At 55.0% G+C, this 57,671-nt stretch carries 43 protein-coding genes and 2 pseudogenes (1 of these 45 running past the window's edge); 33 read left to right on the top strand and 12 right to left on the bottom strand.

What is annotated here, in order from left to right; all coding sequences use genetic code 11:
• Nucleotides 1-36: 36 nt before the first annotated feature.
• Both JMJ04_RS42225 and JMJ04_RS42220 read left to right on the top strand, forming a co-directional pair.
• Entirely contained in the window at nt 37-984 is a 948-nt protein-coding gene (locus JMJ04_RS42225) for a carbohydrate ABC transporter permease (RefSeq protein ID WP_201376406.1), read from the top strand.
• 2 nt (nt 985-986) lie between these two features.
• Entirely contained in the window at nt 987-1,856 is an 870-nt protein-coding gene (locus JMJ04_RS42220) for a carbohydrate ABC transporter permease (protein ID WP_201376405.1), read from the top strand.
• Between the two features lie 67 nt (nt 1,857-1,923).
• On the opposite strand, the gene JMJ04_RS42215 is transcribed toward JMJ04_RS42220, so the two are convergent.
• On the bottom strand, nt 1,924-3,546 hold the full coding sequence (locus JMJ04_RS42215) for a glycoside hydrolase family 10-like protein (RefSeq protein WP_201376404.1): 1,623 nt from the start codon (nt 3,544-3,546) through the stop codon (nt 1,924-1,926).
• 372 nt (nt 3,547-3,918) lie between these two features.
• On the opposite strand from JMJ04_RS42215, the gene JMJ04_RS42210 reads away from it, so the two are divergent.
• A complete protein-coding gene (locus JMJ04_RS42210; protein ID WP_201376403.1) occupies nt 3,919-4,554 on the top strand; it encodes a biotin transporter BioY in 636 nt (211 codons plus the stop codon).
• A 172-nt stretch (nt 4,555-4,726) separates the two neighbouring features.
• On the opposite strand, the gene JMJ04_RS42205 is transcribed toward JMJ04_RS42210, so the two are convergent.
• Nucleotides 4,727-6,364 (bottom strand): glycoside hydrolase family 10-like protein, encoded by a 1,638-nt coding sequence (locus JMJ04_RS42205; protein ID WP_201376402.1) that lies wholly within the window; start codon nt 6,362-6,364, stop codon nt 4,727-4,729.
• A 217-nt stretch (nt 6,365-6,581) separates the two neighbouring features.
• Nucleotides 6,582-7,597, bottom strand: a pseudogene (locus JMJ04_RS42200) (glycoside hydrolase family 3 protein).
• Between the two features lie 525 nt (nt 7,598-8,122).
• Between JMJ04_RS42200 and JMJ04_RS42195 the strand changes: the two are divergent.
• The 7 genes from JMJ04_RS42195 to JMJ04_RS42165 all read left to right on the top strand — a co-directional run bounded on the left by JMJ04_RS42195 (nt 8,123) and on the right by JMJ04_RS42165 (nt 13,415).
• Nucleotides 8,123-8,428 carry an amidohydrolase family protein gene (locus tag JMJ04_RS42195; RefSeq protein ID WP_201376401.1) on the top strand — a complete coding sequence of 102 codons (306 nt, stop codon included), beginning with the start codon at nt 8,123-8,125 and terminating at the stop codon, nt 8,426-8,428.
• The gene (locus JMJ04_RS42190) at nt 8,425-9,000 is read left to right on the top strand and encodes an amidohydrolase family protein (protein WP_201376400.1); all 576 of its coding nucleotides are present in this window, start codon (nt 8,425-8,427) and stop codon (nt 8,998-9,000) included. The genes JMJ04_RS42195 and JMJ04_RS42190 overlap by 4 nt, the downstream gene beginning before the upstream one ends.
• A 287-nt stretch (nt 9,001-9,287) precedes the next feature.
• A complete protein-coding gene (locus tag JMJ04_RS42185; protein WP_201376399.1) occupies nt 9,288-9,707 on the top strand; it encodes a hypothetical protein in 420 nt (139 codons plus the stop codon).
• Nucleotides 9,704-10,177 carry a hypothetical protein gene (locus JMJ04_RS42180; RefSeq protein WP_201376398.1) on the top strand — a complete coding sequence of 158 codons (474 nt, stop codon included), beginning with the start codon at nt 9,704-9,706 and terminating at the stop codon, nt 10,175-10,177. Before JMJ04_RS42185 ends, JMJ04_RS42180 begins: the two co-directional genes overlap by 4 nt.
• Before the next feature lie 431 nt (nt 10,178-10,608).
• Nucleotides 10,609-11,403, top strand: coding sequence for an ABC transporter permease (locus tag JMJ04_RS42175; protein ID WP_201376397.1), 795 nt, complete (start codon nt 10,609-10,611; stop codon nt 11,401-11,403).
• A gap of 18 nt (nt 11,404-11,421) precedes the next feature.
• On the top strand, nt 11,422-12,240 hold the full coding sequence (locus JMJ04_RS42170) for an ABC transporter permease (RefSeq protein ID WP_201376396.1): 819 nt from the start codon (nt 11,422-11,424) through the stop codon (nt 12,238-12,240).
• A gap of 125 nt (nt 12,241-12,365) precedes the next feature.
• Nucleotides 12,366-13,415 carry an ABC transporter ATP-binding protein gene (locus tag JMJ04_RS42165; RefSeq protein WP_201376395.1) on the top strand — a complete coding sequence of 350 codons (1,050 nt, stop codon included), beginning with the start codon at nt 12,366-12,368 and terminating at the stop codon, nt 13,413-13,415.
• Nucleotides 13,416-13,489: 74 nt separating this feature from the next.
• On the opposite strand, the gene JMJ04_RS42160 is transcribed toward JMJ04_RS42165, so the two are convergent.
• Nucleotides 13,490-14,410 carry a nucleotidyltransferase domain-containing protein gene (locus tag JMJ04_RS42160; RefSeq protein WP_201376394.1) on the bottom strand — a complete coding sequence of 307 codons (921 nt, stop codon included), beginning with the start codon at nt 14,408-14,410 and terminating at the stop codon, nt 13,490-13,492.
• 610 nt (nt 14,411-15,020) lie between these two features.
• Between JMJ04_RS42160 and JMJ04_RS42155 the strand changes: the two genes are divergently transcribed.
• Nucleotides 15,021-15,677, top strand: a complete 657-nt coding sequence (locus JMJ04_RS42155) for a nucleotide exchange factor GrpE (protein ID WP_201376393.1) — start codon at nt 15,021-15,023, stop codon at nt 15,675-15,677.
• Between the two features lie 145 nt (nt 15,678-15,822).
• Entirely contained in the window at nt 15,823-17,721 is a 1,899-nt protein-coding gene (dnaK, locus tag JMJ04_RS42150) for a molecular chaperone DnaK (protein ID WP_201376392.1), read from the top strand.
• On the opposite strand, the gene JMJ04_RS42145 is transcribed toward dnaK, so the two are convergent.
• Complete coding sequence (locus JMJ04_RS42145; RefSeq protein ID WP_201376391.1) at nt 17,718-17,987, bottom strand: hypothetical protein; 270 nt, start codon at nt 17,985-17,987, stop codon at nt 17,718-17,720. The genes dnaK and JMJ04_RS42145 overlap by 4 nt on opposite strands.
• A 322-nt stretch (nt 17,988-18,309) precedes the next feature.
• On the opposite strand from JMJ04_RS42145, the gene JMJ04_RS42140 reads away from it, so the two are divergent.
• The 7 genes from JMJ04_RS42140 to JMJ04_RS42110 all read left to right on the top strand — a co-directional run bounded on the left by JMJ04_RS42140 (nt 18,310) and on the right by JMJ04_RS42110 (nt 27,902).
• On the top strand, nt 18,310-19,164 hold the full coding sequence (locus tag JMJ04_RS42140; protein ID WP_201376390.1) for a serine/threonine-protein kinase: 855 nt from the start codon (nt 18,310-18,312) through the stop codon (nt 19,162-19,164).
• Nucleotides 19,161-20,144: a WD40 repeat domain-containing protein gene (locus JMJ04_RS42135; protein WP_201376389.1), complete on the top strand. Its 984-nt coding sequence runs from the start codon at nt 19,161-19,163 to the stop codon at nt 20,142-20,144. The genes JMJ04_RS42140 and JMJ04_RS42135 overlap by 4 nt, the downstream gene beginning before the upstream one ends.
• Before the next feature lie 245 nt (nt 20,145-20,389).
• Nucleotides 20,390-21,379 (top strand): aldo/keto reductase, encoded by a 990-nt coding sequence (locus tag JMJ04_RS42130; RefSeq protein ID WP_201376388.1) that lies wholly within the window; start codon nt 20,390-20,392, stop codon nt 21,377-21,379.
• Nucleotides 21,380-21,585: 206 nt separating this feature from the next.
• The gene (locus JMJ04_RS42125) at nt 21,586-22,386 is read left to right on the top strand and encodes an LLM class flavin-dependent oxidoreductase (RefSeq protein ID WP_201376387.1); all 801 of its coding nucleotides are present in this window, start codon (nt 21,586-21,588) and stop codon (nt 22,384-22,386) included.
• 219 nt (nt 22,387-22,605) lie between these two features.
• The gene (locus JMJ04_RS42120; RefSeq protein WP_201376386.1) at nt 22,606-25,038 is read left to right on the top strand and encodes an FAD-dependent oxidoreductase; all 2,433 of its coding nucleotides are present in this window, start codon (nt 22,606-22,608) and stop codon (nt 25,036-25,038) included.
• A gap of 18 nt (nt 25,039-25,056) precedes the next feature.
• Nucleotides 25,057-27,006 carry a cyclic nucleotide-binding domain-containing protein gene (locus JMJ04_RS42115; protein WP_201376385.1) on the top strand — a complete coding sequence of 650 codons (1,950 nt, stop codon included), beginning with the start codon at nt 25,057-25,059 and terminating at the stop codon, nt 27,004-27,006.
• A gap of 2 nt (nt 27,007-27,008) precedes the next feature.
• Nucleotides 27,009-27,902, top strand: a complete 894-nt coding sequence (locus JMJ04_RS42110; protein ID WP_201376384.1) for a hypothetical protein — start codon at nt 27,009-27,011, stop codon at nt 27,900-27,902.
• A 184-nt stretch (nt 27,903-28,086) separates the two neighbouring features.
• On the opposite strand, the gene JMJ04_RS42105 is transcribed toward JMJ04_RS42110, so the two are convergent.
• Complete coding sequence (locus tag JMJ04_RS42105; RefSeq protein WP_201376383.1) at nt 28,087-28,848, bottom strand: phosphatase PAP2 family protein; 762 nt, start codon at nt 28,846-28,848, stop codon at nt 28,087-28,089.
• 286 nt (nt 28,849-29,134) lie between these two features.
• Between JMJ04_RS42105 and JMJ04_RS42100 the strand changes: the two genes are divergently transcribed.
• Nucleotides 29,135-29,401, top strand: coding sequence for a hypothetical protein (locus tag JMJ04_RS42100; RefSeq protein WP_201376382.1), 267 nt, complete (start codon nt 29,135-29,137; stop codon nt 29,399-29,401).
• A gap of 123 nt (nt 29,402-29,524) precedes the next feature.
• Complete coding sequence (locus JMJ04_RS42095) at nt 29,525-32,296, top strand: amino acid permease (protein WP_201376381.1); 2,772 nt, start codon at nt 29,525-29,527, stop codon at nt 32,294-32,296.
• Nucleotides 32,297-32,338: 42 nt separating this feature from the next.
• On the opposite strand, the gene ilvD is transcribed toward JMJ04_RS42095, so the two are convergent.
• Nucleotides 32,339-34,075, bottom strand: coding sequence for a dihydroxy-acid dehydratase (gene ilvD / locus JMJ04_RS42090; protein WP_201376380.1), 1,737 nt, complete (start codon nt 34,073-34,075; stop codon nt 32,339-32,341).
• A gap of 51 nt (nt 34,076-34,126) precedes the next feature.
• Nucleotides 34,127-34,936 carry an SDR family NAD(P)-dependent oxidoreductase gene (locus JMJ04_RS42085; RefSeq protein ID WP_201376379.1) on the bottom strand — a complete coding sequence of 270 codons (810 nt, stop codon included), beginning with the start codon at nt 34,934-34,936 and terminating at the stop codon, nt 34,127-34,129.
• A 314-nt stretch (nt 34,937-35,250) separates the two neighbouring features.
• Here JMJ04_RS42085 and JMJ04_RS42080 point away from each other — a divergent pair, with 314 nt between their 5' ends.
• Nucleotides 35,251-38,121 (top strand): serine/threonine-protein kinase, encoded by a 2,871-nt coding sequence (locus JMJ04_RS42080; RefSeq protein ID WP_201376378.1) that lies wholly within the window; start codon nt 35,251-35,253, stop codon nt 38,119-38,121.
• A gap of 12 nt (nt 38,122-38,133) precedes the next feature.
• On the opposite strand, the gene JMJ04_RS42075 is transcribed toward JMJ04_RS42080, so the two are convergent.
• The 3 genes from JMJ04_RS42075 to JMJ04_RS42065 form a co-directional block, all read right to left on the bottom strand.
• Nucleotides 38,134-39,345, bottom strand: coding sequence for a serine hydrolase domain-containing protein (locus JMJ04_RS42075; protein ID WP_201376377.1), 1,212 nt, complete (start codon nt 39,343-39,345; stop codon nt 38,134-38,136).
• A gap of 123 nt (nt 39,346-39,468) precedes the next feature.
• Nucleotides 39,469-40,755, bottom strand: coding sequence for a copper resistance CopC/CopD family protein (locus JMJ04_RS42070; RefSeq protein WP_201376376.1), 1,287 nt, complete (start codon nt 40,753-40,755; stop codon nt 39,469-39,471).
• Between the two features lie 32 nt (nt 40,756-40,787).
• Nucleotides 40,788-42,095: an MFS transporter gene (locus tag JMJ04_RS42065; protein WP_201376375.1), complete on the bottom strand. Its 1,308-nt coding sequence runs from the start codon at nt 42,093-42,095 to the stop codon at nt 40,788-40,790.
• A 488-nt stretch (nt 42,096-42,583) separates the two neighbouring features.
• On the opposite strand from JMJ04_RS42065, the gene JMJ04_RS42060 reads away from it, so the two are divergent.
• Nucleotides 42,584-44,500: a glycosyl hydrolase family 28-related protein gene (locus JMJ04_RS42060; RefSeq protein WP_236039086.1), complete on the top strand. Its 1,917-nt coding sequence runs from the start codon at nt 42,584-42,586 to the stop codon at nt 44,498-44,500.
• Between the two features lie 115 nt (nt 44,501-44,615).
• On the opposite strand, the gene JMJ04_RS42055 is transcribed toward JMJ04_RS42060, so the two are convergent.
• Complete coding sequence (locus JMJ04_RS42055) at nt 44,616-44,954, bottom strand: YciI family protein (RefSeq protein ID WP_201376374.1); 339 nt, start codon at nt 44,952-44,954, stop codon at nt 44,616-44,618.
• Nucleotides 44,955-45,136: 182 nt separating this feature from the next.
• Between JMJ04_RS42055 and JMJ04_RS42050 the strand changes: the two genes are divergently transcribed.
• The 10 genes and pseudogenes from JMJ04_RS42050 to JMJ04_RS42005 form a co-directional block, all read left to right on the top strand.
• A complete protein-coding gene (locus tag JMJ04_RS42050) occupies nt 45,137-46,759 on the top strand; it encodes a serine hydrolase domain-containing protein (RefSeq protein WP_201376373.1) in 1,623 nt (540 codons plus the stop codon).
• Nucleotides 46,760-46,823: 64 nt separating this feature from the next.
• Nucleotides 46,824-47,804, top strand: a complete 981-nt coding sequence (locus JMJ04_RS42045; protein ID WP_201376372.1) for a zinc-dependent alcohol dehydrogenase — start codon at nt 46,824-46,826, stop codon at nt 47,802-47,804.
• A gap of 225 nt (nt 47,805-48,029) precedes the next feature.
• Entirely contained in the window at nt 48,030-48,455 is a 426-nt protein-coding gene (locus JMJ04_RS42040; protein WP_201376371.1) for a response regulator, read from the top strand.
• A 134-nt stretch (nt 48,456-48,589) separates the two neighbouring features.
• Entirely contained in the window at nt 48,590-48,685 is a 96-nt protein-coding gene (locus JMJ04_RS42035; RefSeq protein ID WP_007923303.1) for a potassium-transporting ATPase subunit F, read from the top strand.
• Nucleotides 48,686-48,729: 44 nt separating this feature from the next.
• Nucleotides 48,730-50,456 (top strand): annotated as a pseudogene (gene kdpA / locus JMJ04_RS42030) (potassium-transporting ATPase subunit KdpA).
• Nucleotides 50,457-50,460: 4 nt separating this feature from the next.
• Nucleotides 50,461-52,599: a potassium-transporting ATPase subunit KdpB gene (gene kdpB / locus JMJ04_RS42025; RefSeq protein WP_201376370.1), complete on the top strand. Its 2,139-nt coding sequence runs from the start codon at nt 50,461-50,463 to the stop codon at nt 52,597-52,599.
• A gap of 33 nt (nt 52,600-52,632) precedes the next feature.
• Entirely contained in the window at nt 52,633-53,217 is a 585-nt protein-coding gene (gene kdpC / locus JMJ04_RS42020; RefSeq protein WP_420799590.1) for a potassium-transporting ATPase subunit KdpC, read from the top strand.
• A gap of 18 nt (nt 53,218-53,235) precedes the next feature.
• Nucleotides 53,236-54,522, top strand: a complete 1,287-nt coding sequence (locus JMJ04_RS42015) for a universal stress protein (RefSeq protein WP_236039080.1) — start codon at nt 53,236-53,238, stop codon at nt 54,520-54,522.
• Nucleotides 54,523-54,805: 283 nt separating this feature from the next.
• Nucleotides 54,806-56,986 (top strand): APC family permease, encoded by a 2,181-nt coding sequence (locus JMJ04_RS42010; protein ID WP_236039078.1) that lies wholly within the window; start codon nt 54,806-54,808, stop codon nt 56,984-56,986.
• Between the two features lie 244 nt (nt 56,987-57,230).
• Nucleotides 57,231-57,671 carry the beginning of a sigma 54-interacting transcriptional regulator gene (locus tag JMJ04_RS42005; RefSeq protein WP_201376368.1) on the top strand. 963 nt of this gene lie beyond the right edge of the window, so 441 of the gene's 1,404 nt are visible here — the first part of the coding sequence; its start codon is at nt 57,231-57,233; its stop codon lies off the right edge, out of view.

Raw genomic sequence — 57,671 nt, 5'->3', positions numbered from 1 at the left:
TCACTCGCTATAGCGTCAATATCTAGGAAGAGACCTATGTCACATATCGCACTTGAAAAGCAGGCTGGTCAGCGGCAACGCGGCGTCGTTGCCAGCCTCAGGCGTTTCTTCAAAGCATATGGGTGGGGATATGCCTTTATCTTTCCCAGTATGCTCGTTTTTGCTATCTTTACGCTCGCGCCCGTGCTTTGGGCACTGCTTATCTCCTTTCAAAGCTATGATTATACCTTTATCTGGAATGGCAAGTGGGCGGGCTTGAGCAATTATGTGCACGCCTTTACGACGGAGGGTGGCGTCTTTGGCCAGGCGATCAAGAATACACTCTACTATACTGTGATCACGGTCACCGCCAATATTCTGATTGCGCTGATCCTCTCCAGCCTCATTCAGGGGCGCAGCAAGCCCTGGCGCACCTTCTTTCTCTCGGCGTTCTATCTGCCCGCCGTTACCAGCGTAGTCATTATCGCCATCACCTGGCGCTGGATCTATAACAGCGAGTACGGCTTCCTCAACTATATCCTGGGCGCGTTCCACCTTGCCGCTGTGCGCTGGCTGTCAGATCCCAACATTGTGCTCAATAGCATTACACTCTCAACCGTCTTGACCGTACCGGCAACGGGCGTGGTGCTTTTTAATGCGGCGATGGGGAGTATTCCCACGGAGTACTATGAGGCCGCCATGCTGGATGGCGCGGGTCCCCTGCGTCGCTGGTGGCATATTACCCTACCTCTGATCAGGCCTACTACCCTGTACCTGGTGGTGCTCTATACCATTGCCAGCTTTGAGGTCTTTGAGAAGGTCTTTGTGATGGTTCCCGCTGGCGTCGGCGATAGTGCGCAGGTCATCGTGACGCAGATTTACCAGAACGGCTTCCAGCAGTTTCGCTATGGCCTGGCCTCGGCGCAGGCCTTTGTCCTCTTCTTGATGATCGCGGCGGTCGCGCTGGTCCAATTCCGCTTTCTCAGATCTGATGTGGAGTATTGATAATGGCAAGCAAATCGGTTTCTTCGCGTCCACAGGCTGCGCGTATTCGTCTCTGGCACCCATCGAAGGGGCTTGCCTGGCTGGTTCTGGCAATCACGACCTGTATCTCGCTCTGGCCCATGTACTGGCTCTTCGTGACCGCCCTAACGCCGACCACCTTTGTCTTGAAAACGCCGCCTGATGTCGTACCATTGCATGCAGACTTCTCGAATTTTCAGCGTCTATTGAACCAGGCGAGCGATTACTGGATCTGGGCGCGCAATAGTATCGCTGTTGCGCTATGTGTCACACTCTTCCACATTTTCTTTGATACACTGGCGGGCTATGCCTTTGCCAAGAAGCGTTTTCCGGGGCGCAATGTGCTCTTCTGGGTTGTTATTGCGACCATGATGGTGCCAACGTATGTGACATTGGTGCCAATGTATCTCGTGACACGTAACCTGCACCTGCTCAACACGCTCTGGGCGGTGATTCTTCCTGGCTTTGCCAGCGTCTTCGGCATCTTTCTGATGCGCCAGTATATTCAGACGCTGCCCTCAGAGTTGATGGATGCGGCGCGCATCGATGGCTGTGGGGAGCCGGGCGTCTTCTGGCATGTTATCCTGCCGCTCTCCAGGCCTGCCATTGGCGCGCTGGCTATCTTCACCTTTGTGCGCCACTGGAATGACTTCCTCTGGCCGCTGATCGTGCTCAATGATAGTTCCGCCTATACCTTGCCGGTTGGCGTGGCTGGCCTGCAAGGCGAGTTCTCCACAGACTATGGCATCATCTTCGCTGGCGCGGCCCTGGCGGCCCTCCCCATGATTATCTTCTTCCTGATCTTCCAGCGCTACTTCCTGGAGGGCGTCCGTATGGGAGCACTCAAGGGATAAAGAAGCACTGTAAAAATAGTTTTTCCGGCTCAAGCTGGCAAAAACTATTTTTACAATGCTTGACGTCTTACCGCTGTGTTACGGGTTGCCAACGAACGGGCGCGCCTTCGTTGTGCAGGCGATCAACAGGGGTAATGTAGTAGGTGTAGTTTCCTCCTGCCTGAATGCTGGTATCCATGAAGGCGTGCTGATAATTGTTCTGGAGCTTGGGGAGAATCGTCAGGATGTTGGTGCCGGTGTTGAAGTCGGTTGCCTGGGTTGCGCCATTGCTGCTGAAGCGATAGATCACATATGCTATTGTGCCGTTATAAGGCGCGTCGCTCCAGTGCAGGATGATCCCCTGCGTGCTCTGTTCCAGCGGTTGCAATGTGAGAGATCGCGGATTTGTGCGCGGGAGCCAGGACATGGTGGGGACCAGCGCCGGAGTGTGATAGATGGTGCTACTCAGGCGATCTTTGAATCCCAACGGATTAGCGTGCAGGCTAGACAGGCTAAAGAAGATGCTGCCCTGGACCTGGGGATATTGCAGGTTGAGCGCGAGCTGATTGGGCATCTCATTGGGAGATTGCCAACCTGTAGTCTCACTGGTGCCGATCTTGTAAACTCCCTGCCCGATATAGAGTTGGATGCGGCTCCTGCTGACTTCGTTGGCCCACCAGGCGATGAGCTTGTCATAGGCGGCAGGCGTGAAGCCAATACTCCAGTAGATCTGTGGGGCGATATAGTCGAGCCAGTTGTTTCTGATCCAGGTGCGAGCATCGGCATACAGATCATCATAGCTGGTCTGCGTGGCGGCGGTATCCGAGCCGGTGGGATCGGCGACTTTGTTGCGCCAGACGCCAAAGGGACTGATGCCAAATTTGACAAAGGACTTAATCTGCTTGATGCGCGTGGAGAGTTCGTAGACGAGGAGATTGATGTTGGCTCGCCGCCAGTCATCCTTTTTAGCAAAGCTTCCGCTGCCATAGCGCTGATAGGCGGCGTCATCGGGGAAGTCCTGATTGCCAACCTTGTAAGGGTAGAAGTAGTCATCCAGGTGGACGGCATCGATGTCGTAGTTGCGCACGACTTCGAGAATACTATCCTCAACGTATTGGCGTGCCGCAGGTACCCCGGGATTATAATAGAGTTTTCCTCCATAGCTCACGACCCAGTCGGGATTCAGGCGCGCCGGGTGATTAGCGACGAGCTGGTTAATATCACCTTGCATGCTGACCCGGTAGGGATTAAACCAGGCGTGAAACTCCATCCCCCGCCTATGCGTTTCATTGACCATAAAGGCCAGGGGATCATAGCCAGGATCCTGTCCCTGTGTACCCGTCAGGTAGGCCGACCACGGGGCATAGCGTGATGGATAGAAGGCGTCAGCCGTGGGGCGCACCTGGACGACGATGGCGTTCATGTTCATCTGCTGCATTTCATCCAGGTGGGCCGTATACTCCTGTTTCTGTGTGTCGATGGGCAATCCAGGCTTCGAAGGCCAATCAATGTTTTGGACGGTGGCGAGCCAGGCGGCACGCAACTGGCGCTTGGGCGCGAGCGGAGTCGTGTTCACCTGAGGTATACCGGGGCCGCTCGTGGCGCCATAGATGCTAGCTGTGCCCGGCACCAGGCTCAGGGCGAGCAGGGCGCAGAGCAACGCGGAGAGTGACATGAGTTTGCCCATGAGGCGTGCTGGCAGTGATCTCATCGTGTGACATCTCCATCTCTTGAGTGCGGAAATTGCAAGAAGAAAACGAACATTCTTATATGAATTGTATTGTAGCACGCTATAAATAGTTTCGTATTCGCATACGTCTTTAAGATTATATATGCATGTAAAGTGCGTATTTAGGGTTATTGCTGAGTGTGATGAAGGACTGGCTTCGCCAGCCGTCGGAAGACTCAACAATAACCATAAGCAACCTACCAATAATTTAGAAGAATGTGGTAGAATTCGCTACGTGAATGCTGGCCCCGAGGAAGAGGTCTCTTGTAGTGCGTATTTCGTAGAAGATCTTTGGCCTGGGCAGCGTTGTGGAATTAAAAGAACGAACAGAACAACAAATTGAGGAGTATACTAATGGCAATAGCACCAGGAACAACTATTCTTGATTACGCAGTCCCCGCGCGACGGACGTCACGTGTCGCCAGCCTGGGGCGTGATGGATTGCTCATCGTGAGTGCTAGTATTTTGATGGCCCTGGCCGCACACGTAGGCTTCTACCTCCCCTTTACCCCGGTTCCTATAACGCTACAGACATTTATGGTCTTGCTGACAGGGGCGGCCCTGGGCAGCAAGCGTGGCGCACTGGTAATGCTGCTGTACATCGCTGAAGGCGCGGTTGGCCTGCCGGTCTTTGCGAGTGGTGGTTCTCCCGCCAGCCTGATTGGTTTGACCGCGGGTTATATCTGGGCCTTTCCTATTGCGGCCTTCGTGGTTGGCTGGCTCTGTGAGCGCGGCCTGGATCGCAGCTACCTGACCTCGGTCTTCGCCATGTTGCCTGCTGTGGTTATTAACCTGGGTCTGGGCGTGATCTGGCTGGCTATCTTCGGTCTGCCCATGGCGCACGGTGTGAATCATAGCCTGAGCGCGTCCCTGCTGGCGGGCGCGGTCCCCTTCCTCCCTGGCGAGGCCTTCAAGATGGTCGTCGCCGCAGCCCTGCTGCCCACCGCCTGGGCCATTGTACGCCGCGTCCGCAAGGAGCAGGAGTCCTAGACTTACTGCGCGTACCTCTTCCTTTCTGCAAAATGCATTGATGAAAAGGAATGTGTGTCTCCCGTGGTGTGATCGTTTATGAGCAGAAGGCCCCCAGCAATCAGGAATTGCTGGGGGCTTCTCATGATAGGTATGTTCACGATCAGGCGAGTGTGATCAATAGCGTTCTCGTTCAGACAAGTGTGATCGATCGCCCGTGTGAGAGCTGGCTTTCGTTATGCAGCCGATCCACTGCGGTGACATAGTACGTGTAGGTGTGATCGCTCTGGGCGCTTGTATCCACAAACTGCTGCTGTGTGCTATCCTGCAGCTTGCGCAGTGTTGTGAGGATGTTGGCGCTGTTGTCAAAGTCCGCCTGGGTAGGCACAACCTTGCCGTCGAAGCGATAGATCACATAGTAGGCCGTTGTGTTATGCGGGAGATCAAGCCAGCGTAGACTCGCGCTGTCCTGTTTCGGTCCGCCAGGCAGGAGTATCACCGGGTCAGGAGCGGTACTATCCAGCCAGGGCATGGTGGGGACTAGCGCCTTCTGCTTATAGATATCGTTGACCAGACGGTCTTTAAAACCCAGTAAATTGGCATTGAGATCTTTTAAGCTAAAGAAGATGCTGCCCTGGACCTGGGGATATTGCAGGTTGAGCGCAAGCTGATTGGGCATCTCGTCCGGGTTGAGCCAGTTCGTCGGGCTGCTGGTGCCGATCTTATAGGTGGCCTGGCCAATGTAGAGCTGGACATGAGTTCCGGCGACCTCGTTGACCCACCAGCTTACGAGCTTGTCATAGGCGGCGGGCGCGAAGCCAATATTCCAGTAGATCTGAGGCGCGATATAGTCGAGCCAGTTGTTCTTGATCCAGGTGCGCGTGTCGGCGTAGAGGGTATCGTAGTTGGTCTGACCGGCGGTGGTATCGGAGCCAGTTGGATCAACCGATGCATTGCGCCAGACGCCAAAGGGGCTGATGCCAAACTTGACATAGGGCTTGATCTGCTTGATCCCGCTTGAAAGCTCCTGGATCATCTGATTGACATTATCGCGGCGCCAGTCATCCTTATTGGCGAAGCGAGCCGCGCCATATTGCTGGTAGGTGGCGTCGTCGGGGAAGTCCTGGGTGCCGACCTTGTAGGGATAGAAGTAGTCATCCAGGTGGATGCCATCGACGTCGTAGTTACGCACAACCTCCAGGATGCTCTGCACTACAAACTCGCGAGCCTCGGGAATGCCGGGATTGTAGTAGAGCTTGCCGCCATAGCTGATGACCCAGTCGGGATGCAGGCGCGCCGGGTGATTAGCGACGAGCTGGTTGATATCGCCTTGCATGCTGACCCGGTAGGGATTAAACCAGGCATGAAATTCAATATTGCGCTTATGCGTCTCATTGACCATAAAGGCCAGGGGATCATAGCCAGGATCGCGTCCCTGCACCCCGGTTAAATATTGGGACCAGGGGCCATACTGTGATGGATAGAAAGCATCGGCAGTGGGCTTGACCTGGACGACAACGGCATTCATATTCATCTGTTGCAGTTCATCCAGGTGCGTTAGATATTCCTGCTGCTGCGTGGTAGCGGGCAGGCCCGGCTGTGATGGCCAATCGATATTTGTAACTGTAGCGATCCAGGCAGCACGTAGTTGGCGCTTGGGTGAGTTTGTACCTGTGGAAGAGAGGGCATAGCTGGCTGTAGTGGCCGTTTGGGTTGTTTCGTGGGCTGAGGCTGTTCCTGGTACTATGCCTAAGGTCATGAGTGTGCAGATAAGCACACCGATAGATAGGTGTTTTCCCAGGTGATGAAGTCGTTTAAGTGCTAATCTCATCGGCGAGCTTCTCCTTCTACATGCGAAATCTACAGAAGAAAGCGGACAGCATTGTACAGATTGAAATTGTATCATACAAAGCCTGCCTTGTTGAGTGAAATATGCTATTTGTGCTATGAGGCTCTGAAAAAGAGCCTCATTCTCTGTGTTTGGGAATATAATGGGCCCTGGCAACCTCAGGTTGCCAGGGCCCATTATATTCCCAAACACAAGTAATTTACGCTTTGATGATGCCGTACTGCATCTTCATGAGGAGGATGCGCTGGAGGGACTCATCGATGCGCTTCTCAGTTAAGCGTCCATTCTGGATGGCGTCTTTGAAAGCCTGCACGACCTCTGCCACCTGGGAGGAGGTGTAGGGCCCCTCGATCAGGTCGTTGCCTGCAATAATCGAGAGCACGGCAGACTCGGCCAGGCCCCAGCGACTCAGCCCGCCCATATAGAGGCCATCAGTGATCACCACACCGTTATAGCCGAGCTGTTTGCGCAGGACGCCATCGATGGCCTTGGGCGAGAGTTCCGCTGGCAGATCGGGATCAATGGCCGTGGTGACCACATCGGTTGACATAATCATGGCGGGCTTCTGCGTCGCGATCAGTTTTTTATAGGGAGCCAGGTCGTACTTTTGGAGGGTATCCATGCTACTAGAGACGACGGGCAGAGTGTCGTGAGGATCGTCCGCACTTGTGAGCGATCCCAGACCGGGGAAATGTTTCAAGCAGCCAATAACGTTATTTTTCTGCAAGCCATTCAGAAAGGCCCCCGCGTAGGTCGCGACGGAGTTGCCATCTGTACCAAAAGTGCGCGAGGCCAGCAGTGGAGGTGTCGCCGTCTGCACATCGACGACGGGGGCAAGGTTCACATTAATGCCTACCTGTTGCATGTGGTTAGCATCTTCCTGTCCCGCCTCCAGGGCTTTGTTGGGATCTCCGGTGGCTGCCAGGTCCTCGGCGGAGGGGCATCACCAAACAGGGTGCTGAGTTTATTGACAACGCCGCCTTCCTGGTCGATAGCAATGAGCAAGGGAATCTTAGCGTCTTTGTTAGCTGCATCTGCGAATTGTTTAGCTCCGTCAATGGTGTTGGAGGGATATTCAAAGTTGTGATTTATCTGCTGATAGAGATAGCCGCCTACATGCTGTTGCCCTACCATATAGGGGAGAGCTGTGTTTGCATAGTCTGAGCCGAAATATTCGACGATGATGAGCTGGCCAATTTTTTCATCAAGAGACATACCCGAGATTAAGGCCTTCACTTTGCTGAGACGTTGCGCTTCAAGCGTGCTTTCATATGAGTTCTCGTTCCCTTTGGAGGCCGTAGTCTGGCTGCCTTGGGAGGATGTATTTGGTGAGTTACCGGTTGTCGTATCTGCGCAACTGGTAAGAAAGAGAAAGAGGCAGCAGATACAGGCAAGAAACGATTTTAAAATATGTTGATGGGTCAATTGTGTACGTTTTAGCGGGTAGTTTTGCATAGTAAATTAAAGCTCCAGCAAAAATACATCTGCGGTATCATATGATGATGGCATCATGCCATTCCCTACTTACCATAACGCAATATCCCCCCGTTTGTTTTCAAAAAAACCAGAGGTCCCATAAAGGAAGCAATAAGTCATTCGAGGTACACCAGAAAAGGCTGTATGACAAGCGAGAAGACGCTGACCGTTTGGACATGCCTCCTTCCCACGATACTATAATGAGAGTGCGTAGATGCACAATGTTGTGTGTCACTTAGGGTATAGATTATGAGGAGTTATGATATGCCACGCGCCGTTGATTTTCATGTCCACCTGCCGACTACGGAGTTTATGCAGGTGACGCTTGGCCCATATGCCAGGGCCGCTGAGAAATTCTTCCGCACCGAAGTCAAGCTTAAAGATATCGAGCAGATCGCCGCCGATTACGCCGAGTTAGATATGATCGGTGTGCTGCTGGCCTGGGACGCCGAGACCGCGACTGGCCTGCCCCCACTGGGCAATGACTATATTGCCGAGATTGTGAAGCGTTACCCGCAGCAATTTATTGGCTTTGCCAGCGTCGATCCCCATAAGGAAAGGCTGCTGTGAAAGAGATAGAGCGCGCCGTGAAAGATCTTGGGCTAGGTGGTGCTAAATTCCATCCAGGCGTTCAGGCCTTCTATCCCAATGATCCGCAATTCTATCCATTAATGGAGAAGATTCAGGAACTGGGCATCCCGGCGCTCTTTCATACCGGCACCAATGGCCTGGGAGCTGGCACGCCCGGTGGCATGGGCATCAAACTTGACTATACACGCCCGATCTATCTGGATGCCCTGGCGGCTGACTTCCCCAGCTTGACGATTATTGGTGCCCACCCTTCCTGGCCCTGGCATGAGGAGATGCTAGCGACCATGCAACATAAGACAAACGTCTTTAACGACCTTTCCGGATGGTCGCCCAAACGCATCCCCGAGGTATTGTTGCGCGAGGCTGCGACGCGGATGCAGGATCGCTTTCTATTTGGCTCCGACTATCCCTTTATCACCCCCCAGCGCTGGCTGCGCGACTTCGAGGCCTTTGACTATTTTACGCCCGAGGCACGCGAAAAGCTGATGTGGCGCAATGCGCAGAAGCTCCTGGCCCATACCTCCGTGGCACAGATGAACTTCTCTGGCTAGCCCTATGCTTTCCAGCTCTCTTCTAGCCCTTTTCTCGGCTCGCTGCACGAGCCTCGAAGTAAAGGGGTGTGGGTAGGAAACGGCTTTTGCCGTTTTCTACCCACACCCCTTTACCCCTGAGCGCCGCAGGCGCGAAGGCTCTATAGAGAAGAAGGAAGCCTCCCGATGTGGTCGAGAAATGGAAAGCCTGGCCAAAAGCCTGAAAATATTGACATGGATGTATTTGCTTCCTATACTGTGGAAGGCGAGACTCGCTAAAGCGGACAAACACGAAGAGGGGATAGGCCATGTCGTTTACTCAAGATGAGCTACAAGCATTTACTACCATTCTCGATCAACGGCTGAGCGCGCATCGACGCGAGATGGAGCGCTCGCTGGATAGCCGCTTTGCGACCTTGCGCCGCGAGTTTGAGCAGCGCCTCTCCTCACTCAACCAGGAACTTTTACGTACTATTCCTCGTCGCTTGAATGAGCAGCATGCGCGCACGCTGGAGGGGCTGAGTCAGATCGTCTCTTCCGGACAGGAGCATGCGGACCAGGCTCTGGCGCGCCACGTGGAACAGCGCGAGGATCGCCAACAGGGACAATTTCAACACACCATGGAGAACGCCCTGGCGGCCCAACTGCTGGCCATCGAGGAGCTAATCAAGCAACATACCCAGAGTGACTTTGCGACCTTTGGGGGGGCGCTACCGAACTGGAGTTGAGTTCCGAGTATGACTCGATAGAGCTACAGACCGAGATTCCCTGGGATGATATGGCAGCCGCCTTTGACAGGGTGCTGGAACAGCGCCTGAGCATCCTTGATGATTCTATGCAAGGCATGCTCAAAGAGGTCCAGAACTACCTGGCGGTCCAGATGCAGAGCCTGCATGTGGATCTCATGCAGCAACAGCCTGCCTTTGCCAGTAATATTACCAACATCGAAGAAATACTCAGCAGTATCCAGCAATTGGAGCATATTATTGAATCCATGCAGGTGGCGATGAACGCCAATCACGCCTTGCTCTCGAATCGTATCTATCATCACCAGCAACTCCCCCTTGAGCGCGCGCACCCCAATAATCACTCCGCGCGCCCCTCCGCGTTATCCGCCAACGGCAAAAAAACGCCCTTCCCTCTCCTCCTGGAGCAGGAAGAACCTGCCGAGGAAGAGGCCCCTTCTACCCAAGAATGAGTCGCGCCTTCGGCGCTTACATAAAAGGGGTGTAGGCGTGATGGTGGGCAGTCGCCCGCCATCACGCCTACACCCCTTTTGCAAAGGCGAGCTTGCGAGCCGAGAGGGAAGAACATAGGTGACTTTGGCACGAAGGGCAAAGGACTTGCTAAGCTCTAGTGGCTGATGCTATAATAGTGCTCCTTCGCGTGAAGATGACGCTCTCTTTGGCGCGTAGGGGTTTTCCGGTACTTGTTTTTCTTCCTTACGGGTTGGTTGTGAGCCATCCCGGTTTTGTTGTGTCCCCGATAATTTCCTTTCCACATCTTCTTCATCGACCTGGCCTTGTCCGGGCACCTGGTTTGCATGCACGCAAGCCATGTTTTGTCATAGTCCTTTCATCAGAGTAGGGCATTTTGTGCTCTTTCTGGCTGTCCTTTGCAAGGAGTGATATGTTCCCTTTTTATGTTGAGGTGGCGTTGACCGCATTTCGCCGCCAATTAATCTATCGCTGGGCCAATATTTCGGGCCTGGTTACCAACATTTTCTTCTGTACCCTGTTTAGCTATATCATCCTCGCGCTCTATCACGCGCGACCGGCGGTCCCTGGCTACAGCGTTCAGGATAGCCTGCGCTATACCTGGCTCTTACAATCCTTCCTTATGGTCATTTCACCATTCGGTTGGATGGACCTGATGATGACGATTCGCACCGGGGAGGTCGTGTCGGATCTAAGCAAGCCCTGCGACTTCTGCTGGTACTGGTTTAGCCGCGAGGTGGGGCGTAGCCTCTTCTTCCTGCTCTTTCGTGGGCTGCCCATTTACGTGGCGGGCATGTTTCTGTTTCATATAGGCGCGCCTATCTCCTGGACGAACTGGGGCACGCTTCTTTTGATGTTGCCGCCCGCCATTCTGTTGGGGGTGGCCTATCGCTTTCTCTATAACATCTTTGCCTTCTGGATTCTTGAAGGGCGAGCCATGGTCACGATGTCCGTGGTTATCTCGCAGTTTTTTACCGGGTCCTATGTGCCGGTCTACTTCTTCCCTGGCTGGTTGCGAAGCTTCACGGTCTGGTTGCCGTTCAATGGCTTTATGAACGCGCCCGCGCTGGCCTTTCTGGGCAAGATGACGCTGACCGACTTCTGGTTTGAGTTTGTGCGCCAGCTTGGCTGGCTGCTGGTCCTGATCCTGATCGCGCGTGCCGTGACCACCATCGCGACGCGTCGTGTGGTATCTCAGGGCGGTTAAGAGAGGAGTGTTCATACGATGCTATCGACATTTCTGGCCGATCTGCGCCTCTACCGCTACCTGGTGAGCATGCAGATCAAGGCTCAGTTTCAGTACAAGGTTAATCTATTGCTGGATATTGGCTCGTACCTGGCGGTGACCGGGTTGGAGTTTTTTGCGCTCCTGCTTTTCTTCTTTGCCTTCCCCGATATGCTGGGCTGGAAGGTGGGCGAGGTGGCCTTTCTCAGCTCGGTGATCAATTTGAGCTTTGGCGTGGCCGAGCTGGTGGGCGCGGGTATTGATAATTTCCCTGAGACGATTCGTAAGGGCGAGTTTGACCGGGTGCTGCTACGTCCAACGGGAGTATTTCTCCAGATTGTGGGCAGCGATTTTCGCCTGCGCCGCCTGGGGCGTATCTCGCTCGGGGTGCTATCGATGGGCTACTCCCTGACGCTTCTGCCCCAGCTCCACTGGACCTGGATCAAGATGCTTTTACTCCCAGTTGGCATTGTCAGTACCGCGCTCATTTTTGTGGCGATTCTGCTGCTTGGCGCGACCATCTGTTTCTGGACCATCGAGGCAGTGGAGATCACCAATGTGCTCTCCTATGGGGGGCGTGAGATGCTGAGCTATCCGCTCACGGCGTATAACGCCTTGATGCAGCGCTTCTTTCTCTTTATTGTGCCTCTGGCCTTTGGCTCGTATATCCCGGTCTGCTACATTCTTGAGCGGCCCCTGCCCTTTGGCCTTCCGCTGTGGCTGGCCTTTTGTGCGCCTGTCCTGGCGCTGGCCTTTGCCGCTGTCTGTGTGCTGGCCTGGCGCTTTGGCGTTCGTCAATATCAAAGCACTGGCAACTAAATAGCGTATTTGTAGGGTCCATGCTGGCATGGACTCCGAGCGAAGCGATCTCCTCGCGTCGGAGTGTCAACCTGCGGGCCTCCAGTCCATGCCAGCATGGACCCTACAACTGAAAGGAGTACATTATGTCAGCAATCATTGAAGTTGAGCAGATGACGAAGACCTTTCGCCTGGCCCGGCGCCGGCCTGGAGTGTTGGGTGGAATACGCAGTATCGTCAATCCAGAGCTGCGCCTGGTGAACGCGGTCCAGGATATCTCGCTGCGTGTTGAGCGCGGGGAGATGCTTGGCCTGGTGGGTCCCAACGGGGCGGGGAAAAGCACATCGATTAAAATGATGACGGGCATCCTGACGCCCAGCGGTGGCACTCTACGCGTGGCGGGCCTGGAACCTATTCGCCAGCGGCGCGAACTGGCCTCACGGATCGGCGTGGTCTTTGGGCAGCGAACCCAGCTCTGGTGGGATCTGCCCCTTATCGACTCGCTGCGCCTCCTGCGCCACCTCTATCAGGTGCCGGAGGAGCGCCACCGCGCGAATCTGGAGCAGCTGCGCGAGACACTCGACTTAAACGAGTTTATTGATACGCCTGTGCGCCAGCTCTCGCTGGGCCAGCGGATGCGTGGAGATATCGCGGCCGCGCTCCTGCATGATCCGGAGCTACTCTATCTGGATGAGCCTACCATCGGCCTGGACGTTGTAGCCAAGGCTCGTATCCGCGAGTTCTTGCTGCAACTGAATGCCGAGCGGAAGACCACGGTTTTGCTGACGACTCATGATATGGATGACGTCGAGACGCTCTGTCCTCGCATGGTCATTATCGATCACGGTCGTAAGCTTTACGATGGTTCGGTAGCAGACATTCGAGAGCGCTTCGGCGGCGAGCGTACGCTGATCGCGGTCCTTGATCCCGCTGAGCTGGACCAACTTGCCCGTGACGAACAGGACCAGGTCGTGCTGCCAACTCTCCCACCTGGTGTATGCCTGGTGCGAGCTGAGGGGCCGCGTGTCTGGCTCAGCTTTGCGCGCGATGCTCTGCCCGCGCATGAGCTGGTGGCCTGGTTGGGCGGGCGGCATCGCCTGCGCGATGTCACCTTCCAGGAGCCAGAGATCGAGGATGTGATTCGCCGTATCTACGAAGAGGACCTGCTCTTGCAAGAACAGGGCGTGACAGTCTAGAGAGGCATATCATATGGTCCATGTCAGCATGGACCATATGATATGCCTGATGAAAGTTCAGCGGAGTGCTGCCTCTACCTCGGCATCGTGCAGGGGAAGCGTTGTTGGAATTCGCGTGTACGTTGCTTCAGTGCCTCCGGTCCGGCCTGTAATTCGGTCAAGATGAACTGCTTATACTGGCGCATAAAGTGCTGCTCAAAGCCCTGTACGAGCTGGCAAATTCCTCGTAACTGTTGGCGCTCCTGGGGGCTGGTGGGGAGCAGGTAGTGCCAGCGCTGGCGACAGAGGGTATAGAGACTCTCTAACAATGTTCCCCACTCGTCATCGATATGTTGCCGGTAGGTGAGGTGGCAGTCACGTTTGCGCGCTACGTATTCTCTGGCTTGAAAGGCCAGCAGCGCCGTCGCGGCCCATCCCGTGGTGCGGAGCAGGTTGCGTGTGCAGGGGACCTCGCTCCCATCCGCGAGCGTGACGGTGCGATTCATATAGCCAAAGAATTCATCGCTCCAGTTGGGGTAGTCCAGGTTCAGGCAGGGCTCCCTCGAGTAGACGTGGGTGAGTAGATAATAGACGGCGTGCATGCGCTCATGCGCCCACTCCTCGATAGGCATCAGCGGATAGCGCGCGCAAATATCCTCGCCAAAGAGATGCTGCCCGGCTAGCTTGAGATTGGGTTCGATGCCCCTGATGCTGAAGGTCTCTTCTTCGGTGAGGGAGATATCGAATTCGAGTTGCCGGCGTTTCGCGCGCGTCATAAACTCGTCTCGCAACTGTTCCGCGAGCTGGCGCTCCTCTGTATTGCGAAAGCGCTCACGGAAGATAATATCGAGGTCTACATCGCTTGTTTGTACATCGCTCTCATCGGCATAGCTCCCTGTAAGGTAGTATGCGGCGATGCGCTCGGGAAAGGAAGACTCATAACGTTCAACAAGCTGTTGCAGAGCCTGATCTATCTGTGTATGGTTGGTTGAGTGGCTAAGTGTAAAGTGAGGCACGTTACTCCTCTCTCTTCAAGAGACTTTTCTCCCCGTCTCATTGTGGTGAGACGGAGCTTTGTTGTAAAAGACTTTTACATTCGCAAGAGATGCAAGATAAGCGCCATTGGTATTTGTAAAGATGTAGATGCACTTTTAGAAGTGTACCTCAATGAAATGAGTGTTGGCAACAATCCTCAATTAAATAAAATAGCCCTTTTAAGCGCTCTCAGCGTATGCATTCCTAACCCCCAATGCATGTCCAATAGTGAATTACGGGTTTGCAGACCAGAACATTTAGATGTTTTATTTGTGTTACTACTGGCAATAATTTATAGAGAAATTTTCCTTTTCATGCTATCTTTCGTATGATGGCGCGAACTGGATAACAGTAGGGTTATAAGCAATATTGATCAGCCAATTGATGCAGGTCTTAGTCTGAGGAACTATAAAGGCGATCATTGTTGCCCTCTTGTTTTCAATGCATCGTCGTGACGCAAGTTCCCTCTCATAAGACCCTCAATGACAAAAGCTACATGCAGTGTTCACGATAGCTTTTTCATAGCTCGTTGTTTTGTACGATGCTGCTGATACGCGTAAAAAACAGTGCTTAACAGAAGAGGGTTATATTATGCAGTCAAACAACCCGGAACAACAGAAGGCCACAACTGGCACCACGACAGCCACTCAGGCAGCACAACATGGTCAACCAGAGCAACAGCAGACTCCGCCTGAAGCGACGACAGCCATCCAGTCAGTTCCCCCGAGCGAAGCGGTACAGGAAGAGCAACGCAAAGCGGAAGAATACCTGGATCAACTGCGTAGAACTCAGGCGGAGTTCGTCAATTATCGCCGCCGCATGGGTAAGGAACAGCTTGAGGGACGCATCACAGCCCAGAGCAGCCTACTCTATCACCTGTTGCCTGTCCTCGATGATCTTGAGCTGGCGTTGCGTTCGGCACCAGCGGAGATGTGTCCGCATTCCTGGGTGCAGGGTTTGTTTTTGGTCGCGCGCAGACTTGAGTCAATGCTTGACCAACTGGGTGTGCAACGTGTTGGTGCCATCGGCGAACAATTCAACCCACGCTGGCATGAGGCCATCACGACCGAGACCCGTGCAGATGCACCAGAAGGAACTATTCTTGATGTACTTCAACAAGGGTACATTATCGAAGAGCACGTCATTCGCTCAGCCAGGGTGAGTGTCGCGGGTGTCTCTCCTCAGAGCGAAACGCCCACGGCGCAAGAAAAGACTGATCCTGACAACAGGCAAACGCAAGCCGAATGAGCTGCGGAAACGCCTCATAGGAGTCGAGGGTGCCAGGTAAAGAAGCAGACTCTGGCATTCGACAGTCCACGTGAGCAAGCCATATACGTGCTCGGGCTCCTTGTCGAGAGGAGCCGTGGACATACTACGAGAGAGAGGGGCAACAATGGCAAAGGTACTCGGTATAGACCTGGGAACAACAAACTCAGTCATGTCAATTATGGAGGCGGGTGAACCCACCGTCATTGAGAACAGGGAGGGCGGGCGGATTACACCCTCTATCGTTGCGATTACAAAGAATGGCGAGCGCCTGGTGGGCCAGGTCGCCAAACGCCAGGCCGTGACCAACCCAGAAAATACCGTCTTCTCCATTAAGCGTCTCATGGGGCGTAGGTTCGATGATCCCGAGGTACAGCGTACGATAAAAATGGTTCCCTACAAGATTACAGGCGCTGCGAATGGTGATGTCCGCGTCGTGATGGGAGGGCGTGAGTATAGTCCGCCAGAAATTTCGGCCATGATCCTCCAAAAGCTGAAAGTCGATGCGGAAGACAAATTGGGGGAGCGCATTACGCAGGCCGTCATCACTGTCCCCGCCTACTTCAACGACTCACAGCGCCAGGCCACGAAAGACGCGGGTACCATCGCAGGACTTGAAGTCTTACGCATCATTAATGAGCCAACCGCGGCCTCACTTGCCTATGGGCTGGACAAGAAGCATGACGAGCTGATTGGCGTCTATGACCTTGGTGGTGGCACCTTTGATATCTCCGTCCTGCAACTGGGGGAGGGTGTCATTGAAGTCAAGGCCACCAATGGCGATACACACCTGGGTGGCGACGACTTTGACCAGCGGATTGTGGATTGGCTTGCTGACGAGTTTCGCAAGGATCAGGGCATTGATTTACGCAACGATCGCATGGCGCTGCAACGCCTAAAAGAAGCAGCTGAGCGAGCCAAGATCGAGCTCTCCTCATCGACCCAGACCGAGATTAACCTCCCCTTTATCACGGCTGATCCCAGTGGGCCAAGGCACCTTGTGATGACACTTACACGTGCCAAGCTAGAGCAACTGGTGGGTGACCTGATCGAGCGCACGCGCGGCCCAGTCATGCGTGCCTTGGAGGATGCGCAGGTCAAGCCAAGCGACGTCAACGAGGATGTGCTGGTAGGTGGACAAACTCGTATGCCAGCCGTAGTTGAGTTTGTCAAAAACATTTTCGGCAAGGACCCGCACAAGGGCGTTAATCCCGATGAGGTGGTCGCCATTGGCGCGGCTATCCAGGGAGGTGTGCTGGGAGGCGAGGTTAAGGATGTCTTGCTCCTGGATGTCACCCCGCTCTCACTTGGCGTCGAGACATTGGGTGGAGTGACAACCAAGCTCATTGAGCGCAATACGACCATTCCTACACGCAAGAGCGAGACCTTCAGCACAGCCGAGGATAATCAATCGGCGGTAGATGTCCATGTACTCCAGGGTGAACGTGAGCTGGCGCGCGATAACAAGAGCCTGGGACATTTCCGCCTGGAGGGTATCAGTCCCGCGCCGCGTGGCATGCCACAAATCGAAGTCACCTTCGATATTGACGCAAACGGCATTCTCAACGTGACCGCGCGCGACAAGGCCACGGGCCGTGAGCAAAAGATCACCATTACCGCCTCCAGTGGTCTCTCGCAAAATGATGTTGACCGCATGGTGCGTGAAGCGGAGCAGCACGCTCAGGAAGATCGCCAGCGCCGCCAGGAGATCGAGATACGCAACAATGCCTCCAGTGTAGCCTACCAGGCAGAACGGATTCTCCGAGAGAACACTGAGAAACTCTCACCCGATGTGCGCAGTGAAGCGGAGAATCGAATCAAAGCCGTACGTGACGCGCTGACCGGGAGTGATACAGCGCGTGTGCAGAGCACCATGGCTGAATTGGAGAGCACCGCTCAGCGTATGCAGCAGGAAATCGCCAGCTATACAGGCGCTCCTGCTGGCAGCCAAGCCACTGAAGCGAGAGCACAGGCCGGTTCTAGTAGCGAACCGGGAACCATCGAAGGCGAATACCGCGAACTCTAACTACTCGCGACGCAGCAGACAGTAGCTAAACTCCAGCTTACCTGGCTGCTCATTCGGCCTTGTGCGTGCGAGGAAGGGCAAGCCACATCCCGGATGTGGCTTGCCCTTACGCTACCCTTCGGAGGGAATGGCATTGTAGCGCTGGCGAGCGCTTCCAGGTGGGGGCGCAGGTGGGTGGCTTGTCCTGGATCGATCACCAACGGAGCAATAAAGATGCAGAGACGTGTCGTGAGCGGGATGCTTTTAAGTTCCTGCTGCTTCGTCATTCTGGCTATTGGTGCTTGATTGGTAGGATCACATCCCCAAAATAGGCTAGGTGATTATAGCCTCTTTTGTGAATACCTCTTCATGCTGCACAAGAGAACGTTGTTCGCCCTTGAGCTTATCCGGTACTTGCGCAGCAGGCGTAAATGCGCCGTTGGTGCTTCAGATTGTATCAAGATGTGCGTTGCGCAATTGCCTTATGGGGATGACGGTGAGGCTCTTTTTAAGGGAGCGAGCAGGCTTTGCATTGACGTGAAAAAGCAACTTCTCTATAATCAGTTACATGGATATTTAGGATTACATCGCCCCCAAAGGACTTATTTCATGCTGTATCGTGCGGGACAACAGATAGGCCACTATCGTTTAACCCATATTGTCGGGGAGGGACCGCATGCTCAGGTATTTGTTGCAGAGCATCTTCCTTCTCAAGCGCCTGTGGCTATCAAAATGTTACGGGCGCGCCTTGCTCAGGAAGAAATTGAAAAATTCTCGCGTTCGGCTCGCCGAATCGCGAACCTGAGCCATCCCCATATTATGCGTGTGCGTGATTATGGTGTCGAATGGAATGTTCCCTACCTGGTCATGGAGGTTGCCCTCAATGGGAGTTTGCGTCGTCGCCATCCCGAAGGGACGCGCCTCTCCGCGCAACGCATTCTGGCGTATGCCAGGCAGATTTCTGAGGCCTTGCACTATGCACATAGCGAAAACTATCTGCACCAGTTTATTAAGCCAGAGAATATGCTGCTTGATAAGCAAGGCAATGTACTGTTGAGTGACTTCTTTCTTCCTCTGGGAATATTTACGGCTCGTTCCCCAGAGAACTCGCTCTACATGGCCCCCGAGCAATATCAGGGCGTGGCTCGTCAGACCAGTGACCAGTATGCCTTAGGACTGATCATTTATGAATGGTTTACGGGTGAGCGTCCGATTTATGATCCGCTTAGCACGCGCCTGTTTCAGTATGGCTCGCTGTTGCCTCCATTGCGGGCGAAGGTCCCCAGCGTGTCGACCGAAGTTGAGCAGGTGGTCATGACCGCGCTGGCGCGGGAGCCACACCAGCGTTTCAAAAGCATGCAAGCCTTCGCGAATGCGCTTGAAGAGGCGTTTCGTGCGCGTCCTTCCTCTGGGCCGCTGCGCTCCTTCCCGCAGCGAGTGGCGGTTGCCCCGCTGGCCAGATGACTACCCCTTTATCTCCCCTCTCGATGCCAGATGGTGTTGCCGTAGATGTGCCGGAAGCTCCGGCAGAGGTGAAGGCGGCGGGAAGAGTAATCTGGACGGCGCGCGCGAACCATGGAGCAGTTCGGAGTCTTTCCTGGTCTTATGATGGGCGCCGGCTTGTCTCGGGCGGGAATGATATGCAGGCTCGCGTCTGGGACGCCTCTACGGGAAAGGTTCTCCTCTCCTACGGTGGGCACCGGACGGGTGTGCATACCGTGGCCTGGTCACCCAGAGGGCTATTGATTGCCTCGGCGGGCTATGATCCGCAGGTTCATGTGTGGAGCGCGACCAGGGGTGCTATCATGCATACCTTCCAGGCGCATACGCAACCGGTGAAGGCCCTGGCCTGGTCCTCCGATGGCCAGCGCCTTGCCTCGGTGGATGGACCAGATGGCATGGTCCGTGTCTGGGACGCCATGTCGGGAACGCAGCACGCGACCTTTAAACCTCAGGATAAAGATGTAGCCGCGCTTACCTGGTCTCCTGATGGCACCTGTGTCGCCGTGGCCAGCGAGGATGGGGGTGTACAGATCTGGCATGTCAACACCCCACGGCATCATGGGCGCATCTTTAGCGACCCCTCGTTTGCTAGTGTGCAGGCCCTGGCCTGGGCGCCTGGGAATAGCTATATGGCTTCAGGCGGAGAGGAGCAGGTTATTCACTACTGGAATACCAACACGGGCCGGGATAAACTGCTCTTCAGTGGACACACGCAGAAGATTCTCTCGCTCTCCTGGTCACACGATGGCAAGCTCCTGGCCTCTTCGAGCGCCGATGGGAGCGTGCGTATCTGGGATGTGCGCACAGGAGCCTGTGTCTTTGCTTACAGTAGTAAGCACCCTCCTGTGCACGTGGTGGCCTGGTCGCCAGGTGGTTCGCTGCTGGCCTGTGGCGATGCCGATGGGTCTATTCAGGTCTGGCAGATTCAGTTTCCCGCTTAGGTTTCTCTTTATTTCGAGAGGGGGCGCGACATAAGATCCATGTCGCGCCCCCTCTCTTTATGTGTGGAAAAACTGTTTGTTTGCAGAATGGTTTATGGGTGCGGTAAGCTGAGAGGGTGGCGTCACTGTAGCGGTCCCGTTGTGCGTATTAGCTAAGGGATGGCGTTGTGCGTCTTTCACGTCTTTCACGTCTTTCATAAAAATTCGTATGAAAATTCTCTGTTGAGAAGAGAGGTTGCGTATATATGCGATACCGTTCATTTGGACGAACTGGCTGGAATGTCTCTGAGATTGGCTTTGGAGCCTGGGGAATTGGCGGAGATGCCTGGGGACAGCAAGACGATACCGCCGCGCTTGCGGCTCTCAATAAGGCTATTGACCTGGGCGTGAACTTCATTGATACCGCCGATGTCTATGGTGATGGTCATTCCGAGCAACTGATTGCCCAGGTGCGCAAAGCGCGCAAAGAAGAGCTTATTATCGTGACGAAGGCGGGCCGTCGCCTCAATCCCCACACGGCTGAAGGGTACAACAAGCGCCAGAATCTGGCAGGCTTTATTGAGCGTAGCCTGCGCAATCTCGACGTCGATGCCCTGGACCTGGTGCAACTGCACTGCCCACCCTCTGAGGTCTACGATATGCCCGAGGTATTTGCGATCCTCGATGATTTGCAGCAGCAGGGCAAGGTCCGCAACTATGGTGTCAGTGTCGAGAAGGTGGAAGAGGCACTTAAAGCCATACAATATCCCAACGTCAAGAGCGTGCAGATCATCTTTAATATGTTCCGCCTCAAGCCCGCCGAGCAGTTCTTCGCAGCGGCACAGGAGCGCAACGTTGGCGTCATTGTACGTGTCCCCCTGGCCAGCGGACTCTTGACGGGCAAGTTTAGTGCGCAGAGCCAGTTCTCCACGAGCGACCACCGCAATTATAACCGTCATGGCGAGGCCTTTGACCAGGGCGAGACCTTCTCCGGGGTGGACTATGAGGAGGGCCTGAAGGCGGTTGAAGAGCTACGGGACCTGGTTCCCGAAGGAACGACTATGGCACAGTTCGCCCTGCGCTGGATCTTGATGTTCCCCGAGGTCTCGACAGTGATCGCTGGGGCGAAGAATCCACAACAGGCGCAGGATAACACTGCTGCCTCAGAACTCCCCGCGCTGAGCGATGAGACCATGAGGCGCGTCCAGGAACTCTATGATCGGTGCTTCCGCGCCAGCGTCCACTCCCGTTGGTAAAAGAGAGTGGAAGAGAACAGCTGGGGGCTGTGTGCCGTAAGCACACAGCCCCCAGCTGTTCTCTTCCAGAGGCGTGTTGCATAATGATTAGAGGGTATATATCTTAGCTTTTGGAGGTGTATTTTGGCACAGGTTGATTTTGGTTTGATGTTGCGTCCGACCAATCCTGGGGACTCTTTTCAGGATTTGATGCAGTATAACCGGCATTGTATCGAGGCGCTCTCTCCCGCCTTTACGACGCTCTGGCTGGAGGATCATCTTCAGGTGGGGCGAACGACCACCTGGAGGCCTTAACGACACTGACGTACCTGGCCGCACAGTACCAACGCTTTAAGGTTGGCACGCTGGTCCTCTCCCAATCCTACCGCAATCCCGCCCTGCTGGCGAAGATGGCGGCCAATATTCAGGCCTTGACTGCTGGGCGCCTGATTCTGGGCGTGGGTGCCGGTTGGAAGGAGGATGAATACCGGGCGTATGGGTATCCCTTCCCCTCCGTCAAGGAGCGCATGGGCCAGCTGGAGGATACGGTAAATATCCTGCGCGCGCTCTGGCAGTCACAGCCCGCCAGCTTCGAGGGCGCATTCTATCAAATACAGGATGCCTATTGCGTGCCCCGGCCTGAGCCGTCCATTCCCATTCTGATTGGAGGTGGTGGGGAACAGCGCACGCTGGCAATTGTGGCGCGCCACGCGGACTGGTGGAACTTCAATTCCTGTCCTGTCGAGGAATATGCGCGTAAGCTGGCGATTCTGCGCCAGCACTGCGAACGCATCGGGCGTAATCCCGACGAGATTAAGCTAACCTACCTGGGTACGCTGAGCGCATCCGCTGATCCTGCCCAGGTGCAGCGTCACCCGCAGAAGCACTACATCGCCGGCAACGCGAGCGAGATACGCCAGGAGTTGGAGCAATTCCAGGCCATCGGCGTCACGCATTTTATCTTCCGCATTCCCAACCTCCAGACCCTGCATTACTTCAACGAGCAGGTCGCGTCCCACTTTCAGTAAGAAGCGTTTGCGGTGTATCGCGGTATGCGAACAGGCCCGACGCGTACTTTAGTAGCGTCGGGCCACCCACGGCCACATATGCTCTTTTCTCTCCTGGTAAAATAATGCCCAAAAAGGCCTTCTCAGCCCGTTTATAATGTGGTTTTATAAGAAGTTACATTTTTTTAATACCGTCATTTATCGTTCGCGTTGGTTCTACTACTTGTATCAGGGGACGTAATGGCAACGCAGCAAGCATATGTCATCATTGGCAATGGAATCGCGGGCGCGACCGCCGCGGAGGTCATACGCGCGGAAGATAGGGCCGCAGAGATTACAGTGGTTGCGGAGGAGCCGACTCCCGTCTTCTACCGCCCCGCGCTCAAGGACTACCTGGGCGGCAAAATTCGTGAGGAGAAGCTCTGGGCACGCCCCATCAGTTTCTATCCCGATCGTCACATTCGCTTTGTGACCGACCGCGTCATGGCTATCCGGCCAGGAGAGCACACTCTGGCGCTACGCAGCGGGGCGACGCTTGCCTACTCGCGCTTACTGCTGGCGCATGGCGCGCGTGCGACCTCGCTGACCTGCCCTGGCGTCGACCTGGCGGGTGTCACGACGTTGCGCACTGTCGCCGACTATCAGCGCGTGCTGGCGCGGCTGAACAACGCGCGCCGTATCGTGGTTGTGGGGAGCGGGACGCTGGCGCTTGAATCTATCGAGACGCTGCGCCATCGTGGGTACGAGGTAACGCACCTCTTGCGCCGACGCACCCTCTGGTCCGAGGTGCTGGACCCCGTGGCCTCCGACCTGGTTCTACAACAGGAGAGGCGTGAGGGCGTCGATGTGCGCACAGAGCAGGAGATCGCCGAGGTCTGTGGGCAAAATGGGCAGGTGACCGGTGTAATTACGACGACGGGGCAGCATATCCCCTGTGAGATCGTCTTGCTGGGCATTGGCATTGAGCCAATTATCGACTTTGTGAAGAGCGCGGGCATCGCCTGTGGGCGTGGGGTCAAGGTCGATGGCGCGATGCGTACCAATGTGCCAGATATTTTTGCGGCAGGCGACCTGATTGAGACCGCTGATCCCATTACGGGTAAGGCGCGTGTGATCGGGCAGTGGTATCCCTCGGTGCAGCAGGCGCGGGCTGCCGCGTATAGTATGCTCGATCTGCTGGACACAGAGCACCTCTTCCGCTTCGGCAACTTTTATAACGCCACCTTCCTCTATGGACTTGATTTCGCCTCGGTGGGCATCTCAACGGTTCCCAGGGGTGAGAAGAACTACCAGGAACTGGTCGCTGATCCCCAACCTCGCCATTATCAGAAGGTTATTTTAAAGCAAGGCGTCCCCGTGGGGATGGTGGCCCTGGGTGACCGTAGGAGTGTGCTTACCTATAAACGTGCTATCGATCACAGTGTCAATCTCTCCCCGGTCGTCTCACGCCTCTTCGCCCCTGATTTTCACCTGGGGGCCTGGTTGGATACGCAGGGGGTGCCGCCTCCTTTGCTCGGGGTCAATCGCGAGGGTACGGTCGCTGTCCAGCGCATGGCTTACGCGACCGGGGTTGTGCCTGAAGTGAAGCCTGCCACTGATAAGCCTGGAACCGCGCCGACTCTGCGCGAGGCCCGGCTGGTGCCTGTGAATCAGCTATCGATCACACCTCCCCTAACCGATGCCTATCTCAGTCAGACGCGGGTCGTTACCGTTGGCCGGCTGGAGGGTTCGAGCCTGGTTATTAACCATAATACGATCTCGCGTCGCCACGCGGAGATTAGCTACGCCAATGGGCAGTATGTGTTGCGTGACCTGGGAAGTAAGAATGGGACGCAGGTAAATGGACAGCGAGTGGCGCCCAATAGCCTGACCGTACTTGCGCCAGAGAACCAGGTCCAGTTTGGCTCGGTGAAATTTGCGTTGAAACTGCAAACAGTTGATCCTGCTGAATCTGTCCTGCTCAATAAAGAGCAGAAGCAAGCCTTCTTTAATGCCACACCAGGCTCGGCCGTGAATATTCCCACGTTCTCGTCCGCGATCGCAGGAGCGGGCGAGCAGACGGTGATTCACGTTCCTGCGCCAGCGTTGTCCCAGGGACAACCAGTGCTTGCCAGCGATGGTTCCCTCTCATTGCCTGGTGTGGCTACACCCCTTTCTGCGAATCTCGTGGCGCCTCTGCGCCAGGGACCAGCCCTGGTATGTGTACTTAATGGCCAACCCCTGGTCTTTGCTCTGCCTCTAAAGAGGCAGGTCACCATTGGCCGGGAGCAAGGGAATGAGATTAGGCTCCAGGAGATGTCCATCTCACGCAAGCACGCTGCCATTTTCCCTGGACCCGATGGCCTCGATAGTCTTTATATTCGCGACCTTCAGAGTGGCAATGGGGTGCGCGTGAACCATCACAAGATTACGTCGGCCTGCCCTCTGACCCACGAGGCCGCAATTGAACTTGGGAATGTGAGGGCTTATTTCCTGAACTATCAGCAGCCACGCTCACCGCTGCCTGTTCGCAGTGGAGGAAAGGGAATACCCGTCATGCAAGCTGTAGCAGCGCCAGGTAGTGAGCCTGTACGCGCCGGGATCGCGACGAAGACGGTGTATTGCCGCCAGTGTGGCGCGTTACTCGTATCCCCTCAGGCGCGCTTCTGCCCCAGTTGCGGCTCACCACAATAAGGAGTTGAGAGAAAGTCTATGCAGAAACCAACTGCCCTGCCCATGATTGGCGTGCAGCATCGCAGTCATCTCACTCCACTCACCGAGAGTGAGGTGCGCTTTGAGATTGATATGTGTATCGGCTGCGACCGCTGTATGCGGGCATGTCCGCTCCCGCTCTCGTTGCAGGTCAATATCGCCGATCTCAACCTGGCCACGATCTCGGATGAGGTCGCGCCTCACGTGGCGCGTTTTACGCAGGAGTGCGTTATGTGTGGCTCCTGTGTGCCGGTCTGCCCAGTCAACAACCATCGCGATCTGCTTATGCTCTCGCTCAAACAGCGCCTGGGAATCTCCTGGGATCGTAACGTGGATATGAGCCTGGTGCTTGAGTATCTCCCCCAGGGGTGGACGCTCCCTCTGCTGCTGAGCCGCCTGCGTGAGCAACCTATGTTTGGTGATGCGCAACTGGTGCCAGATAATTACCTCAAGCACCTGTTGAGCAGCTCCAAACTCCTGTCACTGGTGCCTGATTCCATCCTCATTCAGGAGCGTACCTATGGCCGAGAGATGTACTTTATCCTTGAAGGGCGCTTCATGACGAGCACGCTTGGCCCTTTGGGACAGGAACTGCCTATAGCGGTGCTTGGGCGTGGCGAATTTGTGGGTGAGCGTGGAATGCTAACGGGCCAGCAGCGGACTGCCACCGTCAAGGCGCAGACCACGGCCATGGTGCTTGAGGTTCCTGAGCAGGTGATCCAGCGCATGATGGAGGTCGCGCCCCCGGTGCGCCACTACTTTGAGAACCTGCATAATGCCCGCTCGATTGTCAGTATCCTCAAGCGTATGGCCCTCTTCCAGGGGGTTGCGGACCAGGATATGCGCTGGCTGGCGAGTAAAGTGCGCTTTAGAAACTACGAGCGTGACGAAGTGCTTTTCGCCGATAGAGAGGAGGCGCAACCGGCTCGTGAGGCGCTACATGTCATCCTGGATGGCTTTGTGAAGGTGGCGCGCATGTCCTCAGGTTCTCATCCTGGTCAGGGAAAAGAGCGCATCATTGCCTACCGCCAGAATGGCGACTATTTCGCCGGAGGCCTGGACATGCTCGGCGATGGGAAAGCGGTAACGGCGACTGCGATTAACCGTGTGCGGTTGGCGGAGATCCGGCGCGAAGATATGCTCGTGATTCTCTCGCGCTATCCCGAGGTCAACCAGCGCTTTATGCATCGCTTGCAGGAGTATCGCATGATGGCGGACGCTGCCCAGACCTTTATCGGGCCGCGTGACCTTCTCCAACGCGGACAAACGCAGGCTCTGGCCGAGGCGGAGGCCAGGGCTGGTTTGCGCGCCCTGGTCGGTGGAGGCGTCGTTGAGGGGACCGAAGTGCTGGTCATCGACCTGGATAAGTGTGTTCACTGTGATAAATGTGAGGAGGCGTGTGAGCGCAGGCATGGACACTCGCGCATGAACCGTCGTGGTATGGTCGTAGGCAATATCAGTGTGGCCACCGCCTGTCGCCACTGCCAGGACCCCGTCTGCCTGCTTTGTAGCCGTGCTGGCATCGCACGCCTGTCCAGTGGTGAGGTCTACATCACCGAGAGTTGTATCGGTTGTGGCATTTGCGCCGAGCGCTGCCCCTATGACAACATCTCCATTATCTCACTGCACGAGCAGGAGGCGGCTCCCTCTTCAACCTGGGAGCGCTTCACACGCTTCTTCTCGAAAGGCGTTGGCAGAGAATATGGCAAGCGCCAGCTCCCCATGGCGCAGCAGTTCGCGATGCCTGGCCCCCTGACGCCCGCCGATGGCTCTGACGCCATCGCCGAAGTGCGCAAAAAACTGGCGATCAAGTGCGACCTCTGCGCGGGATATAGCAATCAGGCCTGTGTGCAGGCTTGCCCGACGGGCGCGGCCTTCCGCGTGCAACCGGGCCAGTTCTTTGGTTCCACCGAAGATATTCTCAATCTTACTACATCTCAGGAGCATTAACCATGGCTGTTTCGACCAAGACGCCCGGCAAGAAGGCAGTGGCGCGCATCTGGCACACTCCTACGTCAAAGGCGGCATTGTACTGGCTGCTCTTCGTCGCAGGCTATACCGCGCTCTTCTATATTCTCTACCTCTTGCTCCTGCACGAGAAGGCACGCTTCTTCAAAGGCCCCTTCTTCGACGTGGTGTTTCGCTGCGGCGTGATGTCCTATCTCATGATCTTGGGCGTTGCCGCGTACTCGCTACGGGCGCGTTTCTTTCATGGTCTGCCCTGGAAGGCGCAGAACTGGGTCTGGGCGCATATGTGGGTGGGGATCGCCTCCATCATGTTGGCCCTGCTCCACGCCGATTTCCGCTATATCCTGCACTTTGAGTGTAGCGGCGTGAACTGCCTCACGGATAAATACCTGGCCCTGCCCTCGCTCTACGGCCTGATTTTTCTCGTGTTCAGTGGAATCGTCGGACGTCTGCTGGATAGCTGGCAGACAAAGATGATTGCCCAGGATGCGAGCACGAATGGTGTGGGTATCGCCAAGGCCATCCCGGCGCGCCTCTCGGAGTTGGAGTATATCATTGAGCGCCTGAATGCGGGGAAGTCGGATGCCTTTAAGCAGTACTGTGAGCGCGCCCTGGCGTGTGTCGGGTTGCTACCAACGGACCTTCCCGCGCTTCTCGCGCAGGAACAAGCGGATTTCCAGCGCGCCCACGCGGCCCTGGCGGAGCATGCACGCCTCGCTGCCTCGCTCCAGGTGCAGACCAGGGCGCGCCTGATCTTCAAGACCTGGCGCCGTATCCATATGGTCCTGGTGCCGCTGATCCTGCTCGTCATCTCCTATCACGCCGTCGCCGAGCTGATCCGCGTCCTGCTAGGCCTGATTCATACCCGCCCACTGTAGACAAGCAGTCCTCCTCCTATAGGCGCTCGATTTATCGAGCGCAAGGCGATTTGTCGCGGTGATACGGAATTACGAGCATTGTCCATGAAGAGGTGATGTACATGGCAAGCGTTGTTAGGCAGCGTGGCTGATCACAACGCTGTACTCGTGCGATAAATCGCCTTGCGCGCCGTAAACGGGGCGCCTATGGAAAGGAGGGCGTGTGTCGGCGCGCCTGGCGCTGCTCCCAGCGATACTTAAGCCATTGATAGACAGTAATGCCAATGCCCAGCCAGAGCAGGCCAGCCAGGTAGCCACCCAGGACATCAAAGAAGTGGTGCTCGCCGGCCTCTATACGTGCGTAGCCAACGATAAGGACGTAGATGGCCATGAGTATCTGCAGAACAGGCAGTAGCCAGCGCAACGCCGAAGTACGTGCAGGCCTGGTAAGCGTCAGGTAGAAGACAAAGCCCCACAAGACAACGTCGTGCATGACATGTCCAGAAGGGAAGCTATAGGCCTGGATCAGGCGATGCATACAGATGCCATCGGCGGGTGTAGCGCGTGGGCGACCCACCAGGATGGTTAATCCGCCCCAGACGACGCTGGCCGTCGCCACCGTTATCCACATGACCAGCGTCTCGATCCAGCCGCGAAAGAGCAGAAACACAATGCCGAGGATGCCGGGAATGATGACTGATGGAATGGGATCATTAAATGTATTGACGTAGTCAGAGGCAGTATCGATCCACGTGCGTGCGTTTGGCGAAAAGTGGCAGGGTATGGCATGGGGACCCTGAATAAAATCCGCCACATCTTTTTCTAGAGGCCAGAATGTTGGGTGAATAGAGACGAGAAACCCAAGAATTGCGAGTAAGATGAGTCCCACAAGCCATAAAACAAGAGTCGGGCCGCTTACCAGGCGCCTCTTTGTTTCCTCCCCTGAATGTGATGCAGATTGCTCCATAGAACGTTCCTCCTTGATTGCTGTATGGGAGCGTACTCCTGCTATTGAATACGTTGTTACGGTAGAGCATGGATGCAAGCCTCTCCGTTTTTCTTCAGGATTGCGAACAGAACTCCTTTGCTCAGCTGGACTCATAACAGGGTGTTGCAGGTCTTCTCGTGCATGTATGAGCTTTTGCAGTTTTCTATAATAGTAAAGATAAGCATAGGTAATCGTAGATCCGCCTGGTAGAGCTTGAAGCAAAGATAGCGCTATATAACAAAGCACCGGAAACGAGGATTGCACCATGAGAAAGATGTTATATCTTTTCCTCATGAGCGCTGCGTTTGCGTTGCTCTTGATGGTTGGTATGGCAACACCTGCATCTGCCTCAACCTCAAGCGTGACTACAAGCACAGGAAGCGCAGCCAAAACAGCCTGGTGGCCGTATGGAGGGTATGGTGGCTGGTATAGAGGGCATGGCTATTCCCGACCCTTCTTCTTCTATTCCCGACCCTTCTTCTATCACCCCTTTTACTACTATCACCATTATTACTATCCCTACTACTGGTAGTGTGCGCGCACATGCGGCATGAAGGGACATCTCAACATGGCTTTGGCGCTGTTGGGATCAAGGGATGAAGGTAGCTCGCCTCCACAATTGGAGACGAGCTTACACACATGAGGATATCCTTCTATGCTTGCTGGAGATGAAATAAGAGAAGCACCAGAAAAACAGAAACTTCCTCGAGAGTTGCGCGCCCGCGATCTCGCTGCTATGTCAGTGTTGATTGTCCTCTATTTCTTGTGTGTCAACTCTGTGCAGACAGGGACGTTGGAGACATTTAGTTATTGGCTGATTGGCCTCTGTTTTCTGCTGCCATCAGCTTATGTCTCTCGCTGGCTATCGGTGCATCTCTCATTCCATGGAGGGCACTATATCTGGATTAGAAAGTTGGGTGGTCTGCGCTGGGGTGAGATCACTGGCGCTTTTACCTGCTTATATGGTGTTTTTGTGATCTTGACTATTTTACAAGGAGAACTGATTCTTATTACGGATTTTGAGCCTCACTGGTTTGATAATCCTTTGACACTCTACGGTGCCCAGATGTTCCTGGTGTTGTTCTGTGCCGCGCTTGCGCTGGTACCATTGCGTTATCTTAAACATATGTTGCTGCTGGGGGCTGGCCTCTATATCTCATTGTTCCTTGCCGTGGGAGCGGCGGGTATCTGGTGGTTGTGGCAGGGGCATCCCTTTCATGCCACCTGGCCAGTATGGCATGGCTGGCCTGCTGTCAGACAACACATTGGAATCTATGGCATTGTCATGTGGGCTTTTATGGGTGTCGACTGGCCTTTTATCATGGGCAAAGAGGTGCGTGGCGATGATGACGAGGCACGAACGCGGACGGGACGCTTTATCTGGTGGGCATGTGTTTTGATCTTTGTGGCGTATGTCATTGCCTCCTTTGGCGTGCTGGTCGTCGTCCCATATAAACATGTAGAGGCGTTTGATGCCATGCTGCTCGCGGTACAAAATAGTTTTGGCCCCCTGGCTGGCGCCCTCTTTCTCATCCTGTTAGGCTTCTGCCAGATCGCTATCTCTATCGCCGTTTTCCTGGTCTGTTCGCGTATGCTGATGTTCATGGCCTATGATCGCCTTTTGCCAAGGGCTATTGGTAATCTCTCCTGGAAAAGGACCCCCTTTGCTAGCGTTCTGACGATGGTGTTGCTGTGCGGTCTGATATTTTCGCTCATCTATGTCCCTCTGTATAGTTTCTCCAGCCCCTCTGCCTGGATAGCTCTTCCGGGGAAGATTGTGAATGTGGTCTTGCAGGCCCTTGCGGCTGTCATCTGGTCGATGGCGACTCTGCTGCTGTACGGACTCCTCATCTGGGCATGTACTACCAGGCCGCAGACATTTGTGCGCCTGTGCGAGTGCCAGAGAATCGTGTCCTGGCGAATCATGGGGCGCGTCCTTGGTGTGACTGTGGTGGGTGTGCTGACGACCTTGTTGGGTGGTATCCTTGTTCTCTCCTCTTCCTGGATACCGCGCCTGCTTTCGCCCTCGCATTGGACGTTTACGATTGCCTCTTTTACTGGTGTGGTGCTGCTTCTGGGATGGCTGGGGGCTGAACTGCCTCGCCAGTGGCGGCTCACCTATGACCTGCACGCGAAAAATGATAACGCTCGTATACTACGAAGTCAGCTGCAAAAGGCCTATGATGAGAAGATTATTCTCGCCCAGAGGCAACAAGTGCTGCTACAAGAACGCGATACGCTCTTCCGGCAGCACGCACAATTAGCCGTGACTGATCCAGTGACCGGGCTGCCCAACCACCGCGCTTTGATGAAGGCGCTCGATGGACTGTTAGCACAGAGTCGAGAGCGGGGCGAGACATGTGCGCTGCTGTTTATTGATCTGGATAATTTTAAGCATGCCAATGATACCTGGGGTCATCAAGCGGGCGATTTTTTCTTACACGAGGTGGGCGCAAATTTGCGCCAGGCGGTATCACCCCAGGCCGTTGTGGGTCGCTATGGAGGCGAAGAGTTTGTTGTGATTGTGCCCAACATCTCGCTGTTGCAGGCAGGTGAACTTGCTGAGCATGTTCGTGTTCAGCTTCAGCAGGCATTACATGTCTGGAGTCCAAGTGAGTATAGCCCTCCGGTGTATGTGCGCCTGACGGCGAGTATCGGTGTTGTCTTATATCCATTCCACGGCGCTAACCGGGGCACGTTGCTTGAAGCCGCTGATCGTTTGATGTACCAGGCGAAGCAGGGAGGGCGCAATTGTGTACGTATCGCCGGGCTGGATACAGGCGCTCTATCTTCCTCGGTAACCCATACCGGTCCGATGGCCTATACAGCCAGCTTACAGACACATGCCTTGCTAGGGCTATTAATGGTAAAGGACCCGCAACTCTACGAGCAGGGGCAGCGCATCGCCCCGCTTGCGGTGATGGTGGCCAGAAATATGCAATCCACTGGTGACATGGTGCTCGTGACGCGCCTGACAGCTATGCTACATGACATCGGCATGCTGGCGCTGGCTGATACTTGTCCACTCAGACAGGAAGCAAATGCTACTGACCTGTGTAAGCATATAACCTATGGGAAGGCGATTGTGGCGGAGGCTGGCGATATCTTCTCGCTCGTGGCTCCGTCTATAGAAGCGCATCATGCACGTTGGGATGGCCTGGGCTATCCCTATGGGCTGTGTGGAGAAGAAATTCCCCTGGCGGCCCGTATCGTGGCCGTTGTCGATGCCTATGATACGTTGTGCTTATGCTCCACCGCCAGAAGCGAGACCGCGATCTGCCAGAAGCTAGTGAACTGCGCAGGAACACGCTTCGATCCGGCCGTTATACGTGCCTTCCTCCAGGTACTTCAGACCCAGCAGCGTACGACAGATGCTGACTTAGAGGCCATTAGACTTCCTCAATCCCAGCGTGAGCCTTCTGGGTAAGAGGTGTGTTGCTTGATCCAGGTCAGGGTTGACATGAGATGTTTATGTCATGGAGGCGCCTTCGGAGGCGCCGCGTGCGACTCGTGCATAGAGTGAAAGAATGCCGCTGCTGTGGCGGGGCGCAGGTGGCGTCCAGTGCGCGCGACGCTCGCTGAGAATGCTCGCTATCTGCTCCTGGGGGAGTGGTTGCCCCTGGACGCCCACGATTGCCAGCCGCCGTTCGGGAATATGAATCTCGACCAGGTCGCCCTCTTCAATAAGCGCGATGGGACCCCCATCGAGGGCCTCGGGCGTAATATGTCCCACACACGGACCCTTCATGGCGCCAGAGAAGCGTCCATCCGTAATCAGGGCCGTGGTGGTGTTGAGCGCGGGATCGTCGGCGATGAGGGTCGAGGCAAAATACATCTCGGGCATGCCATTGGCCCGTGGGCCCTCGTAGCGAATGACGACGACATCGCCAGGGGTGATCTTGCGCTCACGCAGGGCGGACAGGGCCTCGTCTTCAAAGTCAAAGACGCGGGCGGGTCCAGTATGGATGTGCATCTCTTTAGGAACCGCGAAGGCCTTAATGACGGCTCCTCCCGGGGCCAGATTGCCGCGTAGCACCGCGATCCCCCCATCGGGACCAAAGGGATCTGAGCGCGGGCGCAGCACTTCACGGCGCGAGACCTTGACGTTGTGCAGGTAGCCAATGCGTTCGGCGAAGAAGCGGCTGTGTTCTATCTCTTCCAGATTCTCTCCCACGGTCTTGCCGGTGACGGTCAGGCAATCCAGGTGCAGCATGTCACGCAGCTCAAGCATGACGGCTGGCACTCCGCCCGCATACCAGAAATACTCGACCGGGTAGCGCCCGGTGGTCTTAACGTTGGCTAGCACAGGGACCTGGCGATGAATACGATCAAAGTCGTCGATGCTGATATCGATGCCAGCCTCGCGTGCGATGAGCGGCAGGTGCAGGAGCATATTCGTCGAGCCACCCACGGCGGCGTGAATGATGATGGCGTTCTCAAAGGCCTCGCGCGTCAGGATGCGTCGAGGCGTGATCTCTTCCTCAATCAGCTTCAGGAGTTGCTTTCCCGTGGCGCGGGCATAGCGCAGCAACTGGGTAAGAGGTGCTGGAACAAGGGCCGAACCGGGCAGGGCCAGACCCAGCGCCTCGGAGATGACCTGGCCCGTGCTGGCGCTGCCCATAAACTGGCAGGCCCCACAGGTGGGGCAGGCTCCATGCTCCGCCTGCTCAAAGTCCTCTCTGGGGAGTTCGCCGCGTTCGACTGCCATGCCCATGGGCCAGAGATGATTCGAGGTCACATAATCGGGGGCGTTGAGTTGCGTGCCTCCAGGGAGATGAATGGCGGGCAGGTTGCAACGCGCGATGGCCAGCAGGTGTGCGGGTACAGATTTATCATTGCCCGAGACCAGGACCATACCGTCGTGGGGGTGTCCAAGGGCGTGGATCTCGATCATGGCCGCCATGATATCGCGCGATACCAGGGAGTAAGACATCCCCGCGTGCGCCTGGGCGACGCCATCGCAGATATCGCTGACGGTGAAAACCCCTGGCTTGCCGCCCGCCTCAAAGACGCCATTACTGACCTCCTCGACGAGCGAGCGAAAATGAAAGGTGCCTGGATGCCCCATGCCATAGGCGCTATCGACAAGCACCTGGGGCTTGCTCAGGTCTTCTTCGGTCCAGTTCATGCCCATACGTAAGGCATCGCCCTGGTGATTGACCGCCCGTAGGCGCTGACTCCGTAGTTTCTTCGGATCTATCGGCACTGTTTTTCGCTCCTTTAGTCCATGCCAGCATGGACCCTACATGTCGTGCATCTATCGCAATTGGGAAGAATACTCAGGCAGGTCTGGATGTGCGCTGGGTAGGGGGCTCTGCAGGGTCCAGCCACCGTCGATGACCAGGGTCTGCCCGGTAACATGGCGCGCCTGGGGCGAGGCGAGATAGAGGGCGGCGGCGACAATATCCTCGACATTTCCCACGCGCCCAGTTGGCGTCACCCCGGCCCAGCTTGCTTCATAGTTAGGGTCATCCAGGAGGGTGCGTTCCGTGAGCGTCGCCCCCGGACAGATGGCGTTGACGGTAATACCATACTTCCCCAGGTCCAGCGCGATTCCTCGCGCCATCATGCGGATGCCTGCCTTGGTAATGCCATATCCCTCCAGGTTCGCGTGCGCTTGAATGCCGGTGACAGAAGACATCAAAATAATGCGACCAGGAATGCGGGCCTTGATCATACTGTTGGCAGCGGTCTGGGCGGTAAAGAAACTGCCGCGCAGGTTGACGCTGGTCAGACGGTCGAAGGCATCGGGCGTATAGGTGAGGAAGTTCCCATAGTTGGTGATGCCAGCATTCGCGATTACAATATCCAGCCGGCCAGCGGCCTCGGTAAAACGTTGAAAGATGGCGCGGATGGCCTCTACATCGGCGATATCGCCCGCGTAGGGTGTGACTCGCTCGGCTCCCACTGCGCTGTTTATCTGCTGTGCGGCCCTCGCGCAGAGATCCAGGTCGATATCATTTAAGGCTACCGTGGCGTCCTCGCTGGCGAAGGCCTGGCAGAGTGCGTAGCCGATGCCTGTCCCGGCACCGGTGACGAGCACTGCTTTCCCCGAAAACATACTCATGCATTTCCCCTCTATGTCTAACTGAATCAGTGTCTTCTCGCAGGTGTATTTATTGTATAATGATCTAAATTTAATCTCCAGTTTGTATTCACGAAATGGGATTGTTGTGAGTTTGTAGCACTCTTCTGGCCTATGAGTCCTCTTTGCTTGCGAGATATGTTGTGGTGAGAAGGACGTATACTATGTTGCAGTATTGCAAACAATCATGATCCCTCTTATTCCTGTTAAGCTATTATGAGGGCGCAAAGAGTACTATTATATGGTTACTGGCTATTTTCCCCTCTGCCCAGACATGATTGAAAAAGGAGTATCTTATGCCTGAAGAGAAGGACTATCTTGGTAGACGTATTGGTAATTATCAACTTGCCTCCCGGATCAGTAGTGGTGGGTTCGGCCAGGTCTATCTTGCGCACCATACATTGCTGAAAGAGCGCGCGGTTGCTGTCAAATTGCTCCACATGTTTCTCCAGACCGAGCAAGAACGTGAGCAGTTCTTGCAGGAAGCCCAGTTTTTAGAGAGCCTTAAACATCATTATATTCTGCCACTGCTAGATGTGGGTTTTCTCGAAGGGGCGCCCACGCCCTATCTGATCACCGAGTACGCGGCGGGTGGCTCGTTGCGCGAACGCCTCAGACAAAGGCTGCCCCTCTCAATCGAGCAAACAATCACGATCCTGGCGCAGGTGGGAGAGGCGCTTGCCTTTGCGCATCAGCATAACGTCATTCACCGTGATATCAAGCCCGAGAATATTCTCTTCAATGCCCAGGGTGATGCGTTACTGGCTGATTTTGGCATTGCCACTATTGCCTCGGCCACGACGCGTTCACAACTGGTAACGTCGGTAGTGGGAACCCCATTATATATGGCCCCCGAGCAGTTCCAGGGAAAGCTGAGTCGGGAGAGCGACCAGTATGCCCTGGGGTGTATCGCCTACGAACTCTTCACAGGTCGCCAGCCCTTCCAGGCCGGAGACTTTATCGCCATTGGCTTTCTGCACGCGACTGAACAGCCTGTCTCGCTGCGTCAGTACAATCCCACGCTCCCGCTTGCAGTTGAGCAGGCGGTACTCAAGGCGCTGTCCAAGCAGCGTACGGAGCGTCACGTCGATGTACAAGCATTTGTATCAGCCCTACGGCAGGCGGTGCCTCTGCCAGAGAAAGCCGCTCCACTACAGGCTGCAAAAGTGCAAGAGCCGCAGTTTCCCGCAGTGATAACCGGACTGCCCCAGGCAATGGAAGTGCTTCGACAGACCACAGCACAGGCCACAGAGGCATCGAACTCCAACAGGGCCTTAGAAGATGCCCTCCTTGCCTGTGAGCAGGAGATACTGCGTGCCCCAACGCGCGCGGCGCTCTATAATCGCAAGGGCCTACTTTTAAGCGATCTCCTACGGGATGCACAGGCCTTAGCGTCCTTTGAGCAGGCCATTCTGCTGGAACCTTCTAATGCTGAGTTCTATTATAACAAAGGCCTTACCTTGGCGAACCTGAAGCGCTATGAAGAGGCGCTGCAGGCCTGGGACCGGGCCATCCAGATTGACCCCTCGCATATGCTCTCTTATAGCAGTAAGGGTTGGATCCTGACGCTTGTCGGTAGAGATGCAGAGGCGCTTCAAGCCTGCGAACAGGCCCTGCGCCTCGATCCCAACGATGCCGCATCCCTGACGCGTAAAGGAAATGCGCTCTGGGGTCTGGAGCGTTATCAAGAGGCCCTGGAAGCGCATGAAGACGCGCTACGCCTCAATCCACGCTATACCGCTGCCTATAACAACAAGGCTCTGGTCTTAAGCTCTATGAAGCGTTATCCCGAGGCGATAGAGGCGTATGAGCAGGCCGTGCGCACCAACCCCAACTACATCAATGCCTACATTAGCATGGCCCGCTTGCTCAATACATTGAATCGCTATGAAGAGGCCATCAAAGCCTGCGATCGCGCTATCGCGCTTGATCCCCGGAGTGCTGTGATGTATAACCGCAAGGGCCTGGCGCTGATTGGTCTCAAAAGATATCCTGAAGCGGTCGAGGTTTACAAGCGAGCGACGCAACTTGATCCCTCCTACAGCGATCCCTTTGGCAATCTCGGCTATGTGCTCTGTCTCTTGCAGCGTTATGATGAGGCCTTGCAAGCCTGCGAAGAGGCGATTCGTCTCGATCCGCAATTCACGCAGGCATATGGCAATAAGGCCTGGGTATTAAATAATCTCAAGCGGTATGACGAGGCCCTGCTGGCAAGCGAAGCCGCTCTGCGTCTGGAGCCAAATAATGTGACCTATTTGATTCGCAAGGGCAATGCCTTCCTTGGTTTGCGTCGCGATGATGAGGCGTTGCAAGTGTATGACCTTGTGTTGAGGTTGGATTCCAGCGCTATTTCCGCTTACATTAATAAAGGTATCATCTATAAATCCCAACGGCGTTACCCCGAGGCGCTACAGATGCTAGAGCAGGCGCAGCGGCTTGATCCTCGTGATGCGCTGGTCTATAGCGATAAAGGCGATATTCTCTATGAAATGAGGCGCTACCAGGAGGCTCTCGATGCCTTCGAGAAGGCTGCCGAGCTTGGTTCGCAGGATGCGAAGAGCTATCGAGACCGTGGAGATGCTCTCTATGAACTGAGGAGATATCGCGAAGCGCTGGAGATGTATGAACAGCTTATACGTCTGAGTCCCTCCTATGCTACGGGATATTATAACAAGGGCCTGGCCCTCAGCGCGCTGGAACGCCATCAAGAGGCCCTCGACGCCTTTGAGCAGTCCCTGGTGCATGACTCCACATCGCTGAAGTTTCGTAGCCGTAGAGCGCTGGCCCTCTATGATCTGGGGCGCAACCAGGAGGCCCTCGACGCATGCAATGATATCCTTCGTACCCATCCCAACGATACGATTACGTTGAATCGGAAAGGCAATGCCTTGCTGGCTTTACGGCGCTATGATGAGGCACTGGCGGCCTATGAGCAAGTGCTGCGCCTGGATGAGGACTTTGCCGCTGCCCACAACAATCGAGGCCTGATCTACAAGGCGCTCAAGCGCTATGATGAAGCGCTTGAAGCGTATAATCAGGCCTTACGCATCGATCCCAAATACGCCCTGGCTTACTACAACAAAGGCTTGATACTTAACTTGTTAGGGCGCCAGCATGAAGCCCGCGAAGCTCTGGATACAGCGCGCTCGCTGGGCTATACTGGGTAGGAGGCTGACCTCTCAATCATCGATGGCCTGATAGGCCGAGGTCCAAAAGTCGAGGCAAACTTCTGGTGGTTGTGGGGATGTCCAGGCGCGTTGGGTCATGAGGATGGTGGTCATGTCCTCTTTGGGGTCCGAGTACCAGGAGGTTCCCAGACCACCATCCCATCCATAACGTCCAGGCACCGCCGCCACATCATAGCGCCTGGTGACTATAGAGACGCCGAATCCCCAACCATGATGATCAAAGTAGCCCGAGACCAGGCCCGACTTTGCTTTTTGCTCAGGAGTTAGCTGATCGGTGATCATGGTCTCGATAGAGGGCCTGGAGAGAATGCGTGTGCCTTTGTGTTTGCCATACGTAAGCATCATCTGGGCAAAGGCCAGATAGTCGTCGATGGTTGAAACGAGTCCTCCGGCGCCCGAGGGGAAGGCCGGAGGACGACTCCATTGACCGTTTGCGGCCTCATCATAGACGGTAAGTTCTCCACTTGCGGGATCAGTCCAATAACTGGTTGCTAGTCGGTCGATCTCTGAAGGGGGTACGCTGAATCCGGTATCCTTCATGCCCAGCGGCTCGAAGACCCGTTCGCGTAAGAAGGTCTCAAGGGGTTGCCCCGAGACACGGGCGATCAATACTCCCAGGACATCCGATCCCGTGTTATACATCCACTTCTCTCCTGGCTGATGCATGAGTGGGAGCTGTCCCAGACGGCGTAGCCACTCATCGGGTGCAGGAAGCGTTGAAGGGCTTGGGGGTCCCATCCCGATCTCCTGGGCGATGGCTTCCTTCAGGATTGGATTGTCTTCTGGCGAAGCCATCATCTGCCCAAATCCCATGCGGAAGGTGAGGAGGTCACGCACCGTGATTGATCGGTTTGCAGGGACTGTATCCTCAAGCGGCCCATTTTCGCGCTTTAATACTTTGCGTTCCGCCAATTCGGGAAGCCAGCGGTCCACAGGCTCATCTAACCGCACTCTGCATTCCTCGACCAGAATCATAGTTGCCACAGCTGTGATAGGTTTGGTCATCGAGGAGATACGAAAGATGCTGTCGTGCCGCACCGGGATATGCTTATCTCTTGTCTGGGTGCCGATCGCATCGAGATGGACCTCGCCTCGGCGGCTGACCAGAGTTACAAGACCGGATACGCTGCCGCGCTCAACATGGCTTGCCATGATGTCGTGCATACGAGCGAGTCGCGCTCTGGAGAATGCTGTAACGCTCATGTTTGTTTCTCCTTTTCTGGCTGATACAAACTTTGTGCTCTCGACTGCACAGGAAAAGTGTACTAGAGAGCAAGATGGAATACTTCTCCCATCTTGCTTTCTGGCCTGGTCTTTTGCAAAGGGTCAGCGTGGAGCCGGAAGCGAGACAAGCGTTGCCGCAAGCGCGAGCATACCTAGCAGAGACAACGTCTCCAACAGCCACCAGCGTTTGCGTGAGGGCTGCTGTTGCCAATTGCTAAGGATAGCGAAGAGGAGCGGAAGACATAAAGCCAGTGCCTTGATGCCAAGCACACGACCATAGGATGTCGTGAAGAGGTCTGTTGCCTGGGTCAGGTGCAACCAGGAGAGCACAATACCCGTCAGGAACAGCTCAGCTACCGAGGCCAGGGCCAATGCGCCAAAACGAAGGAGCAGCACATTTCGATATGCCTTCGTCGCCTGAAGCCTCCAAAGCGTGAGCAAGGCAATTAGGCCACCAAGCCAGACTCCCATGGCCGTGATATGGAGTGTTGTTGCCAGTAAGGCGAGCCACGCCATCTGTGAAGAGATGGCGTGGCTCGCGTCACTATCAATAAAGGCCAGGATGCCTCCCAGGACCAGGGGGAGCGTCACGGCTCTCTTACTGCCCTGCTGGGCGATTCCAACCAGTATCCAGAGCGCCAGAGCCGCGCCAAGACGGAGGGCCAGAACGCGCCCAAAACTGGACCCCAGGATGGTTACAAGGAAGGCTATATCAAAGATCGCATGCCCCCTCAGACTGGCAGACTGCGCGATGAGAGCCGCGCTCTCGGCAAGCAGTAAGACGAGAATGCCAAGGTTGACGAGTCGCCAGATGGGCTGTTGTAGTGTCTCCCGCTGCGACGGTACGGCTGGATAGACAACCAGGCGGAGAAAGGCCAGCGCACCAAAACTGAGCGCATAGCCTAGGAAATGCAGCAGATGCGCGAGGATTTGCAACCAGAACCCTGTCGCTGAAGTGCTTTCGCTAACAGTTCCGGCCCATGCACCACCAGGATGTCCAATGCTAAAGGTAAAGCTTCCACTGGTGGGATCAGTATCCTCCGAGATGACCTGCCAGTTGACCAGGTAGGTTCCTTCTGCGCTGGCCTGAAGTGGCATACTGATCTCCTGCCCCCGCGCCTGAATGGTTTCTTGCCTGATCGCGTCTCCTGATGGAGCAAAGATCGTTATTGATTGCCCCACCAGTTGTACCGGTTCCGAGAACCACAGCCGAACCGTGGAAGGGGAGTGCGCCAGCACACTCCCCTCCGCGGGAGAAGAACTCAACAGCACGGCATGTAATGCCTGGGCATGGGCTTTGCCCGTCAGGAACATGACGAGGCTCGCGAGGAGCAATGCGATGGGCAGCACAAAACCGTACTGTCTTCTTCCGCCATGCTGGCTGTTCATATCGCCTCTCTTCTCCTATTGTGTGCTGGCTACTAAAGGGCGCCAGCAGGCTCTACTGGAACCTCTATCGCTACCTGCTTACGGCGTGTCCGGCCAATACGAATGACCATGCCTGCTGCGAACAGGCAGAGAATGCCCGCGGAAATGAAGCTAATTTGATAGCTGCCCTCCGTGGTGCGAAGCGCGCCCGCGGTATAGGCAGCCGTCGCGGCCCCAAACTGGTGAGCGGCAAAGATCCAGCCATAGACGATGCCCACCTGCTCTTTGCCGAAGATATCGGCGGCCAGGCGAGACGTGGGAGGAACAGTCGCCACCCAATCCAGGCCATAGAAGACGATGAAAACCAGCAGGAGAAGATAGGTGCTACCCAGCGCATAGGGTAGCAGGAGCAGTGACAGCCCGCGTAAACCATAATACCAGCAGAGCAGCCAGCGAGCGTCGACGCGATCAGACAACCAGCCAGATACAGTGGTTCCGATCAGGTCAAAGATGCCAATGAGCGCCAGCATACTCGCCGCCGTCACCTCTGAAATGCCGTGATCCATTGACGCGGGAATAAGGTGTGTCCCGATCAAGCCATTGGTAGAGGCGCCACAAATGAAGAAACTCCCAGCCAGGAGCCAGAAATCTTTCGAGCGCATCCCGAGCACCAGGCCCTTGATGGCATCGGAGAAGGGATTGCCAGCCGCATTCGTCGCATTCGATGGATCGTCCTCCTCTGGATCTGCGCCGTAAGGGCGTAAACCGATATCACGCGGATGATCACTAAAGAGGAGAATAACCAGGGGAAGGAGTATGAGCGCGGCGATGGCGGTCGCCCAGGCCGAAGCGCGCCAGCCCCAAGAGACCGCGAGCGAGGCAAGCAAAGGGAGAAAAACAAGCTGCCCGGTGGCATTGCTGGCCGTTAGCAATCCCATGACGAGACCTCGGTTCTTCACAAACCAGCGGTTGGCGATCAGGGCCGCCAGAACCGAGGCTATCGATCCCGTAGCCAGGCCTACCAGCACACCCCAGAGCAGATCAAGCTGCCAGGGAGCATTCATGATAGTCGTCAACCCACATGCTAGCGCGATAAAAATTAGTGCTCCGATCATGACGCGACGAATGCCCATACGTTGCATCAGAGCCGCCGCGAAAGGTCCACTCAGACCATAAAGGACAAGATTGATAGAGATCGCAAACGAAATAGTGGCGTTGCTCCAGCCAAAATTCTTCTCAAGCGGAACAATCAGGACGCTCGGCGTCGAACGCATTCCCGCCGATGCGAGGAGCGCCAGGAACGTGATGACTGCGATCAACCAGCCATAATGAAAGCGCAAACGGATATATTTTGCCAGCACAGAAATTCCCTTTCAAACGGATACAACACATCACCAGAAAACTCTACATCAGAGGTAACTCATCGGAAGCATACATGTATTCCAAATTACCGACAAAAAATACTAGTGACTCAATCCAGCAGCCATCGCGGAAGAGGCATACCATCATTGAGAAATGAGGATCCTAAGACACCTACGCGGACGAATTGAAAGGAAAGTTAAAGACGCATGTATTGCAGAAAGCGGTTTCTCACTCTATACTATGAGAGTCATGTCCCAAATGCTTTGCTTTGTTAAAAAACATTCTACATTGAAATTTATCAATGTAGTTGGCAAAGTGTAGGACAGGGAAGGCTACCTATCCTGGAAAGCCCGTCCAGGATTGAATGCTCAGGCTAGCAGGATGGCCTGAGTAAGGACATCGAGGTGTAGTTACTTATTGCGGGTTGCTTCTTCTGAACAGATGTGGGAGCCGCAGGGTTGCGGCATATTTACAAATCAAGGAGGAGATGAACTTGCGCACATTCCTTTCCCAATGGCAATGGAAGCCAGACACACACAGGACGCAACGTGTCCGCGTCGATGGCGGATGGTTGCGTGGTCTTTCGATCTTCGTTACATGCGCCCTCGTGGCCTTCGCGTGCATGATGGCTACCAGCGGCGCCGCCCCCGCACATGCGGCTTCGTTGGCGTCCAACCAATCCAATTTTGGCTCGAATGTCTATATCTTCAATCCCAGTATGCCACAGAGCCAGATTCAGGCGACAGTCGACGCCATAGCAAACCAGCAGGTCTCTAACGAGTTTGGAACTCAGCGCTATGCGCTATTGTTCGAACCTGGCACCTATGGATCTAGTACCAGCCCTCTCAATTTCAAGGTTGGCTACTATACAACCGTGGCTGGTCTCGGTCTCTCTCCCAATGATGTGGTCATCAACGGGTCCATTGATGTCTACAATCAGTGCCTGGGTACCAACAACTGCATCGCGCTCGTGAACTTTTGGCGTTCATTGTCGAACCTGACGATCAACGTCAACACCCCAAACGCCGGTTGCTACAATGGCGAGTTCTGGGCCGTGTCGCAGGCTGCGCCTATGCGCCGTGTCCACATCAACGGCCCCGTCACGCTTATGGATTATTGCTCCGGCCCGTCCTACGCGAGCGGCGGCTTCATCGCCGATTCGGCCTTCGATGGTGGCACTGTGATCAATGGCTCGCAGCAGCAGTTCATGGTCCGCAATAGCAATCTTGATGGCTGGACCAATGGGGTCTGGAACCAGGTGTTCTCAGGTGTTGTGGGCGCGCCCGCTCAGTGCTTCCCTGCCCAGTCGTCATGTGGTGGTCCCTACACTACAGTCGCGGCCAGTCCAGTGACACGCGAGGCCCCCTACCTGTATGAGGACTCCACCGGGAACTACAATGTCTTCGTGCCCTCGGCGCAGCACAACTCTGTGGGGACAACGTGGGCCGATGGCGCGACGCCCGGCTCGTCTCTCCCGCTTAAGAAGTTCTTTATCGCGCAACCTACGGATTCCGCAGCTACGATCAATGACGCATTAGGTTCTGGTCGAGACCTCATCTTGACCCCGGGCATCTATCACCTGGACCAGAGCCTTAAGGTCACGCGTCCCGATACGGTGGTGCTGGGTCTCGGTTTCCCAACCCTGATTCCTGAAAATGGAATCGTGTCCATGACGGTTGCCAGTGCCAAGGGGATCTCGATCTCGGGGATAATCTTCGACGCGGGGGTGACGAACTCGCCAGCGCTGTTGCAGGTTGGAGATGGCCATGCGCGCAGCGACCATGATGCTCCCGACCCAACCGCTCTTCAGGATGTCTTCTTCCGTATCGGCGGCGCGGAGCCGGGCAAGGCAACAAATAGCCTGGTCGTCAACAGCGACAACGTCATCCTCGATGACATCTGGGCATGGCGGGCCGATCATGGCAATGGCGTGGGCTGGACCAGCAACACAGCAGATACCGGTGTCATCGTGAACGGTGACAATGTGACTGCGTACGGCCTTTTCGTCGAGCACTATCAGAAGTACGAGGTGGTCTGGAACGGTAACGGTGGCAGCGTCATCTTCTTCCAGAATGAGATGCCCTATGATCCGCCTGCCCAGTCGGCCTGGATGGAGGCTCCTGGTGTGGATGGTTGGGCGGCCTTCAAGGTTGCCGACACTGTGACCAGCTTCGCTGGATATGGCATGGGCAGCTATAGCTTCTTCAACCAGGGAGTGGATATCTACACAGCACACGCGTTTGAGGTTCCCGCCACCCTTTCGGCATCCAGCCTCCACGATCTGCTCACAATCTTCCTCTCCACGGCCGGGTCTGGTGGTATCCAGCACGTGGTCAACGACACTGGTGGCTCATCGACCTCCGCCAACCCGGATGTCCCGGTCACCGTCGTGAGCTATCCATAAGGCAGCATGAAATGCAGCCGTGCTAGCCAGAGCAGGGCATTCACTGCTTCATAGGGAGAGCCGGATGTTGCTTCGCACAAAAGCGAAGCAACATCCGGCTCTCTTTATCGGGTTCTTATCCTGGTAAGCTATCGCCGGGGAAGCTCTGGCAGGGATGTACATCGTAGATGAAGACGCCAGCCTGGACACCTGGATCCTCATCCATAATCTTGCGCACCTCCTCCTCGCTCGCATTGAAGATGCCGATACCTGCGACGTCACTGTCGTCCGTGACCCGACATATGATCGGCAGCAGGCCAGCCATACGCAACTCCATATTCCTACATCCGTGCTGCCAGATGATATCTCTGACTCCTTCCATCCCTATCTTTGGCCCTGCCTTCAAAATAACCACACAATACGGTCTGCTCTTTGCCAGCATCTCGCGCATAAATTCTTCTGTGATTTGTGGCATAAGCTCTTTCTCTACTCTCTCAATTGCAAAAAAACATTGCGCCGCCAAAATAGCATTATACCACCAGAACTTGAGTGGAGACTGGCTGTGCTGTGCCAGAGGAACTGAGCTTGAAGGTGCATCCTTTGCTGGCCGTCAATATGATACACTTTCTATAAAAACGCTGAGAAGGATAGCAAATCATGGTCAATCTTGCTCCAGCCTATGCCGCTCTGGATCATTTTCTTGAAGAGAAAATACAGCAAGCAAACATTCCTGGTATGGTAGTGGCCCTTACGGATCGGGAACACTTGCTGCGCGTTTTTACGTACGGCTTTGCTGATATTGCCACGCGCGCCCCTGTAACCCCTGATACGCTCTTTGAAATCGGCTCCATTAGCAAATCATTTACCTCCATGCTCCTTCTGCAATTGCAGGCTGAGGGACGTCTCGATCTGCACGCGCCTGTGACGCGCTATCTCCCCTGGTTTCAAGTGCAGTCTACCTATGAACCCATTACCGTACACCATCTGCTGAGTCACACGGCTGGTATCACCTCTGGGGTAGATTTTGCGCCAAGTTCCCGCTATAGCACATGGGCCTTACGTGAAACCACGGCGGCCTCCGCGCCAGGCACCCATTACCATTACTCTAACGTTGCCTATCAGGCACTCGGCTATCTGCTGGAAGAACTACTCCACCAGCCATACGCGCAGATTCTGCAAGAGCGTCTTCTGACGCCCCTGGGTATGCATGCTACTGAGCCGGTGTTCACACATGAGACACGCAAACGCCTGGCCGTTGGGTATGAGTATTTTTATGATGATCGTCCCAACCTTACCGCAAGCGCTCTTGCGCCTGCGACCTGGCTTGAGTGTGGAGCTGGAGATGGCAGCATTGCTGCGACAGCCGCCGACCTGGCAATCTATCTGCGCCTACTTCTCAACAAAGGACAGGGGTCACAGGTCCTCTCCGAGGCAAACTATCACCTGATGACACAACGCTTGATACAGATGGAAAAAGGCGCCTTTTATGGCTACGGCTTGTTTACCAGTGAGCGAGATGGTAGTAGGGCGATTGGACATCATGGGGAGATGGTTGGCTATCGCTCCATCCTCCTGGCAGATCCTGAGCTTGGCCTGGGGACAATCATCTTCGTCAATGGCCCAGCAAATCCTTTTGGCATCGCCAACTTTGCGCTTAAACTGTTGCGTGCTGCTTCTCTTGGAGAAACATTGCCAGAGCCTCCAGCCCTCTCTACAGCACTCCCCATCGAACACGTGGCTGAATATACAGGGACATATCGTTGTGGCGACAACGACAAGGTACTTGTTATCACCCATGAAAAGGGGCAATTGAGGCTTGAGTATCAAGGCGAGGGGATTCTACTGGCAAGGCTTAATGCCTCGCCCGATGTCTTCTACACAGATCATCCCGCTTTTGCGCTCTATCCTCTCCGCTTTGTACGCGACAAAGGCAAGATCATCGAACTCTATCATGGTTCAGACTGGTATGTGAGTGAGCAAGCTATGGCATCCACTACATTTACTCCTCCTCCACATTGGGAGACCTATGTCGGCCACTATCGTTCCTACAATCCCTGGCTGAGCAATTTTCGCATTGTGTTGCGTAAAGGAGCGCTGATATTCATCTATCCTTCCGGAGAGGAAAAGAAACTCACTGCGCTTGACAACGCCTCAAGCTCCTTCCGCATTGGTGAAGAGGAGTACGAACCTGAATGCATCCACTTCGACACAGTGGTGAGCCAGCGGGCCTTACGAGCGAGCATTGCGGGTGGCGACTATTTCCGCACGTTTACGCCATAGCATCTGCATTTGTTCTATTTGCTCTGAAAGTATGGTAAAAGAGCAAAAAAGGAAGAGTTTCTTCATGGAATCAAACAATAGAGCACGTACAACTTCGCGCCTGTATCTCACCGCTCCCAGGAGGTTGGCGTGGATCACCGAAGAACTGCCACCTCTTGGCCCACACGACGTTCTGGTGCAAACCAGCACGGGAGCCATTAGTATTGGTAGTGAGTTGCCCCTATATAGGGGCAACTCGCGTGCCAGTCGTCTTCCTCACTATCCACGAAGCGTGGGTTATGAGAGCGTAGGCATTGTAGTGGCTTGTGGTTCTGCGGTACAGCGAGTTCGGCGCGGAGAGCGTGTTGTAGCTTTTTATGGACATCACACGTATGCAGTCGTACCAGAAACGCAGGTTATCGTAGTGCCTGATGGGGTCTCTGATGCGCTCGCGATTTTGAGTATTTTGACGTGCGATACAGCCAAGGGCGTGCGTAAGGTCGCTCCCAGGCCGGAGGAAATAGCCCTTATCACTGGTTCTGGTGTGATTGGGCTGCTAACACTCTTTATTTTGCGTGCCTATGGTGTGGTCCAGGTCGATGTGGTAGAACCACTGGCAGAGAGGCACGCATTGGCACGCCTGTTAGGTGCACAACATGTTTGGCGTTCACAGGATATGCCCAGCGAGAGTAGGGAATATGCTGTTGCCTTCGAGTGCTCCAGCCGCAACGAGGCATTTGCTCTCCTTCAAAAGCAGGTTCAACACCATGGGCGCATCTGCATCACTGCCGATGGAAATATTGAGCCGCTTGTACTGACCTCTGACTTTCATGAGAAAGAGCTGCATATCGTTGGATCGAGTGATGGTTGGGATTATCACACTCATGCCGCATGGTATTTTCGCCATGTGCAGCAGTACGCGACATGCCTGGAGCAACTTTTTGAATTGCGCGTAGCTCGCGCTGAGCTGATCTCAACGTTTGAGCGGTTGGCGCTAGGTGAGATTCGCCCATTAAAGGTCCTCGTTTCCTATGAGAATGCAATGAACCCAGTTGTTGAAGCCTGATAAAAAAATTCAAAGTATTGAGCAAATTTTTAGTTGTCTCTCTCCTCTCTTGATGCCACTCTGAGCGAATAAGCGATACGATGTGTCCAGGAAAACGCTGAGATGCCCAATAGCCTGGCGGATGCAAGGTGGCTGGACACATGACATTCGCTGTTGGGCCTCACAACTTCCTTCTATACGTGTACCACGTCTACCCGTACTCACCATTCAACGAGGGGCCTTGAGATGCAGCAAGCACATATTCTTCTAGTGGAAGACGACGCCATGTTACGCAGTCTGATTGAGCAGAACCTGGTAGCTCGGGGACACAGTGTATGGTGCGCCTGTGCCGCCGAAGATGCGCTTGCTCATTTGCGTGCGGAGTCGTTTGACCTGGTGCTCCTGGATATTAATCTCTCTGAGCACACGGGCTGGGATGTACTACGCATCGCCCAGCAGGAACACCTGCTTGTGCCTTGCCGGAAAGAGGGGAGTATACCGGTCGAAAAACTTCCAGTTGTGATCCTATCTGCGGTACGCGTCAGTCCTCGTCGATTGGCGGAGTTTCACCCGCTGGCCTATCTGCCCAAGCCGTTTCCAATGGATGCGCTTATCCGATTGGCTGCCAACGCGGCGACGAAGCATGTCCGCGAAGTGAAGACAAGTGACTAGCAGGAAATGAGGAGGGAAAGGAACCAATGTCCGATATCGTGCTTGACCTGGTTGTCGTGATCGCAACGGTCGCTTTTTTCTTTGTTTGTATTGGCTTTACCTATGTCTGTGATCGTTTGTAGCAGAGGTCAAAAATGAATTCGCCTATAGAGTATATCCTGGTGGGCATAATTGCTTTGGGGCTTATCGTCTATCTCGCGATTGCCCTGTTGATGCCCGAGAAATTTTAAAGACGTATGTTAAAGATTGAGGTGAGGTTGAAAAAATTATGCCTGTGACGATGAATGCGATCTTGCAGGTGCTTGTCTATGTAGTGCTCCTGGTTCTGGTCACCAAACCGCTGGGACTTTACATGACCAGGGTCTTTGCAGGTGAGCGTACCTGGCTCTCGCCTGTGCTGGTGCCGGTAGAGCGCCTCTTCTACAAGCTTTGCGGAGTACGCAAGGAGGAAGAGCAGCGCTGGACTGGCTACACTATCTCAATGCTGCTTTTTAGCATAGCTGGCATGTTGTTGCTCTATTTGCTTGAGCGCACCCAGCAGTGGCTGCCTTTCAATCCCCAGCAAATGGGGCGGTCGCTCCCGGCCTGGCATTTAATACGGCCGCCAGTTTTACGACCAATACCAACTGGCAGGCCTATACCGGCGAGCAGACCATGAGTTATCTGACCCAGATGGCGGGCCTCGCGTTCCATAACTTTGTCTCGGCTGCGACGGGTATTGCGCTGGCCGTGGCCTTTATTCGTGGCCTGTCGCGTCGGAGCGCGCAGCACCTGGGCAACTTTTGGGTTGATGTAACACGCTGTATTCTGTACATCCTGTTGCCCATCAGTATTATTGGTGCCCTGGTCCTGGTTTCGCAGGGCGTGGTGCAGAACTTTAATGCTTATACGGTTGTTCACACGCTTGATGGCGTCACACAAACTATCGCGCAAGGACCTGTGGCCTCCCAGGAGTTCATTAAAGAGTTTGGCACGAATGGCGGTGGCTTCTTCAATGCCAACTCGGCGCATCCCTTTGAGAATCCCAATGTCATCACCAACATGCTTGAAATGTTGGCCATCTTCGCGATTCCCGCTGGTCTCGTCTATATGTTTGGCCGTATGGTTGGCAATACGAAGCAAGGTTGGGCGATCTGGTACGCCATGTTTGCGCTCTTCCTGCTCGGCGTCGCGGTGGCATTGCCCATGGAGCAGGTCGGCAACCCTATGTTGACGAAGCTTGGCGCCAATCAAGCGGTGACGGCTCAGCAGGTGGGTGGCAATATGGAGGGCAAAGAGGTGCGCTTTGGCATCGCGCAATCCACGCTCTTCGCGGTAATTACTACTGACGCCTCATGCGGGGCGGTGAATGGCTTCCATGATAGCTACACGCCGCTGGGGGGCCTGGTTCCACTCGCTAATATTGCCCTGGGTGAAATCGTCTTTGGTGGTGTTGGCTCAGGTCTCTACGGTATGCTGATCTTCGCCATTCTGGCAGTCTTTATTGCTGGCCTGATGGTTGGGCGCACCCCTGAATACCTTGGGAAGAAGATTGAGCAGAAAGAGATGAAGATGGCCGCGCTGGCTATCCTGATACTTCCGGCGAGCATCCTTGGCTTCTCAGCCATCGCGAGTGTTCTGCCAGCAGGGACAAGCTCTATTCTCAATTCGGGACCGCATGGTTTGTCAGAGATTCTCTACGCCTATACGTCTGGTACCGGCAACAATGGTTCAGCCTTTGCGGGCCTCTCGGCGAACACCAATTTATATAACTGGACGCTTTCGTTCGCGATGCTGGTAGGACGTTTCCTCTTCGTCATTCCGGTGATGGCCCTGGCCGGTTCGCTGGTCACGAAGAGAGTGGTGCCCGCCAATGCTGGTACCTTCCCAACTACTGGCCCGCTGTTTGTCAGCCTGCTGGTGGGTGTGGTAATTATCGTAGGCGCGTTGACCTACTTCCCGGCCTATGCGCTAGGACCAATCGTTGAGCATTTGCTGATGCTGTCGGGCAAGGTGTTTTAAAAAAATGAGTATAGAGACTGATACCATAGAGCAGACAGAGTCATTAGAGTCGAAGCAGTGGAAGACACGACGCAAGAGCGCCAGCTCCATCTTCAATGGTCCGATCCTTCGCCGGGCGATGGTCGATTCATTGAAAAAGCTGGATCCACGCTGGCAGTTGAAAAACCCGGTCATGTTTGTGGTCGAGGTAGGTAGCGTCATTACGACGATTGAGTGGGTGCGGCTGCTACTTCAAGGCCCTGTAAGCGAGATGTGGTTTACTCTGGGCGTCGCCTTCTGGCTCTGGTTTACGGTAATCTTCGCTAACTTCGCCGAGGCCATGGCCGAGGGGCGTGGTAAGGCCCAGGCCGACGCGCTGCGCAGCACACGTACCTCCATGATGGCGAAGCGCCTGAAGACAAGCGAGCGCCAGGCAGGTTTTACCGAGGTACAGGCGCCCGATCTGCGCAAGGGTGACCTGGTCCTGGTCGAGGCTGGCGAGGTGATTCCAGGTGATGGCGATGTCATTGAGGGTGTGGCCTCGGTTGATGAGTCGGCGATCACGGGTGAGTCCGCACCCGTGATTCGCGAGAGTGGTGGTGATCGTAGCGCGGTCACTGGCGGCACGCGGGTGCTCTCTGACTGGATCGTGGTGCGCATCAGTGCCAACCCTGGTGAGTCGTTCCTGGATCGCATGATTGCCCTGGTCGAGGGGGCAGCGCGCCAGAAGACGCCAAATGAGATCGCGCTCAACATCCTGCTGGCCAGCCTGACGATCATCTTTATGCTGGCGGTCATCACCTTGGAGCCGTTCGCCATTTACTCGGGCAGCCCGGTGGCGATTACGACCCTGATCGCATTGCTGGTCTGTCTTATCCCGACGACCATTGGTGGTCTGCTCTCTGCGATTGGTATCGCGGGCATGGACCGCATGGTGCAGCGCAATGTGCTGGCGATGAGCGGACGCGCCGTTGAGGCTGCGGGTGACGTGGATGTGTTGCTGCTGGATAAGACAGGTACGATCACTCTGGGTAACCGCATGGCGAGCCGCTTTGTGCCTCTGAAGGGCATTGAAGAGCGCGAGCTGGCTGAGGCGGCTCTGCTCTCCAGCCTGGCTGATGAGACGCCCGAGGGCCGCTCCATTGTTAAGCTTGCCGAAGAGCAGTATGATCTGCAGATTTCTGCCAATACAGATGAGGCGATCTTTATCCCTTTCTCGGCTCAGACACGCATGAGTGGGGTCGATTTCCAAACCAGGACTGGTACACGCTCGATTCGTAAAGGTGCTGGTGATGCCCTTAATCGATATGCAGCTGAGAATGGTGGCTCTGCCAGCGAAGAGCTGACGCAGTTGGTAGAGGATATTGCGCGAGCTGGTAGTACGCCGCTCGTGGTTGCCGACAATGGCGGCGCCAATGGTTCGGCGCGCTTGCTCGGTGTAATCGAGCTAAAGGATATCGTCAAGGGTGGTATGCGTGAGCGCTTTGAGCAGTTGCGCAAGATGGGTATTCGCACCATCATGATCACAGGCGACAATCCGTTGACCGCAGGCGCTATCGCCAAAGAGGCTGGTGTCGATGACTTCCTGGCTCAGGCCACGCCCGAGACCAAGATGAAGCTGATCGGGGAGCAGCAGGCGGGTGGTCGCCTGGTGGCCATGACCGGTGATGGCACTAATGATGCCCCCGCCCTGGCACAGGCAGATGTTGGCGTGGCCATGAATACAGGCACCCAGGCGGCGAAAGAGGCCGCGAACATGGTCGACCTGGACTCGAATCCGACTAAGTTGATCGAAGTCGTCGAGGTTGGGAAGCAGTTACTCATGACGCGTGGCGCGTTGACCACCTTTAGTATTGCTAACGATGTCGCCAAATACTTCGCCATTATTCCGGCGATGTTCTCGGTAGCGTTCCCGGTGCTGAATGCGCTCAATATTATGCATCTGGCAACGCCACATAGCGCGATTCTCTCGGCAGTCATCTTTAACGCGATCATCATTATTCTCTTGATTCCGCTGGCCCTGCGTGGCGTCAACTACAAGCCGCTAGGGGCGGGTCCACTGCTGCGGCGTAACCTGCTCATCTACGGCGTAGGTGGTTTGATTGTCCCATTTATTGGCATTAAATTGATTGACCTGCTGCTCGTGTTGTTGCATCTCGCGTAGGAGTTGCGGAAGGAGAGAGACATGGCTCTTGAGATGAAGAAGCAAATTCGTCCAGCGATAGTGCTGACCCTTTTGTTGACAGTGGTCACGGGGTTACTCTATCCTGGTATTGTAACGGGCCTGGCGCAACTGCTTTTCCCCTCCCAGGCCAACGGTAGCTTGCACACCGTTAATGGACAGGTGATTGGCTCAGACCTGATCGGGCAGTACTGGACCGCGCCGAAATACTTTCATGGTCGTCCCTCCGCGACGGTCTCTGTGACCGATAGTAGTAAGAGTGAGCCATACAATGCGCAGAACTCTGCTGCATCAAACCTGGGTCCTACGAACAAAAATCTACAGGATGCTGTTCAGGAACGGGTGAAGGAACTGCAAAAAGAGAACCCTGGTGTTCCAGTGCCGGTTGACCTGGTGACCACTTCGGGTTCGGGCCTGGACCCAGACATTTCGGTCGCGGGCGCCCTCTTCCAGGTACCACGCATCGCTAAAGAGCGAGGTATGAGTGAGGACCAGGTACGGGCATTGGTCATGAAGCATGTCCAGGGGCGGTTCCTGGGGATTCTGGGCGAGGAGCATGTGAATGTCCTTGAGCTTAATTTAGCGCTAGACGGTAAATAAGTTAGTAATATCAGGATAATGATGGACACGTCAAATCCTAATAATAATCGGCGTGAGGATGGACGCCTAGATCCTGAAGCGCTGCTGAATCGGTATAAACTACGCGATAGTGACGTAGGGGTTCCATCCCCTACGTCACTCGACGATGTGAGCGATCCGACGCCAGGACGTGGTCGTCTCCGCGTGTATCTAGGCGCCTCCGCTGGCGTAGGTAAGACCTATGCCATGCTTAACGAGGGGCGACGACGGAAAGAGCGTGGCACCAATGTTGTGATTGGCTATGTCGAGACACATAAGCGCCAGAATACCGCCGAGCAGATTGGCGACCTGGAGATTGTGCCGCGCAAGAAGATCGAGTACCGTGGAGTGATATTGGAGGAGATGAATACGGATGCTGTTATAGCACGGCATCCCCAAGTCGCACTTGTTGATGAACTGGCGCATACCAATGTTTCGGGTTCGAAGCATCGCAAACGCTATAAAGATGTGCAGGAACTTCTGGATGCCGGCATCGATGTGATTACAACACTCAACGTCCAACATCTGGAGAGTCTGAATGACCTGGTTGAGAATATCACCGGCATTCGCGTGCGTGAGACGCTCCCCGACTCGATTCTCGACCAGGCTGATGAAGTAGAACTGGTCGATATAGCCCCCAGTGCATTGCGACAGCGAATGCTGCATGGCAATATTTATCCACCCGAGCGTATTGAGCCTGCGCTGAAGAATTTCTTTCGCGAGGGCAACCTGACGGCCCTGCGCGAGATCGCCCTGCGCCTGACAGCCAATAAAGCCGAGTCACAGCTACAGGCATATATGACCGGGCATGCCATTACCGGCGCCTGGGCTACCAATGAGCGTGTGCTGGTCGGATTCGATCATCGCGTTCAGAGCCGACTCATTATTCGTGACGCCTGGCGCCTGGCTCATGGTCTGCACGCGGACCTGGTCGCGGTCTCTATCGAACTTGAGGGATATACGGCTCTGCAACGCCAGATCCTGGCTTTCCTTAAATATGGCAGTGGAGCAAAGAGATACCTTGAAGAGGCGAAGCAGTGCCTGGAGGAACATGCTCTGTTCGCGGAGGACCTTGGAGCTGAAGTCGTACGCCTCAAGAGCAGCGACATTGCGACCGCCCTGGCCCAGGTCTCGCGCGAGCAACGGATTACGCAACTGGTCATCGGCCAACCGACGCACACTCGCCTGGAGGAGTTTTTCTTCGGCTCGGTCGTCAATAAGTTGCTGCGTTTGCATGTCAATGTCGATATCCATGTCGTACCCCTGGAGCGAGCGCAGGTTAATTAAGAGCAGAAAAACGCTGGGGTAGAAAGGCCACAGGCCTTTCTACCCCAGCGTTTTTCTGCTCTTAATTGTAGGGGTGAGGCAGGTGCTTTTGAGAGTTTGTGTGTGCTTTGAGTATTTTTTTTGAGCATGTCGTTGGGAGTGAGGAGCAAATTTTTAGCGCTCTTCTTCATTTCTTTAGACAATCTTTAGGTATCCTAAGGTATAAATGCTATGAGGCAAGCATTTAAGAAAGACACAGTGGCGCGCTATGCCTGTACATATACATAGAGAAGGGTTTTGATTTATGGAGCACAAGGACGTTCAGGCTTCCTCGCAGGAGTATGAACCGGCTGGTCCGGCTGTGGCATCGTCTACACAGGTATCAGGTGAACAAGATGGATTACTAAATGAGGAGGATCCCTCACTTCTGGCGCGTGCGCAACTGGTCCCAGGAAAGTTGCCAGGGCATGAGCGTATTCGCATTGTGCGCCCAAGTCATTCCTCACTCCGGCGTGTTGGAGATGGCGTGTTGGAGGCGACGGAAGCCTCACTGGCCCCCAGAAGTGGCCGCGAGCAGGTCACCTACCGGGTCAAGCGCTTCTTAATTGGTTCGCCACTTACTAATGCCCAGGCTGCTCACGAGCGCTTAACCAAGTTTAAAGCTCTGGCAGTGCTCTCCTCGGATGCGATCTCTTCGGTGGCGTACGCGACGGAGGCTAGTATGGTGGCCTTGCTCGCGGCAGGGGCCATGGCAACTGGTATAGTTTTTCCTATCAGCATCGCCATTGTGCTCTTACTGGCCATTGTGGCCATCTCTTATCGCCAGACGATTCCCGCCTATCCCGGTGGTGGTGGCTCCTATATCGTCGCCAAGGATAACCTGGGTACTCTGCCCGGCCTGGTCGCCGCAGCCTCGCTCTTGATTGACTATATTCTCACGGTGTCGGTAAGCGTCTCCTCAGGCGTTCAGAACCTTGCCTCGGTCTTTCAGGGCCTGGGACCGTATGTGGTTGCCATCGATGTTGCGCTCGTGATCTTGATTACGATTGTGAACCTGCGCGGTATTCGTGAGTCTGGCTCTGTCTTTGCCATCCCCACCTACTTCTTTATCGCAAGCGCTGTGATCATGATCGTTGGTGGACTCTTCAAGGCCTATCTCATCGATCATCAACCTTTTATGGCTGCTTTCCATCCCCCTACGGGCATAACAGGTACGGAGCCGGTCTCGATCTTCTTGATCCTCAAGGCCTTTGCCTCGGGCTGTTCGGCCATGACGGGTGTTGAGGCCATCTCCAATGGCGTGCCTGCCTTTAAAAAGCCGGAGACGAAAAACGCAGCCATTACGCTGACCTGGATGGCTAGTATCCTGGCGATTTTGTTTATTGGTATCACCCTGCTGGCTATGGCCTATGGTGTCACGCCTCAAGTTGGTGGCAACCCTACCGTTATCGCCCAGATTGCGCAGAAGGTCTTTCAGGGGCCTTTTGCCTTCTTCTTCCCCATCTTCCAACTGTCAGTGCTCTTCATCCTGGTGCTGGCGGCTAACACGAGCTATGCTGACTTCCCCCGCCTGGCATCCTTGCTAGCGCGTGATCATTTCTTGCCGCACCAGTTTGCCTTCCGTGGTGATCGCCTGGCCTTCTCAACGGGTATCGTTGTCCTGGCTATTTTCGCGAGCGCGCTCCTGATAATCTTTAAGGGGAGCACTGATGCTTTGATCGGTCTATATGCTGTCGGTGTCTTCATGTCCTTTACGCTCTCACAGAGCGGAATGGTCATTCACTGGTGGCGCTTGCGCTCGACGGAACGTGGTTGGCAGCGCAAGATCAGCATTAACGCTCTGGGCGCCTGTACCACGCTTGTGGTGGCGATTGTGATTGCCTGGACGAAATTCTTAGAGGGCGCGTGGGTTGTCGTGATCCTGATCCCGATCCTGGTGCTGATGTTTATGAGTATTCATAAGCACTATCATGGCGTTGAGCGTCAGCGAACCACAACGGTACCTGGACGCGCGGCGGAGATCAAGCATCTCTTTATTGTACCGATTGCAGCTATGGACCGTGTCTCGGTCCAGAGTATCGCCTATGCGCGCTCAATCACGAAAAACGTGGTTGCGGTCCATGTCTCGATTGACGAAGGAGACACAGACAAGGTGCGTGCTACCTGGCAGGATTGGGCCAAACGTCTGCCAAGTGATGATAAGACCATGCTGGTCGTGATCGAGTCGCCGTATCGCTCGCTGTATCGCCCAATCCTTGATTATATCGATTCGGTGAAAGAGCTTTACCCGGAGTTTACAATCACCGTGCTTCTGCCCGAGTTTGTGGTCGCGCACTGGTGGGAGCATTTCCTGCACAACCAGACGGCCTTGCGCCTGAAGGCCGCGTTGCTCTTCCGTCCGGGTATTGTGGTCACGAGTATGCCCCAACACCTGCCCTCGCGCATCCCCGACATGGCTGAGATCGCGGAGTTGAGTGGCCGCTAAAGTTTTGTTGTAGATAGAGAAGAATCCCCTGGCGGCCGCCAGGGGATTCTTCTCTATCTACAACAAATAACATAGATGAGCTTACATCCTGTCTCTTGCGTTTTCTTGTACCAGGCTGTAGAATCATAGTGGTTCCACCTCTGTCTGGTATCGTGGGGCCCATGCAGGAGCAAATGCTGTTTCCTCTCGCGCTCGCATGCGTCCACATGAAGCCAATCCCCAAGAAAGGTAGCATAGAAACTCAATGTCAATCACTACTCGGCCGCGAACTATTGGAGAGTTGCGTGCAAGTGGCTACAAGGTGCTCTCGGTCAAAGAGGAGATGCGCAAAAACTTGATTGCCAAGATTCGCGCAGGTGAAGAGTTGTTCCCTGGGATTGTTGGCTATGAAGAGACGGTTATTCCCCAAATCGAGAATGCCATCCTTTCAGGTCAGGATATCATCTTCCTTGGTGAGCGAGGACAGGCCAAGACGCGTATGGCCCGTAGCCTGGCGAATCTGTTGGATGACGAGGTTCCCGTGATCGCGGGATGTGAGATAAATGATAGTCCCTATGAGCCGATTTGTAAGGCCTGTCGCGATAAAGTCGCCCAGTCTGGCGAAGAGGTAGAGATCGCCTGGTTGCCCCGTGATCGACGTTATGGTGAAAAATTGGCGACTCCAGATATAACGATCTCTGACCTG

Origin of the sequence: Ktedonobacter robiniae (assembly GCF_016587375.1) — a bacterium.
Taxonomy (GTDB): Bacteria; Chloroflexota; Ktedonobacteria; order Ktedonobacterales; family Ktedonobacteraceae; genus Ktedonobacter; species Ktedonobacter robiniae.
Note: the sequence above shows the minus strand (reverse complement) of the source record. Positions and strands in the feature narration are given on the sequence as shown.

What these genes read in the sequence shown, in the direction of transcription:
- JMJ04_RS42225 (WP_201376406.1), top strand. Translation starts at nt 37, where the DNA reads ATGTCACATATCGCACTTGAAAAGCAGGCTGGTCAGCGGCAACGCGGC.
- JMJ04_RS42220 (WP_201376405.1), top strand. Translation starts at nt 987, where the DNA reads ATGGCAAGCAAATCGGTTTCTTCGCGTCCACAGGCTGCGCGTATTCGT.
- JMJ04_RS42215 (WP_201376404.1), bottom strand. Translation starts at nt 3,546, where the DNA reads ATGAGATCACTGCCAGCACGCCTCATGGGCAAACTCATGTCACTCTCC.
- JMJ04_RS42210 (WP_201376403.1), top strand. Translation starts at nt 3,919, where the DNA reads ATGGCAATAGCACCAGGAACAACTATTCTTGATTACGCAGTCCCCGCG.
- JMJ04_RS42205 (WP_201376402.1), bottom strand. Translation starts at nt 6,364, where the DNA reads ATGAGATTAGCACTTAAACGACTTCATCACCTGGGAAAACACCTATCT.
- JMJ04_RS42195 (WP_201376401.1), top strand. Translation starts at nt 8,123, where the DNA reads ATGCCACGCGCCGTTGATTTTCATGTCCACCTGCCGACTACGGAGTTT.
- JMJ04_RS42185 (WP_201376399.1), top strand. Translation starts at nt 9,288, where the DNA reads ATGTCGTTTACTCAAGATGAGCTACAAGCATTTACTACCATTCTCGAT.
- JMJ04_RS42175 (WP_201376397.1), top strand. Translation starts at nt 10,609, where the DNA reads ATGTTCCCTTTTTATGTTGAGGTGGCGTTGACCGCATTTCGCCGCCAA.
- JMJ04_RS42170 (WP_201376396.1), top strand. Translation starts at nt 11,422, where the DNA reads ATGCTATCGACATTTCTGGCCGATCTGCGCCTCTACCGCTACCTGGTG.
- JMJ04_RS42165 (WP_201376395.1), top strand. Translation starts at nt 12,366, where the DNA reads ATGTCAGCAATCATTGAAGTTGAGCAGATGACGAAGACCTTTCGCCTG.
- JMJ04_RS42155 (WP_201376393.1), top strand. Translation starts at nt 15,021, where the DNA reads ATGCAGTCAAACAACCCGGAACAACAGAAGGCCACAACTGGCACCACG.
- dnaK (WP_201376392.1), top strand. Translation starts at nt 15,823, where the DNA reads ATGGCAAAGGTACTCGGTATAGACCTGGGAACAACAAACTCAGTCATG.
- JMJ04_RS42145 (WP_201376391.1), bottom strand. Translation starts at nt 17,987, where the DNA reads ATGACGAAGCAGCAGGAACTTAAAAGCATCCCGCTCACGACACGTCTC.
- JMJ04_RS42140 (WP_201376390.1), top strand. Translation starts at nt 18,310, where the DNA reads ATGCTGTATCGTGCGGGACAACAGATAGGCCACTATCGTTTAACCCAT.
- JMJ04_RS42135 (WP_201376389.1), top strand. Translation starts at nt 19,161, where the DNA reads ATGACTACCCCTTTATCTCCCCTCTCGATGCCAGATGGTGTTGCCGTA.
- JMJ04_RS42130 (WP_201376388.1), top strand. Translation starts at nt 20,390, where the DNA reads ATGCGATACCGTTCATTTGGACGAACTGGCTGGAATGTCTCTGAGATT.
- JMJ04_RS42120 (WP_201376386.1), top strand. Translation starts at nt 22,606, where the DNA reads ATGGCAACGCAGCAAGCATATGTCATCATTGGCAATGGAATCGCGGGC.
- JMJ04_RS42115 (WP_201376385.1), top strand. Translation starts at nt 25,057, where the DNA reads ATGCAGAAACCAACTGCCCTGCCCATGATTGGCGTGCAGCATCGCAGT.
- JMJ04_RS42110 (WP_201376384.1), top strand. Translation starts at nt 27,009, where the DNA reads ATGGCTGTTTCGACCAAGACGCCCGGCAAGAAGGCAGTGGCGCGCATC.
- JMJ04_RS42105 (WP_201376383.1), bottom strand. Translation starts at nt 28,848, where the DNA reads ATGGAGCAATCTGCATCACATTCAGGGGAGGAAACAAAGAGGCGCCTG.
- JMJ04_RS42100 (WP_201376382.1), top strand. Translation starts at nt 29,135, where the DNA reads ATGAGAAAGATGTTATATCTTTTCCTCATGAGCGCTGCGTTTGCGTTG.
- JMJ04_RS42095 (WP_201376381.1), top strand. Translation starts at nt 29,525, where the DNA reads ATGCTTGCTGGAGATGAAATAAGAGAAGCACCAGAAAAACAGAAACTT.
- JMJ04_RS42085 (WP_201376379.1), bottom strand. Translation starts at nt 34,936, where the DNA reads ATGAGTATGTTTTCGGGGAAAGCAGTGCTCGTCACCGGTGCCGGGACA.
- JMJ04_RS42080 (WP_201376378.1), top strand. Translation starts at nt 35,251, where the DNA reads ATGCCTGAAGAGAAGGACTATCTTGGTAGACGTATTGGTAATTATCAA.
- JMJ04_RS42075 (WP_201376377.1), bottom strand. Translation starts at nt 39,345, where the DNA reads ATGAGCGTTACAGCATTCTCCAGAGCGCGACTCGCTCGTATGCACGAC.
- JMJ04_RS42070 (WP_201376376.1), bottom strand. Translation starts at nt 40,755, where the DNA reads ATGAACAGCCAGCATGGCGGAAGAAGACAGTACGGTTTTGTGCTGCCC.
- JMJ04_RS42060 (WP_236039086.1), top strand. Translation starts at nt 42,584, where the DNA reads ATGAACTTGCGCACATTCCTTTCCCAATGGCAATGGAAGCCAGACACA.
- JMJ04_RS42055 (WP_201376374.1), bottom strand. Translation starts at nt 44,954, where the DNA reads ATGCCACAAATCACAGAAGAATTTATGCGCGAGATGCTGGCAAAGAGC.
- JMJ04_RS42050 (WP_201376373.1), top strand. Translation starts at nt 45,137, where the DNA reads ATGGTCAATCTTGCTCCAGCCTATGCCGCTCTGGATCATTTTCTTGAA.
- JMJ04_RS42045 (WP_201376372.1), top strand. Translation starts at nt 46,824, where the DNA reads ATGGAATCAAACAATAGAGCACGTACAACTTCGCGCCTGTATCTCACC.
- JMJ04_RS42040 (WP_201376371.1), top strand. Translation starts at nt 48,030, where the DNA reads ATGCAGCAAGCACATATTCTTCTAGTGGAAGACGACGCCATGTTACGC.
- JMJ04_RS42035 (WP_007923303.1), top strand. Translation starts at nt 48,590, where the DNA reads ATGAATTCGCCTATAGAGTATATCCTGGTGGGCATAATTGCTTTGGGG.
- kdpB (WP_201376370.1), top strand. Translation starts at nt 50,461, where the DNA reads ATGAGTATAGAGACTGATACCATAGAGCAGACAGAGTCATTAGAGTCG.
- kdpC (WP_420799590.1), top strand. Translation starts at nt 52,633, where the DNA reads ATGAAGAAGCAAATTCGTCCAGCGATAGTGCTGACCCTTTTGTTGACA.
- JMJ04_RS42015 (WP_236039080.1), top strand. Translation starts at nt 53,236, where the DNA reads ATGATGGACACGTCAAATCCTAATAATAATCGGCGTGAGGATGGACGC.
- JMJ04_RS42010 (WP_236039078.1), top strand. Translation starts at nt 54,806, where the DNA reads ATGGAGCACAAGGACGTTCAGGCTTCCTCGCAGGAGTATGAACCGGCT.